This window comes from Microbacterium sp. (assembly GCF_047606685.1).
Classification (GTDB): domain Bacteria; phylum Actinomycetota; class Actinomycetes; order Actinomycetales; family Microbacteriaceae; genus Microbacterium.
In genome coordinates, this window is record NZ_JASGEC010000049.1 from 1 (window position 1) to 57,671 (window position 57,671).

Below are 57,671 nucleotides of genomic sequence, written 5' to 3' on the forward strand. Positions count from 1 at the left end.
CCTCGGCGGCTGAGCCGCGCGGCGGCCCCGCCCGCCGGCCGGCCTGCCCCGCCGGCCCCGCCTGCCCCACCACTCGCCGCGAAACCCACCACTCGCCGCGAGACCCACTATCCGCGCCGAAACCCAGGCCGCTGCAGTGGGTCTCGCCAGCGGCTGCGGGTCTCGCGCGCAGACAACGGCCTCGCCGGCGGCAGCGGGTCTCTCGCGCAACCGCGAGCCTCGCCGGCACAGCGGGCTTCATCCCACCGAAACCCACCACTCGCCGCAACACCCACCATCCGCGCCGAAACCTAGGCCGCTGCAGTGGGTCTCGCGCGCAACAGTGGGTCTCGCGCGCAACCGCGAGCCCCGACGGCAGCAGCGGGCCTCGCCGGCACAGCGGGTCGCGTCAGCGGCGGACCGCGCCGGACGCGTCGCCGAGATCACGCCGCGACAGTCTCGCCCACCTCGGCGCCGATACCCGCAGCCCAGTCGCGCGCGGCGCCAGCGGCGTCGATGGGGCCGCCCGCGTCGTGCCGTCCGTATTCGCCGACGCGCTCGGCGCCGCACGCCGCGAGCGCCTCGTCGATCAGCTCACTGCCCCGCGAGTACGTCTTGGTGTAGCTGCGGTCTCCCATGCCGAACACGGCATATCTCAGGCCGGCCAGGTCGGGCAGCCCCTCGACGAGCGCTCGGTGGAAAGGCCGCGCCGCGGTGGGAACCTCGCCATCGCCGTACGTCGAGCACACCACGAGGTGCAGACGCGAGCGGTCGAGCTGTGCAGGGTCGGCCTCGGCCATGTCGACGACCTCGGTGTCGCCGCCGACCACGCGGCACAGCTCGTCTGCCACGAGCTCGGCGCCGCCCGACTCGCTGCCGAACAGCACCGTGACCGGCACGCTCCACCCCGAGCCCGCCTCCGCGCCGCCCTCGACGTCGGGCAGCGCGAGCCGAAGGTCGCGCGCGGCCTCCAGCATCTCGGCGACCGTGCGCAGCTTCGCCCGCGACCTGCCGGGCGCCGCGGCAAGTCGCTCGCGCACGTCGATGCGCCGCCAGCCGTCGAAGTCGACGGCGCCCGGCACCGGGTCGACGCCCGGCAGCCCGGTGGGCACGGCCCCCGACGAGATGTCGTCGGCGATCGCCCGCACGAGGCTCAGCGCGTCGGCGCGCTGGTCGGGGATCGTGCCCCGCGGGCCACGGCGCAGCCAGCCCGCCACGTACAGGCCGGGCTCGACACGTCCGTCCGAGTGGGCGCCGGGCTCGACCGGTGCCGTGTCGTCGGCGGCGAAGCCGACGGCCGTCACGACGCTGTCCGCCCTCAGCGCGACCTCGCCGTCGGGCCCGTCGAAGACGACGGCCGAGACGGCGCCGTTGCCCTCCACGCGCGCCGGCGACAGGCCGAACCACCACTCCAGGACCACGCGCTCGGCGCCGCCGGGGTCCGCGGCGGCCAGCGCGCGCACCGCGTCGACTCGGGCGTCCTTGCCGTCGGGCACGTCGACGCGGTCGAGGCCGTGCACCACGTGCCGCACGCCGCCGAGCCCGGCGAGCTCGCGCACCATCACGGGGTCGAACTTGGCCGCGGCCGGCCCGCTGCGCCCGACGAGGTGGATGCGGCGCACGCCGCCGCACAACGCGGCACGGGCCCCGTCGTCGATGTCGGAGCCGTCGAGCTCGGCCTCGTCGCGGCACAGGAGCCGCGCGACATCCATCGCCACGTTGCCGTGGCCGATCACGACGACCTCCTCGCCCAGCGCGGGAACGGCCGCCGACGACGGATGCGAGTTCAACGCGCGCGTGACCACTCCCGCGCCGACAACTCCCGGCAGGCTGTCGCCCGGAACCCCGAGCGGCCGGTCGGCGTGCAGCCCCGTCGCCAGCACGACGGCGTCGAACGTGGAGCGCAGCTCGTGCAGGGTGAAGTCGTCGCCGACGCGGGTGTTGCCGTGGAACCGCACGCCCTCGTGCAGGAACAGCCGGTCGAACTGGCGCGCCACCGACTTGGCGCCCTGGTGGTCGGCGGCGACGCCGTACCGCACGAGGCCGTACGGGGTGGGCAGTTGGTCGAACACGTCGAGCTCGGCCGCGGGGAAGGCGCGCCGCAACGCTTGCGCCGCGAAGCATCCCGCCGGCCCCGACCCGACGACCGCCACGCGCGGCGCCGGTCCCGCGCCGACAGCGCCGACGGCCGGTGCCGCGGCCACGCCGCTCCACCGCACGGGCAGCCGCGTCATTCCGCGGAACACCCAGCCGCGGATCTCGGCAGGGCGCTCCGGCACGACATCCAAGCCCTGCAGCCTGCCGAACAGCAAAGGCAGCGCGACATCGGCGACCTCAGCGCGCGCGACCCACGTGCCCAGGCACACGTGCACTCCCTTGCCGAACGCGAGGTGCGGCTTGGCCTCGCGCCGGATGTCGAAGGCCGCGGGGTCTGTCCACACGCGCTCATCGCGGTTCGCCGACAGGATGCAGATGCCCAGCCGCGCCTTCGCGGGCAGCTCGACGCCGGCGAGCACCGTGTCGCGCGTCACTTGCCGCGAGTAGAGCCCGATGGGCGCCACCCAGCGGATCGCCTCGTCGAAGACGGTGTGCCACAGCGCGGGGTCGGCCTCTGCCGCCGCGCGCTGCTCGGGATGGGTCAGCAGCGCCCACGCCGCGACGCCGATCGCGTCGCGCGGCTCGTTGAGGCCCCCTCCGATCGTCATTTTGACGTTCGCGCGGATGCGCTCGACGGGCATCCGGTAGTCGGGGATGCTCAGCAGCGACGAGATGAGGGAGTTGTCGGGATGCCGGGCGTGCCAGCCAAGCATCTCGTCGAGCGCGGCGTCGACCTCGTCGAACGACCGCTCCCCCTTCGCCCACACCTCCGGGTCGTCGGCGTAGTTGCCCGTGGCGTCGATCATCGTCTGCGACCAGCGCTGCAGGTCCTCCTGCGTGGCGTTGTGCAGGCCGATGATCTCGCGCAGGCTTTCGGCGGCGTACGGCGCGGCGAAGTCCCACACCAGGTCGGCGCCCGGGCCCTTCTCCACGAGCTCGTCGAGGTAGCGCTCGGCGTTGCGCTGGAACATCGAGGTCCAGATGCGCTTGACCGCACCCGGCCGCAGCGCCGGCTGCCACGCTTTGCGCTCGACGTAGTGCTCGGGGTCGTCGCGCCGCAGCATCGAGTGCCCCATCGCGCGGATCTGCAGCGACCCCTCCTCGTTCGCCGAGTACGTCTCCTGGTCAAGCTCCGTCTCGTGCACCGCCGCGTAGGAGGTGACGAGGTACCTGCCGACGTGCGGCGCCCAGTGCACCCCGCCCTCGGCGCGCAGCCGCTCGTAGATCGGGAACGGGTCGCGGTACAGCTCGGGGATCGTCACCCAGTCGGCGACGGGCGCGGGGGTGCGCGGCATCCCTCAGACCTTGGACAGCCCGCGGATCGGAGACGCCGCCTGCTCCTCCTCGTGGTCGGGCCCGAGCGGTATGCCCGTGCGGTCCCTCAACAGCAGCGTCGCGATGAGGCCGAGCACGACAACCGTCGACAGGTAGATCTGCACGGACACGGTCGTGCCCGTGGCCTGCACGAGCCCCTGCGCGATGGTGGGCGCGAACGCGCCGCCGAAGATGGCGCCGATCGCGTACGAGATCGACACCCCCGAGAAGCGAATGGACGCCGGGAACAGCTCCGAGTAGAGCGCGGCCTGCGGACCGTACGTGAGGCCCAGCCCCACAGTGAGCAGCGCGAGCCCCAGGAAGAGCAGCCCGATGTCGCCGGTGTTGACGAGCGGGAACAGCGCCGCGATGCCGATCAGCAACGCGACCCACCCGACGATGTACGTGGTGCGCCGGCCGATCTTGTCGCAAATCCAACCACCCAGCCACGTGAAGACGAGCCAGGTCACAGCCGATCCGGTGACGGCGAGCAGAACTTGCTCGCGCGGCAGCGCCAGCGGGCCGTCGGGGTTGGTCGCGTACCCGGTGATGAAGCCGCCCGTCGTCATGTACCCGACCGCGTTGTTTCCGGCGAAGATGAGCGCGGCCAGGATGACGAGCAGCGTGAAGTGGCGGAACAGCTTGCCGACCGGGTTCTTGGTGGCCTCGGCGCGCTCGGCGATCTCGGTGAACACCGGGCTCTCCTCGACCCGCCGGCGAATGTAGTAGCCGACGAGGATCAGCGCGAAGCTGAACAGGAAGGGGATGCGCCAACCCCACGACAGGAAGAACTCCTCACCGGGCAGGGCGACCAGGGCCATGATCCCCGACGCCAACAGCATCCCCAGCGGCACGCCGATCTGGGGCGAGGATCCGAACAGGCCGCGCTTGGTCTTCGGCGCGTGCTCGACGGCCATCAGCACCGCGCCGCCCCACTCGCCGCCCGCAGACACACCCTGCAGGATGCGCAGCAGGATCAGCAGGATCGGCGCCATCGCCCCGATCGTGGCGAAGGTGGGCAGCACGCCGACGAGCGTGGTCGCGGCGCCCATCAGGATCAGGGTCCACATGAGCACGACGCGGCGGCCGTGCTTGTCGCCGAAGTGGCCGGCGAGAAAAGCCCCGAGCGGTCGGAACAAGAAGCTGATGCCGATCGTGGCGTAGGAGAGGATCTGCCCCACCCCCTCGCCGGCCGGCTCGAAGAACAGCGCCGCGAACACGAGCGCGGCCGCCTGCGCGTAGATGAAGAAGTCGTACCACTCGACGGTGGTGCCGACCACGGTGGCGAACACGACGCGTCGCCGGTCGGTTTCGGTGGCGATCATGCCCGTCGGTGTGAGGCTCGAATCTTCTGGTGTGCTCATCACGACTCCTTTGTCGATCGGCCACGCGGCCGTGATCCGACAAGTCGGCGAGAACACACTTGCCGGGAACGTGACCGATCATATACGATCGCGAGGACAGCGCAAGGGCGAGGGAGCTCAATGACCAGCACGGATGCCGCAGACCCCCGCTTCTCCGGGCTTCCCGGCCGGCCCGGCAAGATCATCGCGATCCACCTCAGCTACCTCTCCCGCGCGGAGCAGCGCGGCCGCCGCCCCGCCCACCTGTCGTACTTCTTCAAGGCGTCGAGCTCGGTCGCCGCGACCGGCAGCACGATCGTCCGCCCCCCCGGCACCGAGCTGCTCGCTTTCGAAGGCGAGATCGCTCTCGTCATCGCAACGCCCGCCAAGCGCGTGTCGATCGACGACGCGTGGCGCCATGTCGGCTGGGTGACCGCGTCGAACGACTTCGGGCTCTACGACCTGCGCGCGAACGACCGCGGCTCCAACGTCCGCTCCAAGGGCGGCGACGGGTTCACCCCGATCGGCCCGCGCCTCATCGACGCGGCGGGCCTCGACCCGGCCGGGATCCGCGTGCGCACGTGGGTCAATGGCGAGGTGGCGCAAGACGACACGACCGCCGGCCTCATCTTCTCGCTCGCGCAGATGGTCGCCGACCTCTCGCAGCACTTCACGCTCGAGCCCGGCGACGTCATCCTCACCGGCACGCCCGCCGGCTCGTCGGTTGTCGTCCCGGGGGATGTCGTCGAGGTCGAAGTCGACGTCCCCGCCACCGGGGCGAGCTCCGGCCGCCTCGTGACGACCGTGGTGCAGGGCGACGACGGCCCGTTCGACGCGTCGCTCGGCTCCCTTCCCGCCGTCGACGACAAGCAGCGCGAGGAGGCGTGGGGCTCGCGCGAGGCCGCCGGCCTGCCGCCCGAGTCACCCGAATCAGGAGATTTCGCCGAGTCAGGACAATCCAGCGCAAATCAGCCTGACCCCGCCGAATCCCCTGATTCGGGAAAGCCCGCCGACGCCGCCAAGGGCCCCGCCCTCTCCCCCGAGCTGCGTCTCAAGCTCGAGCAGGTGCCGGTCGCGGGCCTGTCCGCCCAGCTGCGCAAGCGCGGGCTGGACAACGTCTCGATCGACGGCGTGCGGCCGCTGCACCCCGACAAGAAGATCGTCGGCGTCGCCAAGACGCTGCGCTTCGTGCCCAACCGCGAAGACCTCTTCAAGAGCCACGGGGGCGGCTTCAACGCGCAAAAGCGCGCGTTCGACGCGATCCGCGAGGGCGAAGTCATCGTGATCGAGGCACGCGGCGAGTCCGGGTCCGGCACGCTCGGCGACATCCTCGCCATCCGCGCGCACGCCCTCGGCGCCGCCGGCATCGTCACCGACGGCGGCGTCCGCGACGCCGACGCCGTGACCGCGGTGGGCATCCCCGTCTACACCGCGGGGCCGCACCCGGCCGTGCTCGGCCGCAAGCACGTGCCGTGGGACGTCGATCTGACGATCGCGTGCGGCGGGGCCACGGTCCAGCCGGGCGATGTCATCGTCGCCGACGCCGACGGGGTCATCGTCATCCCTCCCGCTCTTGCCGAGGAGGTCGCCGACGACGCCCTCGCGCAAGAGGAGGAGGATGCCTGGATCGCCGAGCGCGTGGCGGAGGGACACCCGGTCGACGGGCTGTTCCCGATGAACGCCCAGTGGCGGGCGCGCTACGACGAGGCGCTGGGACACGCCCGAGGATCGGAGGGATGAGCCTCGTGGCCGTCGCCGACGACCAGGCCAGCAAATCGCAGCGCGCGTACGAGTGGGTGCGCGAGCGCATCTCGCGCCACGAGTACGTCCCCGGCTACCGTCTCGTGCTCGGCCCAATCGCCGACGAGCTGGGCATGAGCGTCGTGCCGGTGCGCGAGGCCATCCGCCTGCTCGAAGCGGAAGGACTGGTCACCTTCGAGCGCAACGTCGGCGCCCGGGTGGCCGTCGTCGACGAGGGCGAGTACGTCTACACGATGCAGACCCTGGGCGTGGTGGAAGGGACGGCCACCGCGCTGTCGTCGGCGCTCCTGACCGACGACGACATCGCGCACGCGGCCGACGTCAACGAGCGGATGCGGCGGATGCTCGACGACTTCGACGCCCACGCGTTCACCGAGCTCAACCGGCAGTTCCACTTCGCGCTGTTCGAGAGCTGCTCGAACCCGCACATTCTCGAGCTCGTGCACCGCGGCTGGTCGCGGTTGTCGGGCCTGCGCGACTCGACCTTCTCGTTCGTGCCCGACCGCGCCCACCACTCGGTCACCGAGCACGCCGCGATCCTCGACCTCATCCGCTCCGGCGCCGACCCGCTCGACATCGAGCTGGCGGCCCGCAACCACCGCTGGCGCACGATGGAGTCCTTCATCGACGCGCGCCATCCCGCCCCCCACCGCTGAAGGAGACACCATGACCGACACCGCCGAGAGCCACGTGCCCGCTGACCTGCCCGCCCGCATCCAGCACTACATCGACGGCCAGTTCGTCGACTCGCAGGACGGCGACACGTTCGACGTGCTCAACCCCGTCACCAACGAGACCTACCTGCAGGCCGCCGCGGGCAAGAAGGCCGACATCGAGGCCGCCGTCGCCGCCGCCAAGCGCGCGTTCGACGAGGGCCCGTGGCCGCGGATGCTGCCGCGCGAGCGCTCGCGCGTGCTGCACAAGATCGCCGACATCGTCGAGTCGCGCGACGCCCGCCTCGCCGAGCTCGAGTCGTTCGACTCGGGCCTGCCGATCACGCAGGCACTCGGGCAGGCCCGGCGCGCCGCCGAAAACTTCCGCTTCTTCGCCGACCTGATCGTCGCGCAGGCCGACGACGCCTTCAAGGTGCCCGGCCGCCAGATGAACTACGTCAACCGCAAGCCGATCGGCGTCGCCGGCCTGATCACGCCGTGGAACACGCCGTTCATGCTCGAGTCGTGGAAGCTCGGGCCGGCACTGGCCACCGGCAACACGGTCGTGCTCAAGCCGGCCGAGTTCACGCCGCTGTCGGCGTCGTTGTGGGCGGGGATCTTCGAGGAGGCGGGTCTCCCGCAGGGCGTGTTCAACCTCGTGAACGGACTGGGAGAGGATGCCGGCGACGCGCTCGTGAAGCATCCCGACGTGCCGCTGATCTCGTTCACCGGCGAGAGCCGCACCGGCCAGATCATCTTCGGCAACGCGGCGCCGTTCCTGAAGGGCCTGTCGATGGAGCTTGGCGGCAAGAGCCCGGCGGTCGTGTTCGACGACGCCGACCTCGACGCCGCGATCGACGCGACGATCTTCGGAGTGTTCTCGCTCAACGGCGAGCGCTGCACCGCCGGCTCGCGCATCATCGTGCAGCGCGGCGTCTACGAGGAGTTCGTCGAGCGGTACGCCGCGCAGGCCAAGCGCGTCAGGGTCGGCTACCCGCACGACCCCGCCACCGAGGTCGGCGCGCTCGTGCACCCCGAGCACTACGACAAGGTGATGAGCTACGTCGAGATCGGCAAGGGCGAGGGGCGCCTCGTCGCCGGCGGCGGCCGCCCCGAAGGCTTCGACACCGGCAACTTCGTCGCCCCGACGGTGTTCGCCGACGTCTCGCCCGACGCGCGCATCTTCCAGGAGGAGATCTTCGGCCCGGTCGTGGCGATCACGCCATTCGACACGGACGAGGAGGGCCTCGCGCTCGCGAACAACACGCGGTACGGCCTGGCCGCCTACATCTGGACCAACGACCTCAAGCGCGCCCACAACTTCGCGCAGAACGTCGAGGCCGGAATGGTGTGGCTGAACTCGAACAACGTGCGCGACCTGCGCACGCCGTTCGGCGGCGTGAAGGCCTCCGGCCTCGGCCATGAGGGCGGCTACCGATCGATCGACTTCTACACCGACCAGCAGTCGGTGCACATCACCCTCGGCAAGGTGCACAACCCCACCTTCGGCAAGAACTGAAACCAGACTCGAGAGCAAGGACGCTGACATGACCGACAAGCACGAAAAGACCCTCACCTCCTCCGGGTTCTACGTCTCGCAGGAGGCCCCGATCGTCTCGGACAACCCGCTGCCCGTCCCGGCCTCCCCGCCGCCGGACGTGCTGCGCTGCGCGTACATGGAGCTGGTGGTCACCGACCTCGCGGCATCCCGCGTCTTCTACGTTGACGTGCTGGGCCTGCACGTCACCGAAGAGGACGACGAGGCGATCTACCTGCGCTCGACCGAGGAGTTCATCCACCACAACCTGGTGCTGCGCAAGGGCCCGCTCGCGGCCGTGGCCGCCTTCTCGTTCCGGGTGCGCACGCCCGAAGACCTCGACAAGGCGGTGGCGTTCTACTCCGAGCTCGGCTGCGACGTGCGCCGCAACGCCGACGGCTTCGTCAAGGGCATCGGCGACTCGGTGCGGGTCACCGACCCGCTCGGGTTCCCGTACGAGTTCTTCTTCGCCACCGAGCACGTCGAGCGACTGTCGTGGCGCTACGACCTGTACAGCCCGGGCGAGCTCGTGCGCCTCGACCACTTCAACCAGGTGACCCCCGACGTCCCGCGCGCGGTCGGCTACATGCAGAGCCTCGGCTTCCGGGTCACCGAAGACATCCAGGACGACGAGGGCACGGTCTACGCGGCGTGGATGCGGCGCAAGCCCACCGTGCACGACACCGCCATGACCGGCGGCGACGGCCCGCGCATGCACCACGTGTGCTTCGCGACGCACGAGAAGCACAACATCCTCGCGATCTGCGACAAGCTCGGGTCTCTCCGCCGTTCCGACGCGATCGAGCGCGGGCCCGGCCGACACGGCGTGTCGAACGCGTTCTACCTGTACTTGCGCGACCCCGACGGCCACCGCGTCGAGGTGTACACGCAGGACTACTACACCGGCGACCCCGACAACCCGGTCGTCACGTGGGACGTGCACGACAACCAGCGCCGCGACTGGTGGGGCAACCCGGTCGTGCCGTCGTGGTACACCGACGCGTCGCTCGTGCTCGACCTCGACGGCAACCCGCAGCCGGTCGTCGCGCGCACCGACTCGTCGGAGATGGCCGTGACCATCGGCGCCGACGGCTTCTCGTACACGCGCGCCGAGGGCGAGGACGAGCTTCCGGAGTGGAAGCAGGGCGAGTACAAGCTCGGCAACCAGCTGTGACCGGCGGGAAGCTCTCCCCCGAGACGATCGCGGCGATCGCCGACGAGCTGGCCGAAGCCGACCGCGACCGCGCCGTGATCCCGCGCATCACGGCGCGGTACCCGCAGGCCACGGTCGAGGACTCGTACGCGATCCAGGGCGTGTGGCGCGACAAGAACCTCGCCGCGGGGCGCCGGCTTGTGGGCCGCAAGATCGGGCTCACATCGAAGGCCATGCAGCAGGCGACCGGCATCAGCGAGCCCGACTACGGCGTGATGTTCGACGACACGGTGTGGGAGAACGGGTCGGCCATCCCGTTCGACGACTTCTCCAACGTGCGCATCGAGGTCGAGCTCGCTTTCGTCCTGAAAGACCCGCTGGAGGGCCCGGACTGCTCGCTGTTCGACGTGCTGCGCGCGACCGAGTATGTGACGCCGGCGCTCGAGGTGCTCAACTCGCACATCGAGATGGAGGGCCGCACGATCGTCGACACCATCTCGGACAACGCGGCCTACGGCGGGATGGTGCTCGGCGGCATCCCCACCAAGCCCGACGCCGTCGACCTGCGCTGGGTGTCGGCCTTGCTCTACCGCAACGAGACGATCGAGGAGACGGGGGTCGCCGCCGGCGTGCTCAACCACCCCGCGACCGGCGTCGCGTGGCTCGCGCGCAAGTTCCACCAGCACGGCTCGCGCCTCGAGGCGGGCGAGATCATCCTCGCCGGCTCCTTCACCCGGCCGATGTGGGTGAGCCGCGGCGACAGCGTGCTGTGCGACTACGGACCGATGGGAACGATCACATGCCGCTTCGTCTAGCCCCGACCTTCGGCGACGCGCTGCGCGCGACCGGGCCCTCCAGCGGCGCCAACGGGCGCGCGCTGATCGGCATGTGGGTGAGCACGGGCAACGCGCTGTCCGCCGAGATCTGCGCCGGATCGGGGCTGGACTGGCTGCTGGTCGACATGGAGCACGGGCCCAACACGCTGACGACGGTGCTCGCCCAGCTGCAGGCCGTCGCGGCATACGGCGTGCCGGCGGTCGTGCGCGTGCCCTTCGGCGACCCGGTCGTCATCAAGCAGGTGCTCGACCTCGGCGCGCAGAACCTGCTCGTGCCGATGGTCTCGTCCGAAGACGAGGCCCGCGCCGCCGTCGCGGCGACGCGGTATCCACCCGAAGGCGTGCGCGGCGTGGGGTCGGCGCTCGCGCGCAGCGCCCGCTGGGCGCGAGTGCCCGGCTACGTGCAGAACGCGTCGAGCCACGTGTCGCTGGTCGTGCAGGTGGAGTCCGCGCCGGCCGTCGAGGCGGCATCCGCCATCGCGACGGTGGACGGCGTGGACGGCGTGCTTGTCGGACCGGCCGACCTGGCGGCATCCATGGGCTTTCCCGGCGAGCAGACGCATCCCGAGGTGGTCGCCGCCGTGCGCCGCGTGTTCGACGACGTCCACCGCGCCGGCAAAGCGGTCGGCGTGAACGCGTTCGACCCGGCGGCCGCCGACGCGTACATCGCCGGCGGCGCCGACTTCGTGTCGGTGGGAGCGGATGTCACGCTCCTCGCCCGCGGCTCGGAGGCCCTGGCCGCGCGGTTCATCCCGACGCAGGGCCCGTCGGTCACCGACACGTACTGAACGCGGCAGGCGCTACGCGACCGGCTGCTCCACCGGCGCGTTGTCGCGGTGCAGGACGCGCGCGAAGGAGAGGTACATGACGATCGCCAGCACGCCGATGAGGCCGAGGATGAGCATGACGGCCGCGAACGGCGCCCCGGCGGGCGAGGCCAAGCCGCTCATGAAGCCCAGGTTCTGCCCGATCAGGTTGAGCGTGTAGGCGATGCCGATCGGGATGGCCATGTTGATCGTCAAGTTGTAGAAGCCGATCGCGACGCCGGTCTTCTCCGGCGCGATGCTCTTGACCGCGGTGGACAGCAGTGGCGCGTACATGAGCGCGAACCCGGAGGGGAACAGCGCCATCGACAGGATGTAGACGGCCACCGGAGCGTCGACGAAGAAAGCGGGCACCAGCAGCGCGACGGTGATGAGCACGAGCGCCAGCACGATGGCCCGGTGCGAGTCGAGGAACCTCGCGATCGCCCCGGTGAACACGCCGACCAGCACGGCACAGATGTACCCGGGGATGAGCAACAGCGACGACTCCGCCCCGCTCATGCCGTGGGTCGCCTCCATGAGCACCGGGAAGGTCACCACGTAGCCGAGCTGCACCGAGTACATGACGAACACGACCAGCAGCACGAGGGTGTACTGCTTGTTGGCGAAGAAGGCCGGAGAGATGAGCGCCTTGGGGTTGCGCGCGACGTGCCAGACGAACAGCCCCAGGGCGATGACGACGGCCACGAGGTAGAGCCACTGGAACGCTTGCAGGAACATGATGATCCCGCCCGCGACGACGGCCACGAGAAAGAGCCCGAACACGTCCAGGCTCGACGACCTCGTCTGCTCAGGGGGCACCGTCTTGAGCACGACCGGCAGGGCCAGCAGGGGCAGGAGCGCCGCGAGGAACAGCACCGGCCACGACACGTACGTCGCGATGAACCCGCCGCCGACCACGCCCAGCAGCAGCGAGAGCTGGAACGCCGCTGTGCTGAAGCCGAGGTACGCCTTCTGCTGCGCGCCCGCGAAGTGCTTGGTCACCCAGATGACGTAGAGCGTCTCGGCGGCGGCCAGGCCCGCGGTCTGGACGATGCGGCCGGTCAGCACCAGCCCCCACGACCCCTGGAACGCGAACCCGACGATCGATCCGATGCAGATGAGGATGATCGCCAGCACCGTGAGCCGGCGGATGCTCACCGCGTCCGCCAGCGCGGCGTACACGACCGCCCCGATGCCGATGAGGATGCCGGGGATGGTCGCCTGCAGCCCCGCGGCGTTGAGGCTGAGATCCAGCGATGTCGCGATCGCGCCCGTGACGTACTTGAACGCGTTGTCGATCACGAGCGAGAAGACGAAGACGGCAAGCAGGATCGGCACCGCCCGCCTGGCCAAGGACGGTGAGATCTCGGCGGGCGCGTTGCCCGTGTCGGTTGCGCTCATACCAGCTCCAATGCGATTTCCATCATCCCCGTGAAGGCGCTCTGGCGCTCCTCGGGCGTTGTGGCGGCGTGGGTGATGAGCTGGTCGCTCACCGTGAAGATCGCGAGGGCGTCGACACCGGCCGCCGCCGCGTTGACAAACAAGCCGGCGGACTCCATCTCGACGGCGAGGACGCCCATCCGCCGCCAGCGGTCGTTCACCTCGCTGTCGGCATTGTAGAAGATGTCGGACGAAAGCACGTTGCCCACGTGCGCGCGCAGCCCGCGCTGGTCGGCGGCGCGCTTGGCCTTCTCCAGCAGCCGATACGACGACAGCGGCGCGAACGTGCCCGGCAGGTCGAACTGGCGCACGTACGCGGAGTCGGTCGAGGCGCCCTGAGCGATCACGATGTCGTAGAGCTCCATCCCCTCCTGCAGGGCCCCGCAGCTGCCGATGCGGACGAGATTCTTGACCCCGAAGTCGTGGATGAGCTCGTGGGTGTACAGCGAGATCGACGGGATGCCCATCCCGGTGCCCATCACCGAGACCGGCCGGCCGCGGTACGTGCCGGTGAACCCGAGCATGTTGCGCACCTCGTTGAAGCAGCGCGCGTCGTCGAGGAACGTCTCGGCGATGAACTTCGCGCGCAGCGGATCGCCGGGAAGCAGGATCGTCTCGGCGATCTCGACGCCCTTCGGGTCGATGTGCGGCGTGCTGCTCCTGCCCGCGGGTCGCACCGGCGGCCCGTCGGTCGGCGTGCTCACATCCACCTCCGCGTCGATTCCTCGGCGACAGGAGCCTGGATGACCCCTCGTGGTGTGAACAGTACGGCCGCCCGCGCGACGGCGTCAAGCGCGCCCCGCCGTGGGCGTGCGAGCCGCCCGCCCGGTTGCTCGCTCAGTTGCCGCGTTCTGCGCAGCGCACCCGCGGTTCGCGGCAACCGAGTGTCGGACGGGATGGCTCAGCCGCGCCATCCCGCCTTCACGAGCTCGGCGCGCACTCGCGCCACCGCCGCGCCAGGGCGCTCGTACAGGTGCTCACGGGTGATGCGGACCACGCGCCATCCCGCAGCCGCGTATTTCTCGTACCTCTCGATGTCGCGGTTCCACTGCCGCGCGCTGGTGCGGTGGTGGTCTCCCTCGTACTCGACCACGACGCGGAACTGCGGGTAGACCAGCTCGCTATGGCCGAGCTTGCGCCCGGCGGCGTTGAGGATGTCGACATCCAGCTCCGGCTCGGGCAGCCCGGCTGCCACCAGCTCGAGCCGCAGGTGCGACTCGGGCCGCGACGAGGCGCCGACGCGCACCAGCTGGAGGGCGTTCCTGAGCTTGCCCGCGCCGATGCGGCGGATCGAGGCCGTCGCCTGCTCGAGCTCGGCGATCGTCGCCAGCGCCGCCTCGGGCGGCAGCCGGCGCCCGAACGCGTCGCGCGGCACGTTGACCAGCGCATCTCCTGCCGCAACGAGGTCTCGCACCGACAGCAGCTGCCCCAACTGAGCCCACGTCGACGCCGGGCCGGCCACGCGCCATCCTCCCTGCTCCATGACCTCGACGCCGTCCGGCGAGAGCTGGTGGCCGTGGACTCCGGCGCCCCGCGGCGCGCGATGCGGCCGGAAGACGCCCACATGGACGTCGGTGTCGGCGAGCACGGGAAGCGGGATGCGCCAGCGACGCGCCGCGGAGGCGTGGGAGAGGAACGCGTGCGCCGGCATGCGTGGGCGGAACAGCTCGATTCGCCTCAGCGCGTCGCGCTCTTCGAGGTCGACGACGTCGTCGCGCCCAGCGCGCGGCGGCGGCGCGGGACGCGCGCGCACACCCCAGAACGGCGCGTCGAGGTCGCGAGCGCGCAAGCGCGAGTCGGTGACTCCGAGTCGCTTGGCGTCATGGACGGCGAACGCGGCGCCCAGGGCGGTCGGCAGTGGTCGCGGGGATCTCATCCGCCCAGAGTGGATGCTCACGCGGCCGCTGTGACGGGCTCCGGCCCGAACTGTGCACAACTCCGTGGCCGGATCGCCCTGTGCAGGAACAGCCGCCGCGCGAATCCGCGCCCCACCCTTTGACCTCTTCGACCCGAGCCGCAACACCAGGGCGCGTTCAGTTGCCGCAAATCGCGGTGCACACCGCAGAACGCGGCAACCGAAGAGCGAACAGGATGCCGCGCGCCCGGCCATGCCCGTTGAGTTGCCGCGAAGCGCGGCACGCGTTGCAGAACGTGGCAACTGAAACGCGCAGGGTCCAGCGCGGCTCAGGAGCTGATGCAGCGTAATGCACCGTAAGGACAGAAAAATAGGCGGATCGCCTATCGACAGACGCACGAGCCTTCGCTTTGCTGGACTCAACCCGTTCGAAGCGCCACCCCCCGTTCGAAGAAGGAAAGCCCATGGCAGAAGCATCCACCCACGAGGATTTCGCCCTCTCTCGCGTCCCCACTGACGCACGCCGGCACTGGTTCGGAATCGCCGTCCAGCGATTCGGGCAGGTGTCCGCGCTCTCACAGTTCCTGCTCGGCGCGACGCTGGGATACTCGCTCGGATTCTGGGACGCCGCGCTCGCGTTCCTCCTGGGCTCGATCATCCTCGAGGCGATCATGTGCGTCGTCGGCGTCATCGGCCAGCGCGAGGGCCTGCAGACATCCCTGCTCGCGCGTTGGACCGGATTCGGCGAGATCGGATCGTCGCTGGTCGGGCTCGCCATCGCCATGAGCCTCATCGGCTGGTTCGGCATCCAGAGCGCGATCTCCGCCGAGTCGCTCGAGTCGCTCATGCCCGGCTTCATGCCGGTATGGGTGTGGTCGCTCGTCTTCGGCCTGCTCGTGACGCTCATCGTCGTGTTCGGGTTCGTCGGCATGCAGGTGCTCGCCAACCTCACGGTGCCGCTGTTTCTCATCCTGGTCGGCTGGGGCATCGTCTCCGAGCTGAGCAAGCACTCGATCGTCGACCTCATGAACTCGCCGCCGCCGGGCGAGCCCATCTCAGTCTTCGCGGGCACGGCGATCGTCGCCGGCGGACTCATCGTCGGCGCGATCATCACCGCCGACATGACGCGCTTCAACCGCTCCGGCGCGGATGTCGTCAAGCAGACCGTGGTGGGCGTGACCCTGGGCGAGTTCGTCATCGGCATGTCGGGCGTGCTGCTCGCGCACGCCGCCGCCAGCGGCAACATCGTCGCGATCATCACGACCTCGGTCGGCTGGGTCGGCTTGCTGATCATCGTGTCGGGAACGCTGAAGATCAACGACTGGAACCTGTACTCCTCCACGCTCGGCCTCGTGAACTTCGTCTCCACGACGTTCAACCGCGCGCTCTCGCGCGTGTGGACCACGATCGTCGTCGGCGTTCTCGGCTCGGTGCTGGCCGCTGTCGGCATCCTCAGCGCGTTCGTGCCCTTCCTCGTCGTGCTCTCGGCCGCCTTCCCGCCCATCGCCGGCATCATGGTCGCCGAGTACTTCTTCGTGCGGAAGTTCCGCCCCCAGCTCGACGCGACACGCGATCGCGACGTGCTGCCGGCCTACGCGCCGCGGATCGTCCCGGCCACCCTCGTGATCTGGCTGATCTCGTCGCTCGTGGGCTATTTCTTCACGTGGGGCATCCCGTCGATCACCGCAGTCATCCTGTCGATGGTCCTGTACACGATCGCCGGGAAGCTCGGCTGGGTGCGCGGCGTCGGCGAAGTGCCCACCGACAACGACGTCCCTGTCGCGGGCGGCGAGGCGCCGGCCGTGGAAGACCACAAATAGCGCGCAGGGAGAAGCGAAATGCACATCGGCATCGACGTCGGCGGAACGAACACCGACGCTGTGCTCATGGACGGCCAGACCGTGCTCGCCACGGTCAAGCAGTCCACGAGCCCGGACGTCACGAGCGGCATCATCGCCGCGATCGAGGCGCTGCGAACGTCGCACGGCTTCACCGGCGGCGATGTCTCGGCCGTCATGATCGGCACGACGCACTTCATCAACGCCCTCGTGCAGGCCGATCGGCTCGCGCCGACCGCGGCCCTGCGGCTCGGACTGCCGGCGACCCGCGCGCTGCCGCCGCTCGTGGACTGGCCCGCCGATCTGCGCGCGGCGATCGGCGGGCAGGCCTACCTCGCCCACGGCGGCTACGAGTTCGACGGCCGGCCGATCTCGCCGATCGACCACGACGAGCTCAAGCGCCACGCCGAGGACATGGCGGGCAAGGGCATCCGCTCCGTCGCGATCTCGAGCGTGTTCAGCCCGGTGAACCACGACCTCGAGGTCGAGGCCGCCGAGGTCGTGGGCAGCGTGCTCGGGCCGGATGTCGCCATCTCGCTGAGCCACGAGATCGGCCGCATCGGCCTGCTCGAGCGCGAGAACGCCACGATCATCAACGCGGCGCTGCGCGAGCTCGCGGTGGAGATCGTCGACGGGCTCGCGGCGGCGGTGCGGGCGCACGGCATTGAGGCGCCGATCTACTTGAGCCAGAACGACGGCACGCTCATGGACGACGAGTACGTGCGCCGCTACCCGGTCGCGACCTTCGCGTCGGGCCCGACGAACTCGATGCGCGGAGCGGCGGCCACGAGCGGATTGGCCGACTGCGCGGTCGTGGATGTCGGGGGCACGACCGCCGATATCGGCCTGCTCGCAGGCGGCTTCCCGCGCCAAACGGCGAACGAGGTCAAGGTCGCCGGCATCCGCACGAACTTCCGCATGCCCGACGTGCTCTCGATCGGCATCGGCGGCGGCAGCCACGTCGACATGGAGACCGCCGAGGTCGGCCCGCTCTCGGTCGGCTACCGGCTGACGCAAGACGCCCTCGTCTTCGGCGGCGGCCAGCTCACCGCGACCGACATCGCGGTCGCCGCCGGCCGGGCGACGATCGGCGACGCCGACCGGGTCAAGCACCTCGACCGCGCGATGGTCGACCGCGTGCTCGACCGCATCGCCGAGCGGGTGGCCGAGGCGATCGACCGCATGCGCACGTCGCCCGAGCCCATCCCGGTGGTCGCGGTGGGCGGCGGGTCGGTGCTGCTGCCCGACGAGCTTCCGCTCTTCGGCGCCGTGCACCGACCGGGCAACTTCGCCGTCGCGAACGCCATCGGCGCGTCGATCGCCCAGGTCGGCGGCGAGGTCGACAAGGTCGTGGCCGTCGCTCCCGGCGCCCGCGAGGCGACGCTCGACGCGGTGCGCCAGGAGGCGGTCGACAAGGCGATCGCCGCCGGCGCCGCGCCTTCCAGCGTGCAGATCATCGACTTCGACGAGGTTCCCATCCCGTACCTGCCCGGCAATGCGACGCGCATCCGGGCGAAAGCCGTGGGCGACCTCGACCTGGGGGCGCCATGAGCTGGCAGATCGACCAGGCCGACATCGGCGACCTCGCCCGCGGCGCGGCGGTGCTCGGCACCGGCGGCGGGGGCGATCCGTACATCGGCACGCTGCTGGCCATCCAAGCGCTGCGCGCGAGCGGGCCGGTCACGATCACGACCCTCGACGAGGTGCCGGACGACGCGGCGATCGCTGCGGTGGCGATGATGGGCGCGCCGACCGTGATGGTGGAGAAGGTGCCCAGCCTGGACGAGGTCGTCGCACCGCTGCGCGCGATCGAATCGGTGCTGGGGCGCCCCGTCACCCACGTGCTGTGCGCGGAGGCGGGCGGCGTCAACTCGACGATTCCGATCGCCGCAGCCGCGATGCTCGGCCTGCCACTGATCGACGCCGACGGCATGGGCCGCGCGTTCCCCGAGCTGCAGATGGTGATCCCCACGCTCTACGGCATCTCCGCGTCGCCGTTCGGCTTCGCCGACGACAAAGGCAATCGCGGCGTGCTCGAGACCGTCGACAACCACTGGACCGAGCGCATCGCGCGGGTCGCGGCGGTCGAGATGGGCTGCTCGATCATGATCTCGGGCTTCTCGATGAGCGGAGCGCAGGCCAAGGAGTCGCTGGTCGGCGGCTCGCTGTCGCTGTGCCTGGAGATCGGGCGCGGCATCTCTGCGGCGCGGGACGCGAAGGACGACCCGGTCGACCGGGCGGTGGCGATCCTCGGCGGGCGCGAGCTGTTCGAGGGCAAGGTCGTCGATGTGCAGCGCGCGACGACGACCGGCTTCGCGCGCGGCCGCGCCGTCATCGAGGGCGTGGGCTCCCTTGAGCTGCTGTTCCAGAACGAGCACCTCGTCGCGAAGCTCGACGGCGAGGTGCTGGTCACCACGCCCGACCTCATCATGGCCCTCGACGCCGAGCGCGGCGAGCCGATCACGACGGAGGGCCTGCGCTACGGGCAGCGCGTGCGCGTCATCGCCGCGCCGAGCGACCCGCGCTGGCACTCGGCGGCGGGCCTGGCGCTCGCGGGGCCGGGCTACTTCGGCTACGACACTCCCAGCATCCGCTTCGACGGCACCCTCGACGACGGCGTTGCGCGCCAGGCCGCCGGGGAGGGGTAGGGCATGCCCTGGAAGCTGGCCTCGGCCGATCTCGAGGATCTGGCACGGGGGGCGACGCTGCTGGGCACGGGGGGCGGCGGCGACCCGTACATCGGCCGGATGCTCGTCGAACGCGTGCTCGGCGACGGCGCGATCACGGTGCTCGACCCCGACGAGATCGACGACGACCTGTTCGTGATCCCGACGGCGCAGATGGGCGCCCCGACGGTCATGGTCGAGAAGATCCCGGCGGGCACCGAGCCCACGCAGAGCCTCCGCATCCTGGAGGAGCACGTGGGCCGCACGGCACAGGCCACGATGCCGATCGAGTGCGGCGGCATCAACTCGATGATCCCGCTCGTGGTGGCCGCCGAGACGGGGCTGCCCGTCGTCGACGCCGACGGCATGGGCCGCGCGTTCCCCGAGCTGTCGATGGAGACCTTCGCCGTGTACGGCGTGAACGGCTCACCGCTCGCTCTGGCCGGCGAGCGCGGCGAGCGCGTCATCATCGACACCGGCGACGACAATCGCCAGATGGAGTGGCTCGCTCGCGCGATCACGATCCGACTGGGCGGTGTCGCGCACATCGCCGAGTACGCGATGTCGGGCGCCGACGTCAAGCGCACCGCCGTGCCGCGCACGCTGTCGATGGGCCTGAGCCTCGGCCGCGCGATCCGCGAGGCGCGCCAGGCGAAGCGATCGCCCTTCGCCGCGATCTCCGACGCGTTGTCGACGACGCTCTACTCCGAGGTGCGCGAGCTGTTCGTCGGCAAGGTGGTCGACGTGGAGCGGCGCACGACGGAGGGCTTCGCCAAGGGCGTCGCGCGCGTTGCGTCCGGCAGCTCCGAGCTGGAGATCAGGTTCCAGAACGAGAACCTCATCGCGCTGCGTGACGGCGCGATGGTCGCGATCGTGCCCGACCTCATCTGCGTGCTCGACGCCGAGACCGCCGAGCCGATCACGACGGAGGGCCTGCGCTACGGGCAGCGCGTGCGCGTCATCGGCATCTCGACGCCGGAGATGATGCGCACCCCCGGCGCGCTCGCCGCGTTCGGCCCGGCCGCGTTCGGCCTCGCCGAGCAGTTCCGCCCGATCGAGTCGCTCGTGGACACCCTCGTCACCTGACCCCGCGCCCCTTCCGCGCACGCATTAGTCCGCCTCCGTCACACCGTGGACTGCGCGGCGTTTTGCCACGGTTCGGCGGAGACGAAGCAGCGGCCGGGGTGGGCAGGGAACGGAGGCGGGGATGCCGCGCCCCGGCGCGTAGGGTGAGCACATGGCCTGGACCCTCGAGCGCGACGACCTCGACGCGCTCGAGCTCGGGCTCGCGCTCCTCGGCGGCGGAGGCGGCGGCGAGACCGAGGTGTTCGGGCGCCTGCTGCGCGCGAACACCGAGCTGCCGATCGAGCTCGTCGACGTCGGCGAGCTCGATCCCGGCCTCTCCTGCCTGGCGGTGGGGATCGTCGGCTCCACCATCCTGCTCGGCGAGCGCCTGCCCGCCGACGACGCGGCCGACGCGGCGATCGAAGCCGTCGAGCGCTGGCTCGGCGCCCCGGCCGCCGCGATGTGCGGCGTGGAGCACGCCGGGCTCAACGGCCTCATAGTTCCGGCGTTCGCGGGCGCTCGGCACGCCGTCGACGCCGACCTGATGGGCCGCGCGCTCCCCCGCATCGACCAGTTCTCGCTCTACCTCGACGACGTGCCCGACCTCGTGCTCGCGCTCGCCACGGGCTCCGGAGGCGTCGCGATGCTGGACGGCGCGCGCCCCGCGGACGCGGAAGTCGTCGTTCGGCAGGCCATCCTGAGCGCCGGCGGGTGGGCGGTGCTCGTGGTCGGGGGGTTCCGCGTGGGCGACCTCGCCGTCCACGGCCTGGGCGGCACCCTCGCCCGGGCGCTCCGCCTCGGCCGCGCCCTCGAGCGCCACGGTCCGCGCCCCGCGGCCGTCGAGGGCGAGGGCCGCTGGCTCGGCACGGCGCGCATCGTGGCCATCGACGTGCATCCGGCCGCCGCCGCGATCGTCGATGTGCAGCTGCGCGGACCGGACGGCGACGTCGTGCGGCTGGTCGGCGCGTCCGAGTTCAACGCGTGCTTCTGGAACGGCGCCCGCGTGGCCGGCGGCGCTGACATCGTCGCGGTGATCGACGTGTGGCGCGGCCGGCCCCTGCAACTGCCCGCGCTGCGTGTCGGGCAGGTCGTCGCCCTCGTCGCCATCGACGCTCATCCGTGGTGGCGCGCGGCGGCGCACCGCGTCGAGCGGGCCGGCCTGGACGCGCTCGAGGCGGTCGCGCCGTGAGCGAGCTCTCGCTCGACGGCATCCTCGCCCACCCCGACGCAGCGGACGTCGACGTGCTCGAGCGCGGCGCGACGGTGTGGCGCGACGTCCAAGTCGAGCTCGACGAGAGCGGGCTGCGCGCATCGTCGTCGGGGTTCGCGCTCTTGCTCGCACCCGAGCCGACGACGCCGTGGGCCGTCGACGCGCTCATCCGCCGCGTCTCCGATCTCGGAGTCACCGGGCTCGCCTTTCCCGCCACGGCGCCCATCGGCGACAGCAATCGCGCGCTGGCAGCGCGCCTCGGCATGACCTTGCTGCGCTCGACCAGGCCCACGCGCCTCGCGGCCGCCCTGTGGCAGCTTGTCGAGGGAAGGGATGCCGTCGCGCTCGGCCTCGTCCGCCGGGTCGCCCTGTCGATCGGCTACCAGGCGGAGACGATCTCAGACCTGCTCCGCCACTTGGCCGCCAATCTCGGCCACGGAGTCGCCCTCGTCGACCGCGACGGCGTGCTCGCCAGCGGCGGCCCCCTCCCTGGCCCTGGGCTGCTGTCACTGATCGACTCGACGAAGGAGTGGATCGACCTCGCGAGCGGTCCAGAGGGCTCGGTGGCGTCTGTCGCCGTCCACAGCCCGACGCGGCCCGGCGTCCGGCTCGTGGTCCACGGCGGCCCGATGAGCGACACGCAACTGCGTGCGCTGGGAGTGGCGGTGGAGGTCGCGATGCCCGCCGTCGCCGCGCGCATCCTCATCGACCAGGTCAACGAAATCGGCGACGCGTCTCGTTCGTCGTCGCTGCTCGGCGACTTCCTCGAACAGCCCGTCATGACGGCCGAGCTCGAGCAGCGCATGCTCGAGCTCGGGTGGCGGGCGACGGGATGGCACGCCGCCTTCCGCCTCACCGGTCGCACGTATGTCGACCCGCTCGACATCCTGCGCGCCGTCAACTCCGAGCTTCCCGCCCTGAGCGGCGACGCGTCGGCAACCGTGCGCGGCGCCGGCGTCACGGGATGGCTGACGTTCGCCGAGCAGCCGACGCCGGCGGAGTTGCAGCGCGTCGTGGGGCGCGTGCGCCACCTTCACAACACCGTTCGCGCCCACCTGCCGATCGCGACCGGCGTGGGCACGCTCGCCAGCGGCGCCGCCGGCCTCGCGCGGTCGATCGGCGAAGCGCACGACGCCGCGCAGCTCGCGCTCGGTCGGGAAGAGTCCGACTGGTTCGTGCAGATCGACCGGTTCGGGCTCGAGCAGCTGCTCCTGGCCTGGACGCGCTCGGCCACATTCCGGCCCACCGCCGCATCCCTCTTCGCCCCGCTCGGCGACGTCGACCGGCGCACGCTCCAAGCGTTCCTCGACCACGAGTCGTCGTCGGTGCGCGCGAGCGCGGCACTCGGCGTGCACCGCAACACGCTCGCCGCGCGGATGCGGCGGATCGAGGAGGCTCTGGGGGTCGCTCTCGACGACCCCGACACGCGTCTCGCGCTGCACCTCGCCGTCCGCGCGCTCCGCGATGCTCCGCCCACGCCCGAGCGGCCGCGCACAGGCTCGTGACGCTTGCGGGCTGGGACGTACCCTGAGGATATGAAGAAGTGGGTCGTGCGTTTCGCGTCGCTGCTGGTGTTCAACGTCGTCGTCCTGCTGCTCATCGGCTGGCTCACACCGGCCCGGGTCGGCTGGGCCGCGCTGTGGGCGGGGGTTGTGTTGACGGTCCTCGTGGTCTGCGTGAAGCCGCTCATCGCCGCGTGGTTCGCCTCGATGGCGGCGAAGTCCGCGTCGCAGCGCACGAAAGCGGGCGAGAAGCTCGTCGAGCTGCTGCTCGCCCTGGCCGTGGCCCTTGCGGTGTGGATCGCGACCGTGCTGCTCACCGGCGTGCGGGTCGGAGGCACCCCGCTGGGCTGGTTCTGGGGGTATGTGCTTCCACCTGTCATCCTCCTCGTCGGCTGGGCGGTCTACGACGTCATCGACGACCGCGTCGAGGCGCGCGCCGGCGCGCTGTACGACAACATCGCCAGCCGCAGCGCAGCGGCCGGCACGCCCGCTCCCCCCGGCCGGCCGCGCGAGCTGGACGACGGGCTCACCGACGAGCAGCGCAAGATGCTCGACGACCTCGGCTGAGCCACAACCGTGTAACAAACCGTCGCCGGCACGGTTTTCGAGACGGCGGACGCGGGAGAATGGATGCCGCCCCCACCCGCCATCCACCTCCCTCGGAGGACTCATGTCCCTGTCCCGCCCTGCCCTCCGCCTCGCCGCTGTCGCGGCCGCCGCTCTCGCTCTCACACTCACCGGCTGCGCCCAGAGCGGCGCGCCCGCGTCCAGCGACAGCTCCACTCCCGCCGCCGAAGACTACGTCACGCCGGGCAAGCTCACGGTCGCCACCGGCGACATCGCCTACGAGCCGTACGTCATCAACGACAAGCCGGAGTCGGGCGAGGGCTTCGAGGCCGCGCTCGCCTACGCCGTGGCCGACAAGCTGGGCTTCGCGGCGGAAGACGTCGTGTGGGTGCGCACGAGCTTCGAGGCGGCGATCGCGCCCGGCCCGAAGAGCTTCGACATCAACCTGCAGCAGTACACGATCACCGACGAGCGCAAGCAGGCGGTCGACTTCTCGTCGCCGTACTACTCGGCGAGCCAGGCCGTTGTCGCCCTCAAGGGCAGCGCGGCCGAGGGTGTCGACTCGATCGACGGGTTGAAGAAGCTGAAGCTCGGCGCGATGGCCGGCTCCACGAGCGCGCAGACCATCGAGGAGGTCGTGCAGCCGAGCGTCGAGCCGGGACTGTACGGGTCGAACGAGGATGCCGTGGCCGCCCTCAACGCCAACCAGATCGACGCGCTCGTGATCGACCTGCCCACCGCGTACGCGGCGACCACCGCCTACATCGACAACTCGTTCACCGTCGGCGAGCTGCCGGCCGGCGGCGTGCCCGACCAGTGGGGCATCCTACTGCCCAAGGACTCCCCGCTCACCGCGTCGGTGACGGCTGCCGTCGACGAGTTGCGCGAGGACGGCACGCTGGACCAGCTCACCGAGGAGTGGCTCGGCGTGCTGCACGAGGGCGTTCCGCTGCTGCAGTGACGCCGACCGCGCCGGCGCCGTCGGATACGGTCGTGCCGTGACATCCCTTCAGCCGAGCGAGCTCGAGCTCGAGCGTCGCGCCTTCCGCGCGCGCCAGTCGCGGCGCTCGGTGTGGATCGCGATCGCCTCGACGCTCGTGTTCGCCGTCATCGTGTGGGCAACGGTCGTCAACACGCCGGGCTGGGCCGCCGTGCAGCAGTTCTTCTTCAATCCGCAGATCGCCTGGCGCTCACTGCCGCGCGTGTGGGACGGCTTCCTGCTGAACCTCAAGGTGCTCGCACTCTCGGTGGTCACCGTCGGCGCGTTCGCGCTCGCGATCGCGTTGCTGCGCACGCTGCCCGGCCCGGTCTTCTTCCCGCTGCGCGTGCTGGCGGCGGGCTACACCGACATCTTCCGCGGGCTGCCGTTCGTCATCGTGCTGTACGTGATCGGATTCGGGCTGCCGACCGTCACCAACACCCGATTCGACCCGATCGTGCTGGGCACCATCGCCATCACGCTCACCTACTCGGCGTACGTCGCCGAAGTGCTGCGGGCCGGCATCGAGGCGGTGCACCCCTCGCAGCGGCTCGCCGCGCGGGCGCTCGGCCTCGGCCACCTGCAAACCCTGCGCCGCGTTGTGCTGCCGCAGGCCGTCCGCAAGGTGGCGCCGCCGCTCATGAACGACTTCGTGGCGATGCAGAAGGATGTCGGGCTGATCTCCATCCTCGGGGCCGCCGACGCCCTCCTCCAGGCGAGCAAAGAGGCATCCCTCGCCTACAACTTCACGCCGTACGTGGTCGCCGGCATCCTGTTCATCCTGCTGGCGATCCCGACCATCCGCCTCACCGACTGGTACACCGCGCGGCTCATGCGGCGCGAGCAGATGGGGGCGATCGTGTGACCGCGCTGCTGCGGGCCACGGGCCTGGTCAAATCCTTCGGCGACCGCGAGGTGCTGCGCGGAGTCGACGTGTCGCTCGACGCGCACGAGGTCGTCGCGCTCATCGGCGCGAGCGGGTCGGGCAAGTCGACGCTGCTGCGCTGCCTGAACCTGCTGGAGCCCATCGACGACGGGCAGATCTTCCTCGGCGACGAGGACATCTCCGACCCGCGCGTGGACGCCAACCGGGTGCGCGCCCGGTTCGGGGCGGTCTTCCAGGCCTACAATCTGTTCCCGCACCTGTCGGTGCTCGACAACGTCACGCTCGCGGCGCGCGTCGTGCACGGGATGCCGCGCGCCGCCGCGGAGGAGCGCGCGATGGCGCTGCTGGGCCGCATCGGACTGGCCGACAAGGCGCGCGAGCACCCCGACCGGCTCTCGGGCGGGCAGCAGCAGCGCACCGCGATCGTGCGCGCGATCGCCACCGATCCGGAGGTGCTGCTGCTCGACGAGATCACGTCGGCGCTGGACCCCGAGCTGGTGGGCGAAGTGCTCGAGCTCGTGCGCGAGCTCGCCGCCGACGGCGCGACGATCCTCATGGCGACGCACGAGATGGCGTTCGCGCGGGATGTCGCCGACCGCGTCGTGTTCCTCGACGCCGGCGCGATCGTCGAGCAGGGGCCGCCCGCCGCGCTCTTCGGCGCCGCGCGCGAGCCCCGCACGCGGGAGTTCCTCGCGCGCTTCACGGCCTGAGTCGTCCGGGTGCGTCGCGTCTCACACCCGCCGCGCCCGCCGAAACCCACCGATCGCGTCGAGATCCGCTCCGGGCACGCCCGGCACGACGGGCACACCGGGCACACCGGGCACGCCGGGCACGCCGGGCACGCCGAAACCCACCGCTCGCGTCGAAACCCACCGCTCGCGTCGAAACCCACCCGCCACACCGAAACCCACCCCGGCGGCATGGGTCTCGGCACGGCAAGCGGGTCTCGGGCGAAGGACGTGCTCGAAACCCACTGCCCACACCGAAGCCCGGCCCTCGCGCCGAAACCCACCGCTCGCGTCGAGACCCACCAGGCAGGTCGAGACGCAGCGCTCCGAGCGACACCCACTCTGGCGGTATGGGTCTCACGATGGATGGCGGGTCTCGCTGCCGTGCGCGAGTCCCGATTGGCGCGGCAGGTTTCGGCGCGCGAAGCGGGTTTCGGCGTAGACGTCGGGTGCCGGCGCGTCCCACGCGTGCCACGGGTACCAGCGCGTCCCACGCGTGCCACGGGTACCGGCGCGTCCCACGGGTGCCGGCGCGTCCGGCGGGCGCCACGGGTGCCAGCGCGCGGCGCGGGCCCCGGGTCAGCGCACCGAGCGCACTCAGCGCACCGAGCGCTCCGCGGCCTCGACCACGTTCGTCATGAGGAGCGCCACCGTCATCGGGCCGACGCCGCCGGGGTTGGGCGACAGCCATCCCGCCACGTCCTCGACGCCGGGCGCGACGTCCCCGAACACGCGCGACTTGCCGTCCACCGTCTCGCGCGTCACTCCCACGTCGAGCACCGCGGCGCCGGGCTTCACGTCCGACGCCCGCACCAGGTGCTTCACGCCCGCGGCCGCGACGATGACATCCGCCTGCCGCAAGTGGGACGGCAGGTCGACCGTGCCGGTGTGCGTCAGCGTCACGGTGGCGTTGACCGCACGGCGGGTCAGCAGCAGCCCGATCGACCGACCGATCGTGACGCCGCGGCCCACCACGACGACGTGCCTGCCCTCCAGGTCGACGTCGTTGCGCTGCAGCAGCTCGATCACGGCCCGCGGCGTGCACGGCAGCGGGGTGTCTATTGGCGCGTTGACGTTGAGCACGAGCCGGCCGAGGTTCACCGGATGCAGGCCGTCGGCGTCTTTGGCCGGGTCGATGCGCTCCAGGATGGCATCGGTGTCGAGGTGCGCGGGAAGCGGCAGCTGCACGATGTACCCGTGGCACGACGGGTCGGCGTTCAACGCGTCGATCGCGGCCTCGACGTCGGACTGCGTGGCATCCTCGGGCAGCTCGACCTGGATCGAGTTCATCCCGATGGCCTCGGACTGCCGGTGCTTCATCCCCACGTACAGCTGCGACGCGGGGTCGGCGCCGACGAGCACGGTGGCGATGCCGGGGACGACCCCGGCGGCCTTCAGCGCCGCGACGCGCTCGGCCAGCTCCGCCTTGATCGCCGCCGCGGTGGCGACGCCGTCGAGCTTGAGTGCCGTCATGGCGGCTCCTCCTGTCTGTTCAGCCCCGCGAGAGTACACCTGGTCGCCGAGAGCACGGGGGCTTCCCTACCCCTCGGCGACCAGCTGTTCTCTCGCGGTCGGGGGCGGGGGGCTACTGCTGCAGGGCGGGGTAGAGCGGGAACGCGTCGGCCAGCGCGGCGACGCGGGCGCGCAGCGCCTCGACGTCGGCCCCGGGCTGCAAAGCGAGGGCGATGATGTCGGCGACCTCGGTGAACTCGGCGTCGCCGAAGCCGCGCGTGGCGAGCGCCGGCGTGCCGATGCGCAGCCCCGACGTGACCATCGGCGGCCGCGGGTCGTTGGGCACGGCGTTGCGGTTGACGGTGATGCGGATGTCGTGCAGCAGGTCCTCGGCCTGCTTGCCGTCGATCGCGGCATCCCGCAGGTCGACGAGCACGAGGTGCACGTCGGTGCCGCCCGAGCGCACCGAGATCCCGGCGGCTGCCACATCCGGCCGCGACAGGCGCTCGGCGATGATCGACGCGCCGCGCACGGTGCGCTCTTGGCGCTCGCGGAACGCAGGGGTGCCGGCGAGCTTGAACGCCGTCGCCTTCGCCGCGATGACGTGCATGAGCGGGCCGCCCTGCTGACCGGGGAACACCGCCGTGTTGACCTTCTTGGCCACGTCGGGGTCGTTCGTCAGGATGAATCCCGAGCGTGGGCCGCCGATCGTCTTGTGCACGGTCGAGGAGACCACGTGCGCGTGCGGCACGGGCGACGGGTGGAGCCCCGCCGCCACGAGCCCCGCGAAGTGGGCCATGTCAACCCACAGGTACGCGCCGACCTCGTCGGCGATCGCGCGGAAGCGCGCGAAGTCGAGCTGCCGGGGGTAGGCCGACCAGCCCGCGATGATGACCTTCGGCTGGTGCTCGCGAGCGAGCCGTGCGACCTCGTCCATGTCGATGAGGGATGTCTCGGGGTCGACGCCGTACGCGACGATGTCGTACAGCCGGCCCGAGAAGTTGATCCTCATGCCGTGCGTGAGGTGCCCGCCCTGGTCCAGCGACAGGCCGAGGATCGTGTCGCCCGGGCGCGCGATCGCGTGCAGCACGGCGGCGTTCGCCGTCGCGCCGGAGTGCGGCTGCACGTTGGCGAACTCGGCCCCGAACAGCTCCTTCGCGCGCGCGATCGCGAGCTCCTCGGCGACGTCGACCTCCTCGCAGCCGCCGTAGTAGCGGCGCCCGGGGTAGCCCTCGGCGTACTTGTTGGTGAGCACCGAGCCCTGCGACTGCAGCACCGAGACGGGCACGAAGTTCTCGGACGCGATCATCTCGAGGAAGCCGCGCTGTCGCTCCAGCTCGCGGTCGAGCACCTGCTGGATCTCGGGGTCGACCTCGGCGAGCGGGGCGTTGAAGAGCGGGTCGGTCATGACGTTCTCCTTGACGACGGCTGGTGGGCAGCCCGCGATGCGGGTTTCGAAACCCGGCCCAGGCGTGCGGTCGAATGCCGTGTCGGTCGCTCCCCGGTGGTGTCCACCTCAACGCCAGTCGCGACATCCCGAGCATAACGGACTCTGCCGCGGGCCCTGCCCCGCCGTTTTGTTAGGTTCCTTACGTGCCCGCTCTCGCTCCCGCCCTGGCGTCGATCGGGCGGGCGTGATGCGCACCGTCATCCATTCGGCGCGCCTCGTCGACGACGGCCGCGTGACCGACGACGCGTGGGTGCGCTTCGACGGCGGCCGGGTTGCCGAGGCCGGCACGGGGGATGGATGGCGCGCCCGCCCCGCAGACGAGGCCGTCGACGCCAGAGGCGGGTTTCTCACGCCGGGCTTCATCGACCTGCACGGCCACGGCGGCGGGGGCGCCGCGTACGACGACGGGCCCGCCGCCATCCGCGCCGCCCGTGCCGTGCACCGCGCGCACGGCACGACCCGCGCGGTGCTCTCGCTCGTCGCCGCGCCGCTGGACGACCTCGCCGCTCGCGTGGCGATGATCGCCGAGCTCGCCGCGTCCGACGCCGACATCCTCGGCTCGCACCTGGAGGGGCCGTTCCTCGACCCCGCGCACAAGGGCGCGCACGACGCCGCCCTGCTCGCGCTCCCCACGCCCGCGGCGGTGGAGCGGCTGCTCGCGGCCGGCGCCGTGCGCCAACTGACGCTCGCGCCCGAGCTGCCCGGCGGGCTCGACGCGATCGCGCGCATCGTGGCGGCGGGCGCGGTCGCCGCCGTAGGGCACACGGGCGCCGACGCCGCCACGGCGGCCGCCGCGTTCGACGCGGGCGCGACGGTGCTGACGCACGCCTTCAACGCGATGCCGGGCCTGCACCACCGCCGCCCCGGCCCGGTGGCCGCGGCGGTGGCCGACCCGCGGGTCACGCTCGAGGTCATCGCGGACGTCGTGCACCTGCACCCTGCGATGGTGCGGATCGCGTTCGCCGCGGCGCCCGGCCGCGTCGCGCTGGTGACCGACGCGATGGCAGCCGCCGGCGACGGCGACGGCCGCTACAGCCTCGGCGCGCGGGCGGTCGACGTCGTGGACGGCGTGGCGCGCCTGGCGACCGACGGCACGATCGCCGGGTCGACCCTCACTCAGGACGCCGCGCTGCGCGTTGCGGTGGGCGCGGGCGTGCCCCTCGCCGACGCGGTCGCCGCTCTGACAGCCACGCCCGCGAGGGCGATCGGCGAGTCCGCGCTCGGGTCGTTGCACGCAGGCTTTCTCGCCGACGCCGTGCTGCTTGACGCGGAGCTCGCGGTGCGGGCGGTGTGGTGCGCGGGCGAGCGTGTGCGGCCGCTCCCCTGACCCGACGGGCGTGTGGGACGATCGTGGAGGACCCCCGCCACCGGCCCCACCATGCCGCGCCACGCCGCCCACTGCTGCGGCGACATCGCCGTGTACGGCACGTACGCGTGGTGGCCGGCCGCGCCGCCGGACGGGGACCCGGCGTTCGCGGGCGGGATGCCGCGCAGCCCGTCCGGCCGGTACACCCACAACCTGCCAGTGGCATCGGACCAGGTCGCCGGGTTGTTCCCGGAGTACACGTACGCGTTGAACTGCGCCGGGTTGCCCGCGTCCAGCTCCGGGTCCACACTGAGGAACGTTCCCGTGCCCGGGTCGTAGAACCTCGCCCCCAACAAGGCGAGCCCCGTCGCATCAGCCGGGGCGCGCAGGAACCCGCGCCCGGCCACCTCCCCGTCCAGCACCTCCCCGCCCTGCCCCGCCCGGGCCTGCCCGAACGGGCCTTGTCCGACGACATTGATCTTGTAGTGCGTGCCGCTGATCTTGTGATCGAGATCCGCGGATTCTCAGGCTTCTATTGCGGCCGATGTCGTACGCATAGGATGGCCGGTTGCCATTGACTCTGTAGTTCGTCGGGATCGATGCTCTTTTGGAGTATCCCGATGCCGAGGCCCACACCCCGCCTGTCTCTGCGTCGCACCTTCCGCGAGCGACCCGAACCCGGGTCGCTCGAAGGCAAACCGAGTGGGCCAAGCTCTGGAACACCTCCCCGAGTCCCTGACCGATAACGCCCCTACCGAATCGCCCTGACGGGCCACACCAGGAGACCGAGTGGAAGAGCCCGCCCAGGACTGGGCCTCAGCCACGCCCGCACCAGCGATCCCCTGACCGACCCGAGAATCGCAGACTCTCAGAACCCGACCGGTAGATCAAGGTTGAGACCCCAGACGGCAAAGCGGGACTCCCGGCGCCTCAACTCTTCCGCACGACGTCCGTGTCCCCATAGAGTTCAACCAGATCACGGCGGCGCTGGGAGTCGCTGTACAGGGAAGGGCGCGTCGCTGGTCGACGGCTCACAGGAGACCGCACATGGGGACAGCAGGCGACGCCATCGACACAGCCGAAGGCGGTCGACGTGCGGTCTGGGTGACACGGCTCAGCATTGTCGCCGGCATCGCAGCCGTCGCGCTGATCCTGACCGCGGCAGTCGGCGCCTGGTCGCGCGCCCCCTGGGCACTCGCCGACCCCGGCCCATGGTGGATGCCGTACCCCGGCAACGGGTGGTACGCGGCCACGCTGCTGCTGTGCATGGCCGTCGCTTACACCGCGCACTGGGGTCCGCGCCGCCGCCGCTTCTGGCGATCGAGATCGGGCAGCGCCCCTGCATCCATCCTCAGCATCATCGTAGGGCTGGCGTCAGCATCCGCTGTGCTCGGTGTCAGCGCCTTCGCACCCTGCGCGCGCGGCGAACTGCCCGCAGTCCGCTCTCTGACGTGGACCATCCTGCTGTTCGTCGGCAACCTCGAGACCAGTGCCATCGGCCCGGGTGCGGTGCTCGAACAGTGCACGGGGGCGATACCGCTCGCGCTCACGCTGGCGCGATTCGGCGCGATCGTGGCGACCTTCATCGGCGCGGTGACGGTACTGCTGGTGGTCTCGCGGGAGCAGTTCTCGCAGCTGCAGGCCCGCCTCTCCCCGGACGTCGACATCGTCACCGGCCTGGACGCGCTGTCGATGCCGCTCGTACGCGCGCTGATCGTGGAGGCGCGGCGACGCCACGAGCCCGACCACTGGTTCACGCGCCGTCCGCACGAAAGGTTCGGCCGTGCGCCGCGCACCCGGGTCGTGGTCATCCACCCGCAGCGCGACGACCCCCTGGCGAGCGAAGCCGTCGAGGCAGGGGCGTGCGTGCTGACGGGCGACCCTACGAACGCCCTGATGCTGCGGCCGATCCTCACGACGCGCTGGGGCACCCGGTCGAGCGTACGCCGGCTGTACGCGGTCTCCGCCGACCAGCAGCAGAACCTCGCCGTGCTGGATGCCGCCCACCAGATGCTCGAGACTGCGCAGAAGAAGGCGCACGACCTCGCCGGGATCGCGCTGATCGTGCGGCGAGCGCTGAACGCCGTCGGCGACTTCTTCACGGCGGGCGGCGAGGTGCCGCTGGTGTCCCGGCTGATCGCCAGGCTCGACGACCCGCGTGAGGCTCGCGACTGGCGGCTGCGCCACATCACGAAAGATGCGTGGTTCGAGGACGCCATCAGCGTGGACGATCTGCTGGCCGGCGCGCTGGTCGCCCGGCTGCTGACGGAGGAGGCTCCTCCGCCCACACACCTCCTGGTCGCCGGCGACACTCCCCTGACCGTCGCCGTGCTCGATCGGCTGCTGTGGCGGGACTGGAAGGCCGCCACACTCGACCGCCCTCGCCACCTCCAGCGGGTCACCGTGTGCGGGCCGCGTGCCGAGCGGGTGGTGAGGGGGTGGTCGGTACGACGCTCCCCCGCCGATGCCACGATCACCCCGGTCGTGGTCGAGGCGCAGGAGGGCGACTGGGAGCTCGTGGCCGATCAGTTCGCAGCATCCGCCGACGCGCTGATCGTCACCGACCCGAGTCCCGATACGCTGGTGCGCGCATCGCGGGTGACTCGCCTGCATCCACGGCTGCTGGTGTTCGCTCCCGACCCGGATGCCGGTGGCCTCAGCGATCTCGACTCCGCCACCGGCGTGGTGCGATTCGGCCCCACGCTGCTCAGCAACGGCGGCGCACCCGAGGATTCCTGGACCTCGCTCGCCCGCCTGCAGCACGCCCGCTGGCGATCCCCCGGCGACCGCGCGGCCCAGCGCCGCTGGGGTTCGCCGACCGATCCGCCGGGCGACCGCCTCCCCGAGTTCTACCGGGAGGACAACCTGCGCCAGCTGCGCAACATCCTGCAGGTCGCTCCCGCACTGCTGCACGCGGAGTGGGCTCCCGTCGTCGGTGGTTCGCCGACAGCCGCGATCACCGCAGACGAGCTGGACCGCATCGCCGAGAAGGAGCATGTGCGGTGGGTCCAGCTGCGCGTGGCGAGCGGATGGTCGGGGCTGGACCTCATCCCTCCCGAGGGCGAGACCGCGTCTGTCAAAGCCCGCAGACGAAAGCGCGAGGAGGAGCGCCGGGTCAGCCCGTACCTGCGCGGCTGGGACGAAGGGGAGGTCGCCGGCAAGCATCCCGAGCTCCTGACGAAGCTGGCCCCCGAGCAGCGAACGACCGTGATCACAGAGCTGCATGAGACCAACCGCGATGGCGTCCGAGACATCCTGGGCGCCCTGTACCACTGGGGCATCGCGCCGAAGCGCGATGGTGTGTGGCTCGTCGCGCCGGCGGATGCCGCGGAACAGACGGATGCGCCGTCCCAGACGCTCCTCGATGAGCAGCATCCGCACCGCTACGACCGCACCGGCACGGCATGGGCGTGGCTGCTCACCGAGCCGCGCGAGTGGCAGACCGACACGGGCGACACCCTGCGCGGCGAGGCGGGCGACTGGTGGGTGGTGACGCCCGACGGCTCGGCGCGCACGGTGGCGGCATCCGAGTTCCCCCAGCTGTACGAGCAGGTCGATGCTCAGCTACACCGCCGCCACGGATCCGTCAGCGCCCGCCGGCTCGACGCGCCGCAGGTCGTGGAGTCGCTGGAGGGCAGCGTGAACGCCCGCGCCGGCGACTGGCTCGTCACCGATGATCGCGGAAACAGCTGGCCCGTTCCGGACGCTCAGTTCCGTGCGTCGTATCGCCGTTCCGAGGAAGAGCCCCGACGGTGAGCGCAGCAGCCCGGAGCACCGCGCATTCGCAGCGCCGTCCGCTCGGCGCTCGCCTTCTCACCGTCGTGTTCACCGTCATCGTCCTGGCGCTCATCGCCCTGAGCTACGGCGCGCTCGCAAAGCATCAGGTCGAGGACGAGAGGTCTCGGTTGGCGAGCCCGGCGGATGTCGACGCGACCCCCGTGCTCGACGCCGTCAAAAAATGGCAGCCGAGCCCGGATGCCGTGCTCTCCGGCCCAAAGGTCGCCACGCAGCCGCTGATGGCATGCCAGCCCGCGCAGACGTTCACGTGGAGCATCGCGGGTGTCCCGCGCACCCAGATCGCCATCGCCGCCTGCGTCGATCAGTTCTCGTCGAACGGTGTGTCCGCCTTGGCGTCCGCCACTCAGAGCAAGCCGCTGAACTCCGACCACATCATGCACATCAGGACCAACCTCGACAAGCCCGTGCAGGTGCGCACCACGGGCACGCAGGGGATCGTCTTCCGCACCTGGTCGGCGGGGCAGTTCGCGTACGTGATGCGCACGCAGTGCGCGGGTGATGTGAAGGCGTGCGATGCCGAGAACGCCGAGCGCACCCAGTCGCTGGCAGACGCTCTGCCGCCCGTCGACATCGATCGCCAGACTGCGCGCGACTCCGGCACACTCGGAGTGCTGATCTTCAGCCTCGTCGCCACGGTCATCGTCCTCGCAGCGCTGATCGTGCCGCGCATCCTCGTGAAGCGCAGCCTGGCGCGCCCTATCAGGGGGCTCCCGGCGGACGCGATCGATGCCGACACCTCGGCGGAGTTCACGAACTTCGCCCGCATCTCCCGCGGAACCGGCATGTTCATGACGATCCTGTGCTCGGTGCGCATCATCGCGGATATCGCACTCATCAATGCCATGGGCATCACGGGCTTCGCCGACGACCTGCGCGACCCGATCCTCTGGGGTGCGCTGATACTGGGCATCCCGATGTGGGCCCTTGGCGCGAAGCGCCTGCGTCGACTGGACATCCATCGCACTCAGCTCGTCGGAGGCTCGACGGCGTCCGCTGTCGGTCGCGCACTGGTCACGGCCACGCGGGTCGGCCTCGGGTTCGTGGCGCTGCTGCTGATCGCGACGCTCACCGGTGGCTATGTCGGTGTCGCCACGCCCAACCTGAACATTCAGGTGCACGCGATCGACCTCGCCACCCAACCGCCGTACCGGTTCTTTCCGCAGACCGTGCTGTTCCTGTTCATCGTGGTCGCCGCGCACGGCCTGGTATGGGCGCTCCTCCTGCTGGTCGCGCTGGGAATCGCCCTCATCGCGCTCACCGGTCTCGGGCACCGGCTCGCAGTGGCCTCGATTCACGAGGAGCAGCAGAGCGACCCTCGGCCGCCGATCCTGCTGCTGCGCTCGTTCGACGAGGACCACTCGAAGGTGGCCACGCGTGTGCTGCGCCCGAGTCTGCTCCCGCTCGGGTTCACCCCGGTGCGCCGGATGCCGTTGGAGCAGGTGCTCGCGCACGGACTGCGCGCGTTCGGTCCTGTCGTGGCGATCACGCCGCCCGGCACGCGGCTCCCGCAGCTGGGCGCGGCCAAGAGCACGTTCACCGACGACGAATGGCGACCCGCGATCGAGCAGCTCGCAGCGGAGTCCCTCGCGGTCGTGGTGCAGGCTACGCCCCCATCGATCACCAAGGACGGCTTCGGCTGGGAGCTCGATCTGCTCGACAAGGTGATCCAGCACGACCGGCTGATCCTGGTGCTCGGCCCGTACCCCGAGCAGGAACGCGACGAGCGGTGGGCGAGGTTCGTGGAGTACGCCTCGAAGAACCCCGCCATGACCGAGCTCGCGACGATCCATCCGCCCAAGGGCCTGCGCATCGCCGCGCGCTCCACCGAGCACGGCTGGAAGCTCTACGGCGGCGAGAAAGCCGACGACGCCACCTACCTCGCTGCGCTGCGCATGGCGGCCGTCGAGCTGGACGAGGACTGGCGCTCCGAGGTCGCGTTGGACGCCGAGCTGAGAGACCTGCTGTCCGGCGGAGCGCAGCCGGCCTCGGGCGGTGGCGCATGACCGCGCGTCGGCAGTCGCGCCGCACCCTCCTGCTGCTGATCGTCGGCGGCGGGGTGGTCGTGATCGCGATCGTCGTGATCGCGGTCACCCTCGCTCTCAACGGTGCGAAGCCCCCGGCATCCGCCGCGAGCACGCCGACCGCAAGCCAAACACCGGCAGACGCGCCGCCGTCGAAGGCGGAGCTCAAGACGCTGCAGTCGGCCCTGCACAGCGGCGACGTGTCGAAGGTCGCGCCGTACCTCGACGCCGACGCGTCGGCGATCGACCCGGAGTTCATCGCCAACGTCGCCGCCCTCGGCATCACCTTCGACTCCGCCGCCGCCAAACAGGTCGCCCCCGGCATCTTCGAACAGACCGCGCACGACAAGGGAGGGAACGCATGGCGCATCGCACTTCAGCATCAGGGCGATCGGCTGCTGCTCGTCTACGCCGAGCCGGCCTGAGCCTGCTCACGGCGTTCGCACTCGCCTTCGCCGCGCTCGCGCCCGCACCGGCGGCGGCGTCGACCCCGGCGCCGCTCGGCTGCTCCACGGCATCCGATCCCCTCCCCTCCTCCACCACGCGACGTCCGGTGGTCTACGTGCACGGCTGGACGGCGAACGCGAAGAGCCTCGACAACGCGAGCCGAGCCCTGCAGTCGGCCCTGGGCGACACCTACCAGGTGCTCCGCTTCGACTACGGCACCATGTCGACCACCTGGCCGGTGGGCACGAGCATCGCCGACTGCCTGGCGCAATACCTGCGCACCGCCGCCGACGCCTACCAGGGCGGCACGCGCGGCGCGATCGCCGTGGGACATTCCATGGCCGGGATCGCGATGCGCGCGGCCGCGAAAGTGCTCACGGATGCCGGGAACGCAGACGCCCTGATCGGCATCGTCACGATCGCCACCCCGCACAAGGGCACCCCGATGGGCGACAATCGCGCGGCGGAGCTGCTGCAGACCGTCAAGGCGATCACTGGGGCCGTCGCGGGAGACGCCGAGGCTCCCCCGCTGCTGGGAGGCTCGAACGCCGCGCACTGCCTGGGCGTGGACGCCGGATGCCTGAAGCCGCCGTACATCCAGGGCGACCAGCGCATCGCGACGATCGGCACGCAGATCGTGCTGGAGCATCGCATGTTCGGCATGAAGTGGCTGCTGAAGGATTCGCAGATCCCCGTGTTCGGCGACGCGATCGTGCCGCTGTCGTCATCGACCGGCTACTTCGACTCCGGACCGGGCGCGTACACGACCACGCAGATGTTCGGTTCGCAGGACTTCACGTGCCTCGAGAGCCAGTCGGCGCTCGCGACGGCGGCCAAGGCGGTGGGGCTGTCCGGAGTCGACGACGTGCTGCACGCGGTGACCGACCCCGGGGTGGCGGACTCGTTCCGCACCGGCCGCTTCGAGCCGATCCAGCTCGAGTACACTGTGACGGCGCTGTTCTCGCAGTGCTCGCACCTGAACGTGCTGACCTATCCCCCGGTGGTGCAGAAGGCGGCCGACTACGTGCGGGCGATGGTCGCTGCCGCTGAGCGCCCGGCCGAGCAGCGTGCACTGGATCGCCGTCGGTGGCTGTACGAGATCACGACGGCGGACGCCGACGGCACGGGCGGTCAGACGGATGCCTTGTTCGGCGACGGACAGCAGGAGCATGCCTTCTCCACGGCGCAGGCGCTCGGATGCCGTGCGGACGCGCCGGTGAGCCACGAGTACGATCTGGGCGGGACTTTTCAGTCGCTCACAGCCACCGTGGGAAATCGGCTGGGCAGCGACCCGACGCTCGTGTCGCACTGGAGCTTCGATGCCGACGGCAGCACGACCGAGTTCGATCTGACCGGGCGTTCCACGATGCCCGTGCAGTTGGATCTGTCCGGAGTGAAGAAGCTGACGATCACGGCTGCAGCGTCAGGAAGCCCGTCGTCGGGCGAAGCTGCAGCGGTCGGATGCTCGCTGGGCACGCCCGTGGGTGTGCTCGGCAATGCGTACCTGCTCGAGGTGAACAGCACCGACGACGGTTCCGGCCCAGGCGCCGGTGCCGGCGGATCGAGCAACCTCGCGGCCAAGTACGGCTGGCCGACGAACCGGCACGACAGCAACGGAGCGTTCTACATCTGGCTCGGAGCCGCCTCGGCGTGGGGCACCGTGAAGATGGGCATGGTCGACTGGCTGGCCTGCGACGCGAAGCAGGTGTGCATCGCCGGAACCGAGAACGAGGTGCTGGTGACGTACATGAACTCCGGTGGCCGGCAGGTCGCCGCCGAGTTCACGGCATCAGAGCCCGCTGTCGACAAGCTCAAGTCATTGAACGCTTCGGACCAGGAGCTGAAGGAGCTGCTGCAATGACCCAGACCCTGTTCGGTTCGCTGGCCTTCGTGCTCGCCGGCGCGGTGCTCGTCGTGCTGGTGAGGCATCGATCGCGCATCGATCCGGGCACGAGAGATCATCGCGAACGGCGTGACGCCGGCGAAGACATCTGGTCGTGGTTCGCGCAGTTCGAGCAGCGAGGAGGCCGGGTTCAGGATCTCGAGGGCCTACCGATGATCGAGACGCTTCGCTCACGGCTGATCCCCTGGCGGGCCAGCGCCCAGGTGCTCACCGTGCTCACGCTGACCTGGCTGGGTTTCCTGCTGGGCTGGTGGTGGGTGATACCGGCGCTGCTGCTCATCGTCGCGGCAGGCGGCTACCTCGGCGAAGTGCAGGTGTTCCTCGCCGACGACATGAGCACCGAGTGGAGGTACCAGAACGACAAGGCGCAGCTGCTCGGCGGAGTGCTGGTCAAGAGCGTCGTACTGGCCGCGGCACTCACCTGCCTGTGGGTTGCCGGTCTGCTCCTTCCGACGGGCGCCTGGATCGTCGGTTTCGCACTGATCGGACTCGGCTGCGTGCTGATCGACCGGTGTCATCTGCCGGCACGCTGGCTGGAGAGCCGCATCCGCGACCGCCATCAGGCGGAGTTCGCCGAGCAGACCTCGGACGGGGCGATCCTGTATCTGCGCTCGTTCGACGACGACTCGGTTCGGATCTACGCCCCCGTCGCCTCGCACGGCTGGCATCTGCCCCTGATCCCGCAGCGAGTGAGATTCGAAGAGCTCGTCGAAGCGTGGACCGTGCGCGCAGCCAGCCATGTGATCGCAATCGGGCGTCCGGGCGAAGAGCGCCCGACACTCGGAGCCGAGCGCACCTATTGGACGGACGAGACATGGCAGGGCGCGGTCCGCAGCACCGCGGCGCGATGCAAGGCCATCATCCTTGTGGCCGGAGTCACCGAAGGTCTGGGGTGGGAGATCTCGACGCTGGCCGAGATGGGCGTGCTCGGCAAGACGCTACTGCTGCTGCCACCTGACACACCGGAACGGACTCGGGTCCGCTACGAACGCATCACCGCGGCGACCAATCGCGCGCAGGACGTGCTGATCGACGCAGCGGACATGCTGCGCACCGTTCCTGCGCTGGGATACACGCCGGAAGGCACCCTGGTGCACTACTCGTCGTTCGGTCGGGACTGGGCGTCATACGTGACCGCCGAATCCCATCTGCTCGGAACTCTGGCCTCGGGCATGCGGTTCGAGGATGCCGACAACATGACCCAGCTGATGGAGCTCAGCGAGGATCCCATCGCCCAGGCCCGGCTCGCGGCGCTGAAGCTGAAGAACGCGGAGCTGGCCGAAAGCATCCTCGACGACGCAGCCCACACGGATCCGGATGCCGAGACGACGACCCGTGTGCAGATCGGACGGGCGGCCGTGGCGCTGGCGGCCGGCGGAACCCGGGGCGCGGTCCGCGAGGCCCTCGCCGCTGCGCCCGCGCCGGAAGGTACGCCCCTGACAGAACTGCGGGCTCAAGCACTGGCGGCACTCGATCAGGAGACGGTGCACCCGGATGACCTCTTCGCGCTGATGCTGCCCTCGGCGCTGTTCGCGCCCGCGACGCAGCGCCGCAGTGAGACGATCCCGTTCGCTGTGCAGGCCCGGCTGATGAGGCTGTGGCAGCTCGCGAACGACAAGCAGGAGAAGGAGCAGCACCAGGCAGCCATGGATGCTGCGATCTCGGCATCCGAGCTCGCACGCCGACACGAACTCCCCCTCGCGATGTCATGGTCGGACGCGTTCACAGCCGAGGAACTCGGGTTCTTGGGCCGCACTGCGGACGCCGCGAAGCTCGCTCGGGATGTGCTGGCGCGCGACTTGCCCGACTCGGCGAAGCTGGGCGCGATGTCGGTGTCGGACGGCGAGGTGAAAGACTACGCCGCCGCGGTGCTGTTGGACATCGTCCCGACTTCGACGAGCGAAGGACGCGCCGAGCACGTGCGCGTGCTCGAGGAGCAGCACAGCCGGCGCGTGGCCGACGGCAGCCGTGCGGATGCCGCGGACACAGCACAGCGGCTGGCTCTGTTCGCCGTGGAAGACGGGAATGCCCCTCTGGCGAGGCGCTGGTGCGCCCTCGCCCTGAGTGAGTTCGCCGCCCTGGGGCAGCCCCAAGGGCAGGCCGAGACCCTGACGACCCTGGGACGCGCCGAGCTGGATGCCAGAGAGTACGACCGAGCGGGCGAACTCGCGCGGCAATCCCTCGAGCTCATCGAGCAGAACGCATTCGAGAGCCTGGAGTCGGATGCGCTTCACGTGGCCGCGCTCGCCGCCGCCGGGCTCGCACACCGCGATGCGTCCCCGCAGCTGCATGAAGCCGCACTCACGGCGCTTGGTCGTTGGATGAAGCACGGCATCGAGAAAGGATTCGATGGGAACCAGGAGCTGGAGCTCAGAGCAAAGCTCGCCGAGCAGCTCGCAGCACTCGAACGCTGGGAAGAGGCAGAGAACGAGCAGGCACGCGCTGTGGAGTTGTGCGAGCAGTGGTTCGGCGCGAACGATGACCGCACGTTCTGGCCTCGTCTGACGCTTGCCAGGTACGTCAGGGACAGCGGCGATACCACGGCGGCGTGGACCGCGGTGAAGCGAATCGCCGCAGAAGCCGAGGAACTGGAGTTCTTCGGCGACCTTCATCTCCAGGAACAGATCCTGCTGACCCAGGCCGACCTCGCGGAGAGGACAGGAGACGTCGACGCCGCGGTTGCGGCTTACAAGGAACGGGTGCGAGTGCTCAACCTGCGGGGAGACCAGGCTGCGATCCCCTGGACTCTGGACAGGGCACTGTTCGCATTGCTCGACGCCGCGCGAGGCGACGAGGCGATGGCAATGCAGCACAGCGTCGTGGAAGATTATCGCGTCAGGTTCGGGCCGGAGTCATCCGAGTTCGCGCGAGCGGTCGAAGGCGAGCACGCCGTGCGATGGCAGTGCTGTCGTCGTGAGGCGACGGCGCTCAGCCGCGATGGTGACCTACCGGCGGCAATCGAGCGCTGTCGACGCTGGCAACGCGAGCGCGTGGAGGCCGACGATCCGTCGGCAGTGCGTGCAGTACGCGGCGCAACGCTGCTGGGCCGCTACCTCTGGAAGAACCGCCAGCATGACGAGGCGCAGCAGATACTGGCTGAAGCTCATGCCCGCGCTGTCGAAGCGCTGGGACGCGCCCACGAAGCCTGCATCTCCTGCCTGACGCAGCGCCTCGGCTGCGTGTGGGATGAGGGCGACATGCGGCAGGCGGTTCCGCTGCTCGAGGATATCTATGCAGACGAAGTCGAGGCGTCAGGTCGGCTGCACGAGGATCCGATCGGCACGCTCGGCTGGCTGGCGCGCGCTCACCACGCGCTCGATGAGAACGACCAGGCGAGGGCCTACGCGGAACGCGCGATCGCTGACGGGCGCGAGCTGTGGGGAGCGACAAGCGAACAAGCCGCCGAGCTGGAGGAGCAGCTGACTCCGATCCTCCAGTTCCAGTAACCGCTCCCCCGGTTCAGGAGGCGGGGAACATACCGGCGCACGACTGGTCGATCGTCACAGGAGTGTCGGTCACCGTGGGCGTGAATCGCACCTGCAGCGGGCTGGTGGCATCCTCCGGAATGGTCGAGGTGAACGACACGACTTCGTCTCGTCCTTGCCGACGGCGATCAGCATGCTGTTGGCCTGACGCCCCTTGTACAGGCCGCTGCGCTCCTGGTCCTTGCGGACGCCCTTCGCCGGCGAGGATTCACCAGCCCCCCTGTGGCGTTGCCCGCGCTCGACCGGCAACAACCGATGAGCAAGCTGGCCGTCCGCTGTCACGGCGATATCGTTCCACTCAGCGCCCTACCGTGCGACTCTGCCGATCACGTCGGGGGGGGCGTCAGGGCTGTGCGACGGTTCCGGCCCCGACGGCCGCCTCATCTCAGATCGCATCTTGGACGCGCCTGGAGTAGACAAGGCCACGTGTCAGCTGTCAAGCTGCTCTGTTCTGCATCGGGAGGTTCGATGAACGGCAAGGCCGAGTCCGCGTATTGGAAGCAGGTGGTCGACGAGATGATCGACCGTAGCGTTGTCGGCGCTCCGACCGAGCCGGGCATCTACCGTCTGCCGTGCGGAGAGTGCTACGTCGACTTCTTCATCGCCCCGGATCGCTCCGAGCACTGGCTGGTGCCCGGAGAACAGGCTGAGTACACCCGAGAGTCGGTCGCCGCCACCCGGCATGGTGAGCATGCGTGGGAGCGGATGTACACGCTCGGCGCTGCAGTCATCGAGATCCCGCCGCCGCGCCGAGGAAAGCGGGGTCGACCCGACGGTGCTGCTGGCCGAGCTTGCCGCGGGCGTCGATGCGGCGGATGCCGTTGAGGAGGCGGAGATCGCGAGGATCGTGCGGGAGCGCACGGCGGCCGGGGAGAGCGTCCCGCTGGCGGATGTCGCTCGCCGGTTCGGGATCGATCTTGATGAGCCGATGGGCCGTGATGAGTGAGTATCCCTGGTTCGACTTCGATCAGGTCGACTACGTCACCTCCGACACGCACTTCGGTCATGCCCGGATCAGCGAGCTCGCCGGCCGCCCGTTCGGCACGGTCGAGGAGATGGATGCGGAGCTGATCGCCCGGTGGAACGCCACGGTCGGCCCCGATGACGTCGTGCTGCACCTCGGGGATCTCGCGCTCGGTCCGATCGAGCAGTCCCTCGCCCTGACGGCACGGCTGAACGGGCGCCGGTTCCTGGTGCCGGGCAACCACGACCGGGTCTCGCCGGCGAAGCAGTCGAAGCGGGCGATCGAACGGTTCCGGCCCCGGTACGAGGCGGCGGGGTGGGCGATGCTTCCCGAGGTGATCGAAGGCACCCGCCGCGGGTACAGGCTGCTGGCGTCCCACTACCTCTACGCCGGGGACTCGCAAGACGTGGACCGGCATGCGGCGCACCGGCCCCGTTGGGATGACGGTGTTCCGCTGCTGCACGGGCATACCCACGCCCGCGACCACGGCGCTAACGGGCACCAGTTCCACGTCGGCGTCGACGCGCACGACTACTCCCCGATCCCGTTCACCGTCATCGACGAGTGGATCCGCACCATCCCCGGCATCCAGACCCGCCTCGAGACCGCGATCAGTGAAGCTCGCCAGGTGATCGCCGGCTACGACAACGAGGAGCGGCCGGGCATGCGCGCGATCTTCTACGAGCAGGGATACAACGAGTTCCGCATCGTTCTCGGCGAACTCCTCGACGCCCTCGACACCTCAACGGTCGGCGCAGAACCGGCCTGATCCGGACGGGTCGTCAGTGGAGGAGGGCGTCGGGCATGGGCCGACGCCGGTCGAGAACCCGGTTGGCGGGGACGGCGACGCCGGGTTCGTAGGGTTGCACCTGGATGCGGACGGTGCTGAGGTGGCGCAGCAGGCAGCTACGGTGGCGTTGTGATGAGGCGACGAGAGCCTTCTCCAGCGTCGCCGGCCGCATGCTTGTGTGGCTCCGCCGCATCCCGTTTGCCGTCTCTACAGCTGTTTTCCCTTGGGTGACGATGCGTTCGGCGACCTCGTGGAGTTGCTCGGTCGTGGAGCTGTGCATGATCGTGATGACGGCGGCCTCGAGCGCCCAGACCTGCTGCGCCAGCCGGAACCGCGGGGTGAGGAGGTAGCTGGCGAAGGACAGGTCGGTCAGCACCGTGGTGAGGCGGACGATCTCCGGATATGCGATCAGGAACACGCTGCCCTCGCCCACTCGATCGGCGCCGAACGCCGCCATGCGCTCGTGGAACCGGGGCGGGAAGTCCGCGTCGGCGGCCCAGTGCCGGATCAGGGTCGCGGCCAGCTGCAGCTCCCCGGTGGCCAGGCCGACGCCGCGTTTCCACAGCGATCCAGACAGGCACCGCTCGGCACGCATGTACTCGGGGAACCCGGTCAGGTCGATGTCGGCGCCGTCGAGGTGCCAGCGGCGGTGCCGGTTGCAGACGGCCCCGCCGCGGGTGCGGACGGTCGTCTCCTCCCCGTGCGCGCAGCGCCGGCACGCGGCCCGCGGCTGCTGGGTGTATCCGCAGCGCCGGCATGGGTGCGGCGCCCAGTCATGGTGGTGGCAGCGGACATACATCGCGTTGCGTCGCGCATCCCGGTCGAAGTGCCCGGCCGGCAGACCGCCGAGGCGTTCCGCCCACGCCGCCGCGCGCTCCAGATCGGGCCGGTACGGAGGGATCCCGGAAATCCGGGTCGCATGGATCCGCACCACCGTCGGTGTCAGGGCATTCGCGACCGCCAGGCGCGCGAGGTATCCGGTGACCGTCTCCCCCGCCAGCGGCCGCACCGAGACCGGGAGCGGCCGTACCCGATCCGGCGGGACCGGCGTCCTGTTCATGCCGATGCCGATGCCGCAGCTGCAGGGGCCGGTTTGGTGCCGAACACCGCGTCCAGGTCGAGGCGCTCGGCGCCGGAGTCGATCGCATCGATGGCGAGCATGTGCAGAGTGCTCGTCAGGTCCCCGATGATCCCGCCGGTCGCGTCGTGCAACTCGCGCTCGTGCCGGAGGATCGCCCCGGGCTCCTGCTCGAGCAGCCCGAGGGATCCCTCGACGGCGACCAGCAGGTTCGCCCAAGCCTGTTTCGCCTTCCCTGTGCGAGGGAACTTCTGCAGGTTCATGATCTGGAAGCGGCTGCTGATCTGCCGGCCACGGGCCCCGTCCAGCAGGCCGCTGGCCTCCACGTCGACGCCGGCGTACACGAAGGTCCCGGGGCACTTCTCGGACAGCTGCTTGAGCGTGTCGGATGCTTCCGCCATCTGCCGGTACCTCTGATTCAGGTTGTGGATCTCGTCCACGACGATCAGCTCCGTCCCGCACGTCCCGATCAGCGTGGCGATCGTGTTCATCAGCTCGCCCGTGTTGTAGCGGGCGCGCTCGGGCAGCCCCAGGAAGTGGGCGAACTCCCCGAGCATCAGCTTCGGCGTGCACGACGGCGGCACCGACACGTAGATCACCGGGATCGCGTTGCTCCCCACCGCGCCGATGCCCCGCCGGCGGCGTTCGAAGCGGCGGGCGATCTGCGTGATCGTGGTCGTCTTGCCGATGTTCGGCTCCCCCGACACGATCACCCCGAGCTTGCCGTGCGACTTGTACCGGTTCAACATCAACCGACGCAGGATCTCCGTCTCGATCGCCTTGAACTGCGCCGTGTGCACCACGCTCCCGCGGATCATGAACTGCTTACGTGCCTCCCGGTTCAGCGCCCTGTCCCCCGGCGACAGCGCCTCCAGCTCCTCCCGGCGCATCGGCACCGGCGCGTCGAGGATCTCGTCGACGAAACCTGCCCAACCCTGCTTGGTGTTCATCGCCAGAGTCATGTCAACCGGTCCCACACGCCGTCGTCGTCGGAGAGGAGCGAGAAGCCGCCGCCGCGCTCCCAGATCACCTCATCATCGTCCGGCTCCTCCACCGGCTCCTCGCGAGCCACCGACTTCGTGATGCTCGTCAGGTGCAGCGGGTCAAGGTCGACCTCAGCGGCGCGCACGGCACGGTTGCGCTTCGAGCCGGGGCGCACCCACTGGGCACGTTTCATCCGATCGGACAGGTACGCGGCGTCCTCGCGTGCTTCCCGCTCTCCATCCGCGTCGCCTGCCCATGCCTCGCGCCACACGTCGCCGCCCATCGGGTCGTCGAGCCTGTCTCGGGCGGCCCGGAACGGGACGAACTCCCCGCCGTGCTCGACCCAGACGAACAGTGGATTGTGCGGGTCGTGACGGATCACACACGGGCGGGTCGCGCCTTCTCCCCCGGCGCCGGCGGCGCGTAGCTCGGTGAGGCGGTTCGACTTGTAGATCCGGCGGTCGTGGTTGATGCCGTAGTCCTGCAGCGTGCACGTCTTCGCCGGCAGCAGGCCGATGAAGTCGTCCAGCTCGAAGGGGACGTGGATCTCCGGGGCGACGCGGCGGTATGCGCGGAACATCTCGTTCGGCGTCAATGTCTGTCCGGGGAGCAGCGGGTCGATGAGTCCGGCGTGCGGACGGTTCTGCCACTCGATGGATACCCAGTCCTCCAGCAGCTCCTGCAGCTGGGCCAGTGCCAGCATGTCGTCGGTGGGCTCCTCGCGCCCGCGCCGCTCGACGCTCCCGCCGGTGAATCCCTCGAGATACTGCACGAAGCGGGTCACGATCGTCTCGAACGTGCGCTCGACGTGCGGTTTGTCCGTCGGCGTCTGTCTCGCCGCGAACGTGAGAGAGATCCCTAGACGGGCGCACCCGCGACTGAAGGCCCGGGATCGGAAGATCTTGCCGTTGTCCGTGGTGATGTTCTCCGGGAAGATGTACGGCTGCGCCAGCCGATGCCGGTCCAGACGCTCCTGATCGATCATGAACTGCCCCGCCCAGGTCGCCGACATCCTGCGCCGCTGCTCTCGCGCACCAGGCGGACGGTGCTCGTACGGGACCAGCGCCCGCGCCAGAACACCGGCGAGATCCGCGCTGTTCGTCGCGACCGCACGCACGACAGCGGCGAGGATCGACCGGGTTGCGACGTCGTGGATGATCGTCAGCTCAGCACGGTTGAGCCGGCCGTCCAGCAGCCGCGAGGGCACATCGATCGCCGTGGAATCGATCTGAACATGTTCCCCCGGCCGCATCGACCCATGAAGACCGAACGCCCGATCAGGCTTGTTCGCCGCGACCTCCCTCGCCCGCGCCGAACCGCTCAGCTTGCCCGCGGTCGGATGCTCCGCGATCCGCCGGTACAGTGTCCGATCGCTCGGCAGATCCAACTGCTCGCCGTAGTCCTCCTCCAGCATCCACTTCACCTGATCGACCGTGCGGCGACGGGTGCCCGACGATCGCAGCTTGCCCGCCGCGCCGAGCTCGCTCAACGCAGCCGCGATCCGCGGGTCAGGTACCGGCTTACGACCGTTGTATCGACGCTTGTCGATCAGACCGAGCAAACCCTCCCGCCGGTACTGCTGGAACTTGCGACGCACGGTCGCAATCGAGACCTCCCCGACGAACCGAGACATCTCGACACGAACGTCCTCCAGCAGCGGCCCAGCATCCTCTCCTGCCTCGACACGCGCCTTCACGATCTCGAACTGCTCGGCCCAGGCCTCGATGATCTGCCGCTCTTCCTCCGGGAGGCCCTCCAGGAGCTGAACGTCGGCCGGCGCCGTCGCCGGCGGGCGCAGCCCATGCCAGACCACATCCGGCATCCGCAGCAACTCCTCGATCACCACCTCGCGGAGGCAGTCCTCAGCCAGTGAACGCAGCACGGCGACTCGATAGTCGACCGCGATCACCACGAAGTCCTGATCTCCCCAGGTCAACCGCGTCCCGATGCCGGCCCGCATGTCTACACCGCCTTCGCCCTGGTGTTCAACGACAGCGGAGTCCGAACGTCGAAGTCCAGATCTCCCCACCACATCGCGGAGTACACCGCACCGAGCGGCTGCTCGCAAGCATCCTGGAGCAGCTCCGCCCACTCCGCCAGCGAGCGCCTCTCCCCCACGCGCTCACCGAGTCGGCTCCTCAACGGCCCGGATGCCCACCGTCGGTATCGGTAACCCGACAGGAAACGAAGGTTCCGGTGCTCCTCCACGGAGATGTCACTGACCACCGTGTACCCCCAGCCCAGCCGGTCACACAGGTCCGCCGTGAGCGCGAACGTCGTCACATCGTCATCGCGGATATTGCTGTCGGGCTTCACATCGATCAGCACGCCACCCCCGTCGCGGTAGCGCACGAAGTAGTCCGGCGCGTGCTTGCCGCCCAGCGCCCAGTGGATCCACATCGGCTGCGCCGCGATCCCGACGACCTCTCGATCCCGATCGAGCCTCATCACCGCCGCACGCTCGTACAACGACTCGAACCAGACATGGCCCTCGATCGTGGCCGCCCAGTAGAGACCCTCGTAGTTCCGCTTGTGCTTCCATGACACCGGCGTGCGCACACGAGCCACGGACTCGAACGCGACATCGAGCACATCGGATGCATCCCGACGACTCGGATCGCCGTCGCGGACGAACTCGATCTGCGCGTGTACGACCGCGCCCGAACCGCCGACAAGCTGTTGGTCAGCTTCATGATCGCTCCGATCTCACCACGTGTGTTCAGTTGGAACGAGAACGTGAACCTGACGCGGCCAGAGTAAGACCAGGACCACTGGCAGCCGGGAAGGCCGCATCCGCGTGTTGCAGAATCACTGGCACGAAACACCGGATCAACGACACGGAATCAAGATCAATGGCACGGAGCGCAGAATCACTGGCACCGGACAGGCCTGTCCGCACCCTCGACACCGGCGCCGCCCAGTCCGTGCCCCGCACATGCGCGAGCGGGGTGCCGTGCGCGTCCGAGACCACACTGTGCACCCCGGCCATGCCCCGCCCCGACCGCACCGCCACCGCCGCGCCCCCGAACGAGTACCACCGCACAGCGGTCACGCCCTGCCCGGTCGCGCGGACCTCCTGCCCGCCGGGCAGGAACACCGTGGCCCCGTCCCCGTCCACCCGGACGAGGCGGCTCCCGTCCGCGTCGAACACGCTCGACACGTCCTGACCGCCCCGGCGACCGAGACCAGCTCGCCCTCCGCGTCCCACTCCTGGACCTGCTGCTCACTCCCCGTGGCGCGGGAGACCTGGTTGCCCGCCGCGTCCCACCCGAACACCGTCGTCACCGGCTGCCCGCCCGAAGGCGTCGCCGTCATCGACGTCAACTGGTGCGGGCCCGCGCCCCCGCCGCCATGCTCGTACACGGTCTCGCCCGCCCCAGGCCCGACATGGTCGGCCTTCCGGGTCCGGTTGCCCAGCCGGTCGTACTCGTAGTCGGTCCAGTACGCGGCAGCACCGCCCACATCCGCGGCCGACACCACCGCCCGCCCGCACTCCGCGTCCACATCCGTCCACGCCGTCTGCAAACGCCGCAGCCCGTCGTACTGGAAGCACTGCGCGTCCTTCGCCCCAGACACCGCCGCCGCCGTCGGCGAATCCACCAGCCCCCGCACATTCCCCGCCGCGTCGTACGCGTACCGCACGTCCAGCTCGCTGCCGTCCACCCGCTCCCGGTCCAGCCAGATCCGCGACAGCCGCCGCGTCGCGGAATCCCAGTCGTACCCGACCGCCGCGCCATACGTGTTCCCCAGGTCTTGCACGGCGGGCTTGCCGTCGGCTGTCCACGACGCGGCGGCGACGTACGTGCCCCACCCGAACCCGCCGCTCATCCACGACGGCCTCGACGCCGCGTCGAACCGCGTCGTCACCGTCTCCTGCCCCAGCACCAGCTCGCCGTCGCCGTCGACAACCCGCGGGTAGGTGACCTGCGCGACCTGCCCGTCCGCCGCGTACGCGTACTCCGTGGAGAACGTCTCCCCCGCCAGGCTCAGCGAAGCGCTGTCGCCGCCGAGGGTCGTGTCCACCCGCGTCGGCCGGTAGCCGGCGTCATAGGAGGGGTACGAGGTGGTGTACTCGTTGCCGTCGACGAACCGGGCAGCCTCGCTGAGCTGCCCGAGTGCGAGCCCGCCCCCGGGGAGCTCCGACGCGTCGTACGACCAGGAGGCGCGGATGTTCCCGGTCGCGTTCGTGCGCGCCGGCACCGCCGACAGGGTCATCCGCGACATCCCGTCCGGACGGGCGAAGACCGCCGCCCACGGCGAACGCTCGTCGGTGACTTCCACTTCGGCATCGCACGCCACCGCGAGCGCCTTCGCTTCCGAAGCGCGCTCTTCACCATCGACGATCCCCCGGGCCTGTCGGACGTGTGGGACGATCGTGGAGGACCCCCGCCATCGGCCCCAAGGAGTGCTGTGCGAAGCCTCGACCGCGTCGACCCTGTTCCGGAAGGCAGTCTCGTGCTGCACATCGGGCCGCCGAAAACCGGCACCACGACGGTGCAGAGCGCGCTCGACAACTCCCGCGCGACGCTGGCTGCGCACGGGGTCGACTACCCGCCCCGGATCCGGCATCCTCGCTCCGCGTACTCCGCCGCAGCCCACCACAAGGTCTCGCACATCCACCACCCCAACGCGCGGGCGCAGTGGAAGGCGCTGGCCACCGCGGTGCGCACCTCCCCCGCCGCGCGCGTCGTGCTCAGCAGCGAGGCGCTCGCCGCGACCGCCGCCGACCGCGTGCGCCCGGCAATCGACGACCTCGGGCGGCCCACTCGGGTCGTCATCACGCTGCGGCCGCTGTCGGCGCTGCTCTCGTCGCGCTGGCAGCAAAACGTCAAAGAGCAGCTCGCGACGCCCTACGAGGCGTGGCTGAAGCAGATCTTCGACACGCACCGCGACAAGGCGCGCGGCCGAAAGTTCTGGTCGCGCTACCGCGTGGACGAGCTCGTCGACCGGTGGGCGGCGGTGGTCGGCGAGGAGAACATCCTCGTCGTCGCCCTCGACCCGGCCGACCGCGGGCTGCTGCTACGCACGTTCGAGTCGCTGCTCGCACTGCCCGCCGGCGCTCTTGTCCCCCGCCCGGGCGAGGCGAACGAGTCGATGCCGTACTGGACCACAGAGCTGCTGCGCAGCTACAACGCGCGGTTCAACCGCACCGACCTGTCGCGGGCGTACTACCGGCGCAGCGTGCACGAGGTGGGCGTGCCGCTCATCCTCGCCTCCGACATCCTCACTCAGCCGCGGCAGCCGATCGTCGCTCCCCAGTGGGCGGTTGAGAGGGCAAACGCCATCCAGGCAGAGTTGAACAGCCATCTCCGCAAGACCGACATCGCCGTCGTCGGCGACCTCGACCGCCTCGTGACGACGCCGAGCACCGAGCCGACCGTCGAGCGCCTCGACTCGGTCTCCATCGACGCGGCTGTGGAGTTCGCCCACGCGATGTTCCAGAGCGCGCAAGACTTCCACGTGCGCCACTACGACCGCCCGGCAGACGGGCTCCCGCTGCGCCGGGTGGACTTCACGCTTCGTGCTGCCGGCCCGCTCCAGCTGGCCGGGGCGCTGGCGGGCTCGCTCCTGCCCGACCGGCTCATGCAGGCCGCGCGCACCAAGGGGCCCGACGCGGTTCGACGGCTCACCCGCGGGCTCAAACGACGCGGCTGAACCGCGCCGCGCGACAACGCACACAAGAGGGGCGGACGATCCCCCGATCGGCCGCCCCATCCCCCTTGTGTGAGCCCCCCTGCTTCCCCGTCTGTGTGTCGGGGGGCGGGGGCTCGGAGCCCTCCCCCGAGTTCTCCGAGCCCCGCCTGCCGGTGGCGCGGATCTGGATCCGCCCCGTGTGGCACCGGCTTCGTCCACGCGTTTCCCTGCCGTGGACTGTGCTCTCACCAGATGAGACGACGCTCCCGCCGATCCATTACGCGAGTTCCGGAAAAAACTTTGAAACGCCGTGCGCGCGGGCGCCCGCTGGCCTAAACGCCGATTCCGGGGGAGGATAGGGGTTGAGTCGCGACACGCGTCTCATTGGGGAGTGCCCTGTGGGAAGGGCAGAGTTCACACGGGAGTGGTATGCCGCACGTCGACGATGGCACGGACGTCGGGTCGTCTTCGACCGACGCGATCGCCGACGCCGACCTCGTGCTGCGCACGCGCTCGGGCGACAAGGATGCCTTCGCCGAACTGTGGCGCCGCCACTACCGCTCCGGCATCACCGTCGCCCGCTCGATCACCTCGAGCCTGGACGCCGACGACCTCGTGCAAGAGGCGTACTCGCGCATCTACCAGTCGATCCTCAAGGGCGGCGGGCCCACCGGCGCCTTCCGCGCGTACCTGTTCACCAGCATCCGCAACACCGCCGCGGCGTGGGGGCGCGCGCGCAAAGAGACCGCGATCGACGAGTTGGATACCGTTGAGGACCCGGGCAGCAGTGCGCAAGCGGTCGACGACGCGCTGGATCGCAGCATCACCGCGCAAGCCTTCCGCAGCCTTCCCACCCGCTGGCAGGAGGTGCTCTGGTACAGCGAGATCGAGGGCATGAAGCCGGCCGAGATCGCGCCCATCCTGGGGATGAAGGCGACGGCGGTCGCACAGTTGTCGTTCCGCGCCCGCGAGGGGTTGCGCGAGGCGTGGATTCAGGCGCACCTGCAGTCGGTCCAGGACGGATCCGACTGCCACTGGGCCATCGAGCACCTCGGCTCGTACGCGCGCAACAACCTGGGCACGCGCAACACCGTGAAGCTGGAGAGGCACCTCGCCGACTGCGCGCGATGCACGATCGTCGCCGCGGAGGCGAAGGAGGTCTCCAGCCGCCTCGCGCTCGTGCTGCTGCCTCTCACGGTGGGCACAGCGGGCACGGCCGCCTACCTCGCGGCCGTGCAAGGCGGCGGCGCGCCCATCGTCGCGCTCGCGGCGATGCCCGCGTCCACCGTCGAGGGCGCGGTGGCGGTCGACCCGGGCGTGGCCGCGCTGGATCCGTCCGTGTTCGGCGTGCCCGCGTTGGATGGAGCAGGAGCCGCCGGGGCGACGGGCGGCTCGCTCGCCGGAGTCGGGGCCGCTGGCGGGTCCGCCGCGAGCTCGGCCGGAGGCGCTGCCGGCAGCGGTGGCCTCGGCGCCGGAGGTGTCGGAGCCGGCGCCGGCGGGCTCGGCGGGCTGGGAATCGGAGGCATCGTCGGCGTCGCCGTGGCCGGCGTCGTGGTCGTCGGCGCCGTCGTGGCCGCGGCGGTCGTTCCCGGCATGCTGGCGACGCCCGCCGCGTCGAACGCGGAGCAGAGCCACGTGGAGCAGTCCGACCCCGGGCAGTCGGACGACAGCACCGTCGTCGGCGACGGCATTGTGCTGCCGCCATCCGAGCCGGATGTGCCCTCTCCCCCGGCGAACCCGACGGATCCCACCGATTCGACGGACACTACTGATTCGACCGACACTACTGATTCGACCGACACCACCGACACCACCGACGACACGACGGACACCACCGACACGGATTCGACCGACACGTCGGACACCACCGACACCACCGACGACACTGACACAACCGACACCACAGACGACACAGACACAACCGACACCACAGACGACACGGATTCGACCGACACCGCCGACACGACCGATCCGGCGGAGACCACCGACCCGACTCCCGTGCTGCCGGACGGGTCCCCGTCGATCGCTGCGGTGGCGCTCGATGGGGACGACACCGGCCCGGTCCTGGTGGTCTCGCTGAGCGGAGCCGCCAACTCGACCGTGCGCTACGCTCTCGAGGACTCGGAGCTGACCGGCGATGTTTCGCTCGACGACGAGGGGGACGGCACGCTCCGCCTCTCCCTGTCCGAGATCGACGAGCCCGAGAGCAACCCCACCCTGTCGATGTTCTACGCGCTCGACGGCGAGGAGTCCACCGAGCGCGAGGAGATCACGCTCTTCAAGCTGGTGCGCCAACTCGACCTCGAAGACCTCGTCGAGCTGCTGCGCCAATTCGGCCTCGAAGACCTGCTCGGCGGCTGACTCGCCTCCTAGACTGGAGGGATGCCGGATACGCCCCGCGTCCAGCCGACTCCTCCGCCTGAGCCCCCGAGCCGCTCCCGCGAGAGCATCGACGCTCTCGACGTCGTGAGGTTCCTCGTCGAACTGTTCGCGTTCTTCACCTTCGCGTGGTGGGGCGCGACGATGTGGCCGTTCCCGGGCAACATCATCGCGGGCATCGCTGCGCCGGCGGCCGCCATCCTCGTGTGGGCGCTTTTCGTCTCCCCGAAAGCCGTCGTCCGCGCGCACCCCTTCGTCCGCGCCGCGGTCGAACTGCTCGTCTTCGCCTCCGCCACCGTCGCGTGGTGGACGATGGGCCAAGTCTGGATCGGGCTGGCGTTCGCCGTCGTGGCCATCGGCTCGGGCGTGCTGGTCGGCCGGAGGCAATTCACATGACGGCTGTGCTCGACCGATTGCGAGCCGCCCTCGGCGACCGCGTCGACATCAGCGCCGCCAGCGTCGAGGGCGCGCGCGCCGACAGGTCTGGCCACCGCTCACACGGCGCGCCGCTCGCCGTCGTGCGCGCGGCATCCGTCGACGACGTCCAGGCGGTGATGCGCATCGCCACCGAGGCGCGCACGCCCGTGGTGCCGCAAGGCGCCCGCACGGGCCTGGCCGGCGGCGCCAACGCCGGTCCGGGCGAGATCGCGCTGTCGCTGCGCGAGATGACGCGCATCCTCGAGGTGCGCCCCGACGACCTGCTCGCCGTCGTCGAACCCGGAATCCTCAACGCCGACCTCAACGCCGCCCTCGCCGCGCACGGGGTGTGGTGGGCTCCCGATCCGGCCAGCCGCGACATCTCCACCGTGGGCGGCAACATCGCCACCGGGGCGGGCGGGCTGCTGTGCGCGAAGTACGGCGTCGTGCGCGACGCGGTGCTCGGCGTCGACGTCGTGCTCGCCGACGGCCGCCTGCTGCGCCTCGGGCACCGCAGCGTGAAGGGCGTCACCGGCCTCGACCTCACGTCGCTGTTCATCGGCTCGGAGGGAACCCTGGGTGTCGTGGTCGGCGCGACGCTCAAGCTGCGCCGGCTCGTCGCGGGAGAGGTGCTCACGATCGCCGCGATGTTCGCCGATGTGCGCGCCGCCGCTGCCGGGTCGGCGGCGGTGACGGCCGCCGGCATCCAGCCCGCCATCATGGAGCTGATGGATGCCGCGTGCCTCGGCGCGGCGCACGCGCACCTCGGCCTGGAACCGCCTCCGGCCGGGCACGCGCTGCTGACCGTGCAGACCGACGGCCCCGCCGCCGACGCGGAGGCCGAGCAGGTCGCCGGCGTGCTGCGCGGACTGGGCGCCGCCGTGACGGTGTCGCACGATCCGGTCGAGAGCGAGCGGCTGCTCGCCGTGCGGCGCGCGATGCACCCCGCGATGCAGCGGTTCTTGGGCACGACCCTGATCGAGGACGTCTCGGTCCCGCGCAGCATGCTGCCGGCGATGTTCGACGAGATCGCGCGCGTCGAGCGCGAGCACGGCGTCGTCATCCCCACCGTCGCACACGCCGGCGACGGCAACTTGCACCCCAACTTCGTGTACTCGGGCGATGAGGTGCCCGACGTCATCTGGCGCGCCGCCGACGACCTGTTCCGCGCCGCGCTGCGCCTGGGCGGAACGCTCACCGGCGAGCACGGGATCGGCGTGCTCAAGCGCCGCTGGCTGGCCGACGAGCTGGGCGATGACCAGTGGGAGCTGCAGCGGCAGGTCAAGGCGGTGTTCGACCCGCTCGGCATCATGAACCCCGGCAAGGTGTTCGCCCCGTGACACGGCGCGTCCGCGCCCCGTTGGTTACCAAGTCGTTACGTGCGGCGGCCCCGGTCGCCAAGCACATGCCGCCCGGGCCATGTGAGGCACGTATCATGGATGGAGGCCACGCGACCGACCGGGGGTGATGTCGTGACCGATTCAGCGACACCGCCTGCCAAAAACAAGGCAGAGACGGGCAGTCTGTCGACCGACGGCGACACCGTCTACCAGTGGGCGCCGGCGTCCTCGGCCAAGCGCCGCCGCCGAGCAGGACTGTGGGCGAGCGGAATCGCCGTCATCGCGGTCATCGGCGTCGTCGCGGCATCCCTCGTCCTCATCGCCCCGGGAACAGCGATCGCGGGCGTCCAGGTCGGCGGCCTCACCGCCGGCGCCGCCGCCGAAGCCGTGAGCGACAAGCTCCTGGAGACGCAGGTCGTGCTCGCCGGCGAAGGCGGCGGAGCCACCGTGACCGGAGCCGACCTCGGCGCGCACGTGGACGCCAAGGCGCTCGCCGACGCAGTGTTCGCCGAGCGCCCGATGTGGAACCCGACCGCGTGGTTCAACGGCGCCTCCGACGCTGAAGTGACCATCGACCCCGACGCCGCGGCCGCGGCTCTGCGCAAAGCGGCGCCCTCGCTCTACCGCGACCCGGTCGACGCCACGATCGCGTACGACAAGACGGCGCACAAGTACACGTTCACGGCGGACGAACCCGGCACCGGCATCGACGTCGACGCCGTCGCCGAGGCGTTGCACACGGCCTTCGCCGAGGGCAAGCCGACCATCGAGCTCGACGTGTCGCAAGTGCCCGTCGAGGCCAAGACGACGACGGCGATGGCGAAAGAGACGACCGCGACGCTGAACACGATGCTGAGCAAGGCCGGCTTCTACGTCGGCAAGGAGCGCACCGTCAAGATCACGCACGACACGCTCGCCTCGTGGCTCACGGTCAGCGCCGATGAGACCGGCAACCTGCAGGTGACCGCCGACGTCGCAGCCATCCAGACCGTCGTCGACAAACTTGCGAAGAAGGTCAATCGCAAAGTCGTGAACACCACCGTCATCGCCGACTCCGACGGCAAGGTGCTCAACACGATCCGCAAGGGCACGAGCGGCCGCAAGCTCGACTCGACCGCCGGTGTGGCAGACGCCTTCGCCGCGCAGCTGGCCAACGGCAACTCGGTCTACAAACTGCCGGTCACCGTCACCAAGCCCACGGTCAAAAAGATCGAGCGCTCGATCGAGGTCGACCTCAGCTCACAACGCATGTTCCTGCGACAGAACGGCAAGGTCATCGGCACCTACGCGGTCTCGACCGGGAAGCCGGGAACGCCGACCCACACCGGCACGTTCGCCATCGGGTGGAAGCTCACGTCGCAGGACATGGGCAATGAGGACACCGACAAGCCGCCCTACTACTACACCGAGAACGTGCCGTGGGTGATGTACTTCAACGGCGACCAAGCGCTGCACGGCGCGTACTGGCACAACAACTTCGGCCACGTCATGAGCCACGGCTGCGTGAACCTGCCGGTGAACGTCGCCAAGATGGTGTTCAACTGGGCGCCTGTCGGCACCCCCGTGTGGATTCACTACTGACGCGAACCGCGCCGTCAGAGGGCGTCGATGACGGCGTTCAAGGTCGCTGACGGGCGCATCACGGAGGCGACCTTCGCCGTGTCGGGGCGGTAGTAGCCGCCGATCTCGACGGGCGACCCCTGCACGGCGAGCAGCTCGGCGACGATCGCCTCCTCCTTCTCGCCGAGCGCTGCAGCGACAGACGCGAACGCGGCCGCGAGCTCGGCATCGTCGGTCTGCGCGGCCAGGGCCTGGGCCCAGTACAGCGCGAGGTAGAAGTGGCTGCCGCGGTTGTCGATCGTGCCGAGGGCGCGGCCGGGCGACTTGTCGTTCTCCAGGAACACGCCCGTCGCCGCGTCGAGCGTGTCGGCGAGCACCTGCGCGCGGGCGTTGCCGGTGAACTGCGCGTAGTGCTCGAGCGAGGCCGCCAGCGCGAAGAACTCGCCGA

At 70.4% G+C, this 57,671-nt stretch carries 44 protein-coding genes, 1 pseudogene and 1 riboswitch (1 of these 46 running past the window's edge); of the genes and pseudogenes, 30 read left to right on the plus strand and 15 right to left on the minus strand.

What is annotated here, in order from left to right; genetic code table 11:
• Positions 1-422 precede the first annotated feature (422 nt).
• On the minus strand, positions 423-3,371 hold the full coding sequence (locus tag QM611_RS05210) for a cytochrome P450 (RefSeq protein WP_415078842.1): 2,949 nt from the start codon (positions 3,369-3,371) through the stop codon (positions 423-425).
• A gap of 3 nt (positions 3,372-3,374) precedes the next feature.
• Positions 3,375-4,754, minus strand: coding sequence for an MFS transporter (locus tag QM611_RS05215; RefSeq protein ID WP_415078843.1), 1,380 nt, complete (start codon positions 4,752-4,754; stop codon positions 3,375-3,377).
• Between the two features lie 120 nt (positions 4,755-4,874).
• Here QM611_RS05215 and QM611_RS05220 point away from each other — a divergent pair, with 120 nt between their 5' ends.
• From QM611_RS05220 to QM611_RS05245, 6 genes are read left to right on the plus strand one after another with little or no spacing between them, the layout of a single operon-like run.
• A complete protein-coding gene (locus tag QM611_RS05220; RefSeq protein ID WP_415078844.1) occupies positions 4,875-6,473 on the plus strand; it encodes a fumarylacetoacetate hydrolase family protein in 1,599 nt (532 codons plus the stop codon).
• The gene (locus tag QM611_RS05225; RefSeq protein WP_415078845.1) at positions 6,470-7,150 is read left to right on the plus strand and encodes a GntR family transcriptional regulator; all 681 of its coding nucleotides are present in this window, start codon (positions 6,470-6,472) and stop codon (positions 7,148-7,150) included. Before QM611_RS05220 ends, QM611_RS05225 begins: the two co-directional genes overlap by 4 nt.
• Before the next feature lie 10 nt (positions 7,151-7,160).
• Complete coding sequence (gene hpaE, locus QM611_RS05230; protein WP_415078846.1) at positions 7,161-8,666, plus strand: 5-carboxymethyl-2-hydroxymuconate semialdehyde dehydrogenase; 1,506 nt, start codon at positions 7,161-7,163, stop codon at positions 8,664-8,666.
• A 28-nt stretch (positions 8,667-8,694) separates the two neighbouring features.
• Entirely contained in the window at positions 8,695-9,858 is a 1,164-nt protein-coding gene (gene hpaD, locus QM611_RS05235) for a 3,4-dihydroxyphenylacetate 2,3-dioxygenase (protein ID WP_415078847.1), read from the plus strand.
• Positions 9,855-10,652 (plus strand): 2-oxo-hept-4-ene-1,7-dioate hydratase, encoded by a 798-nt coding sequence (gene hpaH, locus QM611_RS05240; protein WP_415078848.1) that lies wholly within the window; start codon positions 9,855-9,857, stop codon positions 10,650-10,652. Before hpaD ends, hpaH begins: the two co-directional genes overlap by 4 nt.
• Entirely contained in the window at positions 10,637-11,461 is an 825-nt protein-coding gene (locus QM611_RS05245) for an HpcH/HpaI aldolase family protein (protein ID WP_415078849.1), read from the plus strand. The genes hpaH and QM611_RS05245 overlap by 16 nt, the downstream gene beginning before the upstream one ends.
• Positions 11,462-11,473: 12 nt before the next feature.
• Here QM611_RS05245 and QM611_RS05250 read toward each other — a convergent pair whose 3' ends face one another.
• The 3 genes from QM611_RS05250 to QM611_RS05260 form a co-directional block, all read right to left on the minus strand.
• Positions 11,474-12,880, minus strand: coding sequence for an MFS transporter (locus tag QM611_RS05250; protein WP_415078850.1), 1,407 nt, complete (start codon positions 12,878-12,880; stop codon positions 11,474-11,476).
• Positions 12,877-13,623: a purine-nucleoside phosphorylase gene (deoD, locus tag QM611_RS05255; RefSeq protein ID WP_415078851.1), complete on the minus strand. Its 747-nt coding sequence runs from the start codon at positions 13,621-13,623 to the stop codon at positions 12,877-12,879. The genes QM611_RS05250 and deoD overlap by 4 nt, the downstream gene beginning before the upstream one ends.
• A 197-nt stretch (positions 13,624-13,820) precedes the next feature.
• Positions 13,821-14,795, minus strand: a complete 975-nt coding sequence (locus tag QM611_RS05260; RefSeq protein WP_415078852.1) for a hypothetical protein — start codon at positions 14,793-14,795, stop codon at positions 13,821-13,823.
• A 443-nt stretch (positions 14,796-15,238) separates the two neighbouring features.
• Between QM611_RS05260 and QM611_RS05265 the strand changes: the two genes are divergently transcribed.
• The 10 genes from QM611_RS05265 (at position 15,239) to QM611_RS05310 (ending at position 26,197) form a co-directional block, all read left to right on the plus strand.
• Entirely contained in the window at positions 15,239-16,594 is a 1,356-nt protein-coding gene (locus QM611_RS05265) for a purine-cytosine permease family protein (RefSeq protein WP_415078853.1), read from the plus strand.
• Between the two features lie 18 nt (positions 16,595-16,612).
• On the plus strand, positions 16,613-18,163 hold the full coding sequence (locus tag QM611_RS05270; protein WP_415078854.1) for a hydantoinase/oxoprolinase N-terminal domain-containing protein: 1,551 nt from the start codon (positions 16,613-16,615) through the stop codon (positions 18,161-18,163).
• Positions 18,160-19,260, plus strand: a complete 1,101-nt coding sequence (locus QM611_RS05275) for a DUF917 domain-containing protein (RefSeq protein ID WP_415078855.1) — start codon at positions 18,160-18,162, stop codon at positions 19,258-19,260. Before QM611_RS05270 ends, QM611_RS05275 begins: the two co-directional genes overlap by 4 nt.
• Positions 19,261-19,263: 3 nt before the next feature.
• The gene (locus tag QM611_RS05280) at positions 19,264-20,364 is read left to right on the plus strand and encodes a DUF917 domain-containing protein (protein ID WP_415078856.1); all 1,101 of its coding nucleotides are present in this window, start codon (positions 19,264-19,266) and stop codon (positions 20,362-20,364) included.
• Positions 20,365-20,515: 151 nt separating this feature from the next.
• On the plus strand, positions 20,516-21,532 hold the full coding sequence (locus tag QM611_RS05285; RefSeq protein ID WP_415078857.1) for a DUF917 family protein: 1,017 nt from the start codon (positions 20,516-20,518) through the stop codon (positions 21,530-21,532).
• The gene (locus QM611_RS05290) at positions 21,529-23,058 is read left to right on the plus strand and encodes a PucR family transcriptional regulator (protein ID WP_415078858.1); all 1,530 of its coding nucleotides are present in this window, start codon (positions 21,529-21,531) and stop codon (positions 23,056-23,058) included. Before QM611_RS05285 ends, QM611_RS05290 begins: the two co-directional genes overlap by 4 nt.
• A 30-nt stretch (positions 23,059-23,088) precedes the next feature.
• Positions 23,089-23,622, plus strand: coding sequence for a hypothetical protein (locus QM611_RS05295; RefSeq protein WP_415078860.1), 534 nt, complete (start codon positions 23,089-23,091; stop codon positions 23,620-23,622).
• A 103-nt stretch (positions 23,623-23,725) separates the two neighbouring features.
• On the plus strand, positions 23,726-24,583 hold the full coding sequence (locus QM611_RS05300) for an ABC transporter substrate-binding protein (RefSeq protein WP_415078861.1): 858 nt from the start codon (positions 23,726-23,728) through the stop codon (positions 24,581-24,583).
• A gap of 37 nt (positions 24,584-24,620) precedes the next feature.
• A complete protein-coding gene (locus tag QM611_RS05305) occupies positions 24,621-25,466 on the plus strand; it encodes an amino acid ABC transporter permease (RefSeq protein ID WP_415078862.1) in 846 nt (281 codons plus the stop codon).
• A complete protein-coding gene (locus QM611_RS05310) occupies positions 25,463-26,197 on the plus strand; it encodes an amino acid ABC transporter ATP-binding protein (protein WP_415078863.1) in 735 nt (244 codons plus the stop codon). Before QM611_RS05305 ends, QM611_RS05310 begins: the two co-directional genes overlap by 4 nt.
• Before the next feature lie 615 nt (positions 26,198-26,812).
• Here the strand turns inward: QM611_RS05310 and QM611_RS05315 are convergent.
• Together QM611_RS05315 and glyA are read right to left on the minus strand one after the other, a co-directional pair.
• Positions 26,813-27,688, minus strand: coding sequence for a bifunctional methylenetetrahydrofolate dehydrogenase/methenyltetrahydrofolate cyclohydrolase (locus tag QM611_RS05315; protein ID WP_415078864.1), 876 nt, complete (start codon positions 27,686-27,688; stop codon positions 26,813-26,815).
• Between the two features lie 112 nt (positions 27,689-27,800).
• The gene (gene glyA, locus QM611_RS05320) at positions 27,801-29,075 is read right to left on the minus strand and encodes a serine hydroxymethyltransferase (protein ID WP_415078865.1); all 1,275 of its coding nucleotides are present in this window, start codon (positions 29,073-29,075) and stop codon (positions 27,801-27,803) included.
• A 49-nt stretch (positions 29,076-29,124) separates the two neighbouring features.
• Positions 29,125-29,207: riboswitch (ZMP/ZTP riboswitch) on the minus strand.
• A 97-nt stretch (positions 29,208-29,304) separates the two neighbouring features.
• On the opposite strand from glyA, the gene QM611_RS05325 reads away from it, so the two are divergent.
• Together QM611_RS05325 and QM611_RS05330 are read left to right on the plus strand one after the other, a co-directional pair.
• The gene (locus QM611_RS05325; RefSeq protein ID WP_415078866.1) at positions 29,305-30,444 is read left to right on the plus strand and encodes an N-acetylglucosamine-6-phosphate deacetylase; all 1,140 of its coding nucleotides are present in this window, start codon (positions 29,305-29,307) and stop codon (positions 30,442-30,444) included.
• A gap of 51 nt (positions 30,445-30,495) precedes the next feature.
• On the plus strand, positions 30,496-30,762 hold the full coding sequence (locus QM611_RS05330) for a hypothetical protein (protein ID WP_415078898.1): 267 nt from the start codon (positions 30,496-30,498) through the stop codon (positions 30,760-30,762).
• Here QM611_RS05330 and QM611_RS05335 read toward each other — a convergent pair.
• A pseudogene (locus QM611_RS05335) lies at positions 30,699-30,845 on the minus strand (hypothetical protein); the annotation flags it as partial. The gene QM611_RS05330 and the pseudogene QM611_RS05335 sit on opposite strands and share 64 nt — an antisense overlap.
• 625 nt (positions 30,846-31,470) lie before the next feature.
• On the opposite strand from QM611_RS05335, the gene QM611_RS05340 reads away from it, so the two are divergent.
• From QM611_RS05340 to QM611_RS05360, 5 genes are all read left to right on the plus strand, one after another.
• Positions 31,471-34,179, plus strand: coding sequence for a hypothetical protein (locus QM611_RS05340; protein WP_415078867.1), 2,709 nt, complete (start codon positions 31,471-31,473; stop codon positions 34,177-34,179).
• Positions 34,176-36,224 (plus strand): hypothetical protein, encoded by a 2,049-nt coding sequence (locus tag QM611_RS05345; RefSeq protein ID WP_415078868.1) that lies wholly within the window; start codon positions 34,176-34,178, stop codon positions 36,222-36,224. Before QM611_RS05340 ends, QM611_RS05345 begins: the two co-directional genes overlap by 4 nt.
• A complete protein-coding gene (locus QM611_RS05350) occupies positions 36,221-36,667 on the plus strand; it encodes a hypothetical protein (protein ID WP_415078869.1) in 447 nt (148 codons plus the stop codon). Before QM611_RS05345 ends, QM611_RS05350 begins: the two co-directional genes overlap by 4 nt.
• Before the next feature lie 128 nt (positions 36,668-36,795).
• Complete coding sequence (locus QM611_RS05355; RefSeq protein WP_415078870.1) at positions 36,796-38,550, plus strand: alpha/beta fold hydrolase; 1,755 nt, start codon at positions 36,796-36,798, stop codon at positions 38,548-38,550.
• Positions 38,547-42,038 (plus strand): hypothetical protein, encoded by a 3,492-nt coding sequence (locus tag QM611_RS05360; protein WP_415078871.1) that lies wholly within the window; start codon positions 38,547-38,549, stop codon positions 42,036-42,038. The genes QM611_RS05355 and QM611_RS05360 overlap by 4 nt, the downstream gene beginning before the upstream one ends.
• A gap of 13 nt (positions 42,039-42,051) precedes the next feature.
• On the opposite strand, the gene QM611_RS05365 is transcribed toward QM611_RS05360, so the two are convergent.
• Positions 42,052-42,177: a hypothetical protein gene (locus QM611_RS05365; protein WP_415078872.1), complete on the minus strand. Its 126-nt coding sequence runs from the start codon at positions 42,175-42,177 to the stop codon at positions 42,052-42,054.
• A gap of 675 nt (positions 42,178-42,852) precedes the next feature.
• On the opposite strand from QM611_RS05365, the gene QM611_RS05370 reads away from it, so the two are divergent.
• Both QM611_RS05370 and QM611_RS05375 read left to right on the plus strand, forming a co-directional pair.
• Positions 42,853-43,023 carry a hypothetical protein gene (locus tag QM611_RS05370; RefSeq protein WP_415078873.1) on the plus strand — a complete coding sequence of 57 codons (171 nt, stop codon included), beginning with the start codon at positions 42,853-42,855 and terminating at the stop codon, positions 43,021-43,023.
• Positions 43,016-43,810 carry a metallophosphoesterase gene (locus QM611_RS05375; RefSeq protein ID WP_415078874.1) on the plus strand — a complete coding sequence of 265 codons (795 nt, stop codon included), beginning with the start codon at positions 43,016-43,018 and terminating at the stop codon, positions 43,808-43,810. Before QM611_RS05370 ends, QM611_RS05375 begins: the two co-directional genes overlap by 8 nt.
• Before the next feature lie 13 nt (positions 43,811-43,823).
• On the opposite strand, the gene QM611_RS05380 is transcribed toward QM611_RS05375, so the two are convergent.
• The 5 genes from QM611_RS05380 to QM611_RS05400 all read right to left on the minus strand — a co-directional run bounded on the left by QM611_RS05380 (position 43,824) and on the right by QM611_RS05400 (position 50,174).
• Positions 43,824-44,891 carry a hypothetical protein gene (locus QM611_RS05380; protein ID WP_415078875.1) on the minus strand — a complete coding sequence of 356 codons (1,068 nt, stop codon included), beginning with the start codon at positions 44,889-44,891 and terminating at the stop codon, positions 43,824-43,826.
• Positions 44,888-45,859, minus strand: coding sequence for a TniB family NTP-binding protein (locus tag QM611_RS05385; RefSeq protein ID WP_415078876.1), 972 nt, complete (start codon positions 45,857-45,859; stop codon positions 44,888-44,890). Before QM611_RS05385 ends, QM611_RS05380 begins: the two co-directional genes overlap by 4 nt.
• 8 nt (positions 45,860-45,867) lie before the next feature.
• On the minus strand, positions 45,868-47,802 hold the full coding sequence (locus QM611_RS05390; protein ID WP_415078877.1) for a hypothetical protein: 1,935 nt from the start codon (positions 47,800-47,802) through the stop codon (positions 45,868-45,870).
• 53 nt (positions 47,803-47,855) lie between these two features.
• On the minus strand, positions 47,856-48,485 hold the full coding sequence (locus QM611_RS05395; RefSeq protein ID WP_415078878.1) for a TnsA-like heteromeric transposase endonuclease subunit: 630 nt from the start codon (positions 48,483-48,485) through the stop codon (positions 47,856-47,858).
• Between the two features lie 456 nt (positions 48,486-48,941).
• A complete protein-coding gene (locus QM611_RS05400; RefSeq protein WP_415078879.1) occupies positions 48,942-50,174 on the minus strand; it encodes a hypothetical protein in 1,233 nt (410 codons plus the stop codon).
• A gap of 129 nt (positions 50,175-50,303) precedes the next feature.
• Here QM611_RS05400 and QM611_RS05405 point away from each other — a divergent pair, with 129 nt between their 5' ends.
• The 5 genes from QM611_RS05405 (at position 50,304) to QM611_RS05425 (ending at position 57,244) form a co-directional block, all read left to right on the plus strand.
• On the plus strand, positions 50,304-51,548 hold the full coding sequence (locus QM611_RS05405; RefSeq protein ID WP_415078880.1) for a hypothetical protein: 1,245 nt from the start codon (positions 50,304-50,306) through the stop codon (positions 51,546-51,548).
• A gap of 408 nt (positions 51,549-51,956) precedes the next feature.
• Complete coding sequence (locus QM611_RS05410) at positions 51,957-53,888, plus strand: sigma-70 family RNA polymerase sigma factor (RefSeq protein WP_415078881.1); 1,932 nt, start codon at positions 51,957-51,959, stop codon at positions 53,886-53,888.
• A gap of 21 nt (positions 53,889-53,909) precedes the next feature.
• Positions 53,910-54,302 (plus strand): YrdB family protein, encoded by a 393-nt coding sequence (locus tag QM611_RS05415; protein WP_415078882.1) that lies wholly within the window; start codon positions 53,910-53,912, stop codon positions 54,300-54,302.
• Positions 54,299-55,663 carry an FAD-binding oxidoreductase gene (locus tag QM611_RS05420; protein ID WP_415078883.1) on the plus strand — a complete coding sequence of 455 codons (1,365 nt, stop codon included), beginning with the start codon at positions 54,299-54,301 and terminating at the stop codon, positions 55,661-55,663. The genes QM611_RS05415 and QM611_RS05420 overlap by 4 nt, the downstream gene beginning before the upstream one ends.
• A gap of 132 nt (positions 55,664-55,795) precedes the next feature.
• On the plus strand, positions 55,796-57,244 hold the full coding sequence (locus QM611_RS05425) for a L,D-transpeptidase family protein (protein WP_415078884.1): 1,449 nt from the start codon (positions 55,796-55,798) through the stop codon (positions 57,242-57,244).
• Positions 57,245-57,258: 14 nt separating this feature from the next.
• Here the strand turns inward: QM611_RS05425 and QM611_RS05430 are convergent, their stop codons facing one another.
• Positions 57,259-57,671, minus strand: partial view of an NADP-dependent isocitrate dehydrogenase gene (locus tag QM611_RS05430; protein ID WP_415078885.1) — the final stretch only. It continues 1,801 nt past the right edge of the window; only the last 413 of its 2,214 coding nucleotides appear in the window; its start codon lies off the right edge, out of view; it ends in the stop codon at positions 57,259-57,261.

Coding starts and splice junctions, on each gene's coding strand:
- QM611_RS05210 (WP_415078842.1), bottom strand. CDS start 3,371: ATGCCGCGCACCCCCGCGCCCGTCGCCGACTGGGTGACGATCCCCGAG.
- QM611_RS05215 (WP_415078843.1), bottom strand. CDS start 4,754: ATGAGCACACCAGAAGATTCGAGCCTCACACCGACGGGCATGATCGCC.
- QM611_RS05220 (WP_415078844.1), top strand. CDS start 4,875: ATGACCAGCACGGATGCCGCAGACCCCCGCTTCTCCGGGCTTCCCGGC.
- QM611_RS05225 (WP_415078845.1), top strand. CDS start 6,470: ATGAGCCTCGTGGCCGTCGCCGACGACCAGGCCAGCAAATCGCAGCGC.
- hpaE (WP_415078846.1), top strand. CDS start 7,161: ATGACCGACACCGCCGAGAGCCACGTGCCCGCTGACCTGCCCGCCCGC.
- hpaD (WP_415078847.1), top strand. CDS start 8,695: ATGACCGACAAGCACGAAAAGACCCTCACCTCCTCCGGGTTCTACGTC.
- QM611_RS05245 (WP_415078849.1), top strand. CDS start 10,637: ATGCCGCTTCGTCTAGCCCCGACCTTCGGCGACGCGCTGCGCGCGACC.
- QM611_RS05250 (WP_415078850.1), bottom strand. CDS start 12,880: ATGAGCGCAACCGACACGGGCAACGCGCCCGCCGAGATCTCACCGTCC.
- QM611_RS05260 (WP_415078852.1), bottom strand. CDS start 14,795: ATGAGATCCCCGCGACCACTGCCGACCGCCCTGGGCGCCGCGTTCGCC.
- QM611_RS05265 (WP_415078853.1), top strand. CDS start 15,239: ATGGCAGAAGCATCCACCCACGAGGATTTCGCCCTCTCTCGCGTCCCC.
- QM611_RS05270 (WP_415078854.1), top strand. CDS start 16,613: ATGCACATCGGCATCGACGTCGGCGGAACGAACACCGACGCTGTGCTC.
- QM611_RS05275 (WP_415078855.1), top strand. CDS start 18,160: ATGAGCTGGCAGATCGACCAGGCCGACATCGGCGACCTCGCCCGCGGC.
- QM611_RS05280 (WP_415078856.1), top strand. CDS start 19,264: ATGCCCTGGAAGCTGGCCTCGGCCGATCTCGAGGATCTGGCACGGGGG.
- QM611_RS05285 (WP_415078857.1), top strand. CDS start 20,516: ATGGCCTGGACCCTCGAGCGCGACGACCTCGACGCGCTCGAGCTCGGG.
- QM611_RS05295 (WP_415078860.1), top strand. CDS start 23,089: ATGAAGAAGTGGGTCGTGCGTTTCGCGTCGCTGCTGGTGTTCAACGTC.
- QM611_RS05300 (WP_415078861.1), top strand. CDS start 23,726: ATGTCCCTGTCCCGCCCTGCCCTCCGCCTCGCCGCTGTCGCGGCCGCC.
- QM611_RS05315 (WP_415078864.1), bottom strand. CDS start 27,688: ATGACGGCACTCAAGCTCGACGGCGTCGCCACCGCGGCGGCGATCAAG.
- glyA (WP_415078865.1), bottom strand. CDS start 29,075: ATGACCGACCCGCTCTTCAACGCCCCGCTCGCCGAGGTCGACCCCGAG.
- QM611_RS05325 (WP_415078866.1), top strand. CDS start 29,305: ATGCGCACCGTCATCCATTCGGCGCGCCTCGTCGACGACGGCCGCGTG.
- QM611_RS05330 (WP_415078898.1), top strand. CDS start 30,496: ATGCCGCGCCACGCCGCCCACTGCTGCGGCGACATCGCCGTGTACGGC.
- QM611_RS05340 (WP_415078867.1), top strand. CDS start 31,471: ATGGGGACAGCAGGCGACGCCATCGACACAGCCGAAGGCGGTCGACGT.
- QM611_RS05350 (WP_415078869.1), top strand. CDS start 36,221: ATGACCGCGCGTCGGCAGTCGCGCCGCACCCTCCTGCTGCTGATCGTC.
- QM611_RS05360 (WP_415078871.1), top strand. CDS start 38,547: ATGACCCAGACCCTGTTCGGTTCGCTGGCCTTCGTGCTCGCCGGCGCG.
- QM611_RS05375 (WP_415078874.1), top strand. CDS start 43,016: ATGAGTGAGTATCCCTGGTTCGACTTCGATCAGGTCGACTACGTCACC.
- QM611_RS05380 (WP_415078875.1), bottom strand. CDS start 44,891: ATGAACAGGACGCCGGTCCCGCCGGATCGGGTACGGCCGCTCCCGGTC.
- QM611_RS05385 (WP_415078876.1), bottom strand. CDS start 45,859: ATGAACACCAAGCAGGGTTGGGCAGGTTTCGTCGACGAGATCCTCGAC.
- QM611_RS05410 (WP_415078881.1), top strand. CDS start 51,957: ATGCCGCACGTCGACGATGGCACGGACGTCGGGTCGTCTTCGACCGAC.
- QM611_RS05415 (WP_415078882.1), top strand. CDS start 53,910: ATGCCGGATACGCCCCGCGTCCAGCCGACTCCTCCGCCTGAGCCCCCG.
- QM611_RS05420 (WP_415078883.1), top strand. CDS start 54,299: ATGACGGCTGTGCTCGACCGATTGCGAGCCGCCCTCGGCGACCGCGTC.